The sequence below is a fragment of the Streptomyces candidus genome, from assembly GCF_014207445.1.
Lineage (GTDB): Bacteria > Actinomycetota > Actinomycetes > Streptomycetales > Streptomycetaceae > Streptomyces > Streptomyces candidus.
Window position 1 is genome coordinate 1 of the sequence record NZ_JACHEM010000009.1, and the last position, 57,671, is coordinate 57,671.

The following is a 57,671-nucleotide window of genomic DNA, read 5'->3' on the forward strand; positions in this document are numbered from 1 at the left end:
TCACCCCTGCGGGCTTTCCTCCGGACGTTTTCGTTCGGTGTTTCTTTTGTGTTGTTGCGTTTCCGACTCTATCAGACCGTTTCCAGTGCCGATTTCCTCGGTGCTTTCCAGGTTTCCCGCTTTCGCGCTTTCCCTTTCCAGCGGTTCCGACTCTATCAGATCCTTTCGGGCCTGATTCCCGGTCGAACTCGGGTTGCCTTCCCGGCTGTTGGGCCGTTCCGACGTCCAAAACCCTAGTGGATTTTCCCGCTGAACCGAAATCGGCTCCTGACGACAGATTTCGGCATGCCGAAATCGTTCCCAGTGGGAGATCGTGCAGAGTTTGGTTGCCGCTTGCGCGGCGAGAGGTGCTGTCACAGAACCGTTACGGCTGTGTGGCAACTCGACGAACCCTACGGATCGGGTTGCGCGATGTCAATCTCTTCACCCTGCCCTCGAACGCACGTCGGAAACGGTCCCGCGCAGATCTCGCAGGAGCGGCATCAGTCCAGGTCGGTGAGCCGGCCACCGGCGTCCGGTTGGGCGTCCTCGACCCTGCGCAGGAGGCGGGTCAGCATCTCTCCGAGCAGGACGCGTTCCTCGGGGGCGAGGTCCTGGAGGAGGTCCTCCTCGAAGGTGGACGCCATGCGCATCGCTTCGAGCCACTTCGTGCGGCCCTCGTCCGTCAGCTCGACGATGACCCGGACGCGGTTGTTCTCGTCCCTGTCACGCGTGACCAGGCCCTCGCCGGCCATGCGGTCGATGCGGTGGGTCATCGCCGCCGGGGTGAGGCCGAGACGCTTGGCGAGTTCGCCGGGTCCCAGCCGGTAGGGGGCGCCCGAGACCACGAGGGTCTTCAGGACCTCCCACTCCGTATTGCTGATGTCCAGGTCGGCGACCTGGCGGCCGTACGCGACGTTCATCCGGCGGTTGAGGCGGCCGAGGGCCGAGACGACCTTCTCCACCTGGGGGTCCAGGTCCTGGAATTCGCGTTGGTATGCGGCGATCTGCTCGTCGAGGCTCGGCTCGTCGGGGCCGGGCGTCTCTGGCGTGTCAGGCATCCGCGAAGTATGGCACGGGGTGCGTTGGCGTTGAAGTCCTTCCGTGTGTACTGTTGAGCTTCGAACTTTACTGTTGAAGTCTTCGGACTTCAGGTCTTCAGGGTTGAGGTGAGTATGACCAAGGCGATGGGCTCGGCGATGCGGCGGATCCAGATCGGCAACGCGCTGAGTGCGTTCGGGCTCGGGTTTACCGTCCCGTATCTGTATGTGTACGTGGCTCAGGTACGGGAGCTGGGGCCGACCTCGGCAGGCATCGTCCTTGGCGCCTTCGCCATGGCCGCGCTGATCGCGCTCCCCTTTGTGGGGATGCTGATCGACCGGCGCGGACCGCTGCCCGTGCTGGTGGGCGCGTCGCTGATGGCGGCCGTGGGCGCGGTGTCGCTCGGCGTGTCGACGTCACTGGTGACGGCCGTCGGGAGCGCGGCCCTGCTCGGTGTCGGTACGGCGGTGCTTCAGCCGGCGCTCGCCACGATGATCGTGTGGTGCTCCAGCGCGGAGACCCGCACCCGGGCGTTCGCGATGCAGTTCTTCCTGGCCAACCTCGGTCTGGGCATCGGCGGGCTCATCGGCGGGCAGATCGTCGACGAGCACGACCCGGCGTCGTTCACGCTGCTGTTCTCGATCGAAGCCGTGATGTTCCTGGTGCTGGCCGGGATTGTGATGACGGTGCGGCTGCCGCGGTCCGCTGCGTTGGGCGGGGCGGCCGGAGGCAAGGGCGGCGGCATGTTCGCCGGGCTCGGGGTGCTGGTGAAGCACAAGGCGATGCTTCAGCTGTGCGGTCTGGGCTTCGTGCTCTTCTTCGCCTGCTACGGACAGTTCGAGTCGGGTCTCGCGGCGTACGGCACCGAGGCGGCGGGGATCGACCCGTCGACGCTCGGTATCGCGCTGGCCGCGAACACGGCGATGATCGTGGCTGCGCAGTTCCTGGTGCTGAAGTTCGTGGAGCGGCGTCGCCGGTCGCGGATGATCGCGCTGGTGGGTCTGATCTGGACGGTGGCGTGGATGGCGGCCGGGTACGCGGGCCTCGGGCACGGCAGCCAGGCCATGGCGACGGCCGCGTTCATCTCCACGTACGCGCTCTTCGGGCTCGGTGAGGCGATGCTGTCGCCGACGGTCGCGCCGCTGGTGGCCGACCTCGCGCCGGAGTCCATGGTGGGGACGTACAACTCGGCCTTCGCGCTGGTCAAGCAGCTTGCGCTGGCGGTCGGTCCGGCCGTGGGCGGGCCCATGGGGGCCTCGCTCCACATGCCGTACATCGTGACCTTCATTCTGTTCTCGCTCGGCATCAGCGTGCTGGCGCTGCGGATGGGCAAGAGCCTCACGCCGGCGCAGGATCTGCCGATCCCGGTCAGGACGATCGTGGTCGCCAAGCACGTACCGGAGAACGACGTGTCGGTGAAGGCCGCCGTCTGAGTGGCTGACTAGTCAGGCAGTGCGAACTCGCACCACACCGCTTTGCCGCCGCCCGGCGTGCGGCGCGAACCCCAGGACGAGGCGATCGTCGCGACGATCGAGATGCCTCGTCCTGCTTCGTCTCCGGGGTCGGCCCGGCGCCGGCGCGGCAGGTGATCGTCGCCGTCGGTGACCTCGATGATCAGGCGGCGGTCGGTGCGGCGCAGCCGCAGGCGCATCGGGGGTGTGCCGTGCTGGAGGGAGTTCGCGACGAGTTCGCTGGTGGCGAGGACGCCCAGATCGCGGAGTTCGGTGGGAAAACGCCAGGAGGAGAGGACTCCGGTGGCGAAGGCGCGGGCCCGGGGGGCGGCCTCGATGCCGCCGAGGAGGTCGAGGGCCGCGTTGCGGAACAGTTCCGCGTCGTGGCCCTTGCGGGAGGGGTGCTGGACGACGAGGACCGCCACGTCGTCGTCGTGATCGGTGGTGATGCCGAGTGCGCGCATCAATCGGTCGCAGACGACCTGCGGGGTGCCGGTGGCGCCGGAGAGTGCGCGCTCCAGGGCGGCGACTCCTTCGTCGATGTCCTCACGGCGGCGTTCGACCAGGCCGTCCGTGTACAGGACGGCGGTGGAGCCGGGCGGGAGGCCGATGGTGCCCGAGGTGTGCATCCAGCCGCCGGTGCCCAGCGGCGGGCCCGTGTGGTCCTCGGCCCGGGAGACCATGCCGTCCTCGTGCCGGACCAGGATGGGCAGGTGGCCGGCGGAGGCGTAGACGAGGCGGCCCTCGTTGGGGTCGTGGACGGCGTAGACGCAGGTGGCGATCTGGCTGGCGTCGATCTCGGCGGCGAGTCCGTCGAGGAGCTGGAGGACTTCGTGCGGCGGCAGGTCGAGGCGGGCGTAGGCGCGTACTGCCGTACGGAGCTGGCCCATGACGGCGGCGGCGCGCACCCCTCTGCCCATCACGTCGCCGATGACGAGGGCGGTGCGGCCGGCGCCGAGGGTGATCACGTCGTACCAGTCGCCGCCGACCGCCGCGTCCTTGCCGCCCGGCTGGTAGGTGGCGGCCAGGCGCAGGTCGTCGGGTTGTTCCAGCTCCTGCGGCAGGAGGGAACGCTGCAGGGTGACGGCCGTTTCGCGCTGGCGGCGTTCGGCGGCGCGCAGCCGTTCGGCGGCGTCCGCGTGGTCGGTGACGTCGGCGGCGAAGACGAGGACGCCTCCGCCGTCGGGGGTGTCGAGGGGGGTGCACGTCACCGTGTACGAGCCGCCCTTGGGGGTGCGGCGGGACTTGACCGTACGGGAGGTGCCGCTGCGCAGGACCTGGTCCATGAGCGGGAGCAGGCCGAGCTCTTCGAGTTCGGGGAGTTCGGTGGCGGCGGGGGCGCCGGTGGTGCGCGGGCCGAAGGCGGCGACGTAGGCGTCGTTGACGTACGCGACGCGGTGGTCGGGGCCGTACAGCAGGGCGACGAGGGCCGGCAGCTGGCGGACGATCTCGCGGAGGGAGAGGTCTTCGAGGGCCGGGGGATTCGGTGCCTCGGACGCTCCCGGGGCGGATGCGGCGCCGGTGGCCGGGTCGTTCTCCGGGTCGGGATGCTGCCCGGACTCGCCGCGGGCGGCGGGCACGGACCCGCGGTCGGACCGTGCTGCCGCACGGCGCTGCGTGCCGGGGAGCCGGGCGCTCCAGCGGGTGAAGTTCACTGAACTGCTTGCCTCGTGGTCGGGGTGGTGGAGCGGGGCGGGACACGTCGCTGCGGGTGGGGGCCGGGCGGTGGACGGGAAGTGCGGACAGGAGACTGCGAGCGGATGGCGGACGGGTCACTCCGTGCATCACTCTGTGCAGGCGCGAGCGAACCCATCGTCACACGTCCAGTGTGACGGACCGCACTGACAGCCGGTAATGGGGAGGACGTCAGCGCCGCACCGGAGGTTCGCCGCCCGCCGCGAGTTCGAATTCCGCACGCGGGTGTTCCAGCGAGCCCAGCGAGACGATCTCGCGCTTGAAGAGCCCGGAGAGGGTCCACTCGGCGAGGACGCGGGCCTTGCGGTTGAAGGTGGGGACCCGGCTGAGGTGGTACGCGCGGTGCATGGCCCAGGCGGGGAAGCCCTTGAGCTTGCGGCCGTAGACGTGGGCGACTCCCTTGTGCAGTCCGAGGGAGGCGACCGAGCCGGCGTGCTGGTGGCGGTAGTCGGTGAGGGGCTGTCCGTTGAGGGAGGCGACGAGGTTCCCGGCGAGGACCTTGGCCTGGCGGACGGCGTGCTGGGCGTTGGGGGCGCACTCGGCGGGTGAGCCGTCGGGGCCCTTGGCGGTCGTCGTGACGTCCGGTACGGCGGCGGCGTCCCCGGCGGCCCACGCGTGCGGCGCGCCGGCGACGGCGAGCTGGGCCGTGCAGGCCAGGCGGCCGCGGGCGTTGAGCGGGAGGCTGCTGGCGGCGAGGATCGGGTGCGGTTTCACGCCCGCCGTCCACACCAGCGTACGAGTGGGGAAGCGGGCGCCGTCGTCGAGCACGGCGACGCGGTTCTCGCAGGAGGCGAGGCGGGTGTTCAGGCGGACGTCGATGTTGCGGCCGCGGAGCTCGCGGATGGCGTACTGGCCCATCTCCTCGCCGACTTCGGGGAGGATCCGGTCGCTGGCCTCCACCAGGATCCACTTCAGGTCGTCGGCCTTGAGGTTGTGGTAGTAGCGGGAGGCGTAGCGGGCCATGTCCTCCAGTTCGCCGAGGGCTTCCACTCCCGCGTATCCCCCGCCGACGAAGACGAAGGTCAGGGCGGCGTCGCGGACGGCCGGGTCGCGGGTGGAGGAGGCGATGTCCATCTGCTCGATGACGTGGTTGCGCAGGCCGATGGCTTCCTCGACGGTCTTGAAGCCGATGCCGTGGTCGGCGAGGCCGGGGACGGGGAGGGTGCGGGAGACGGAACCGGGGGCCAGGACCAGCTCGTCGTAGGGGAGCTGGAGGGGCCCGGTGCCCTCTTCGGCGGTGGCGAGGGTGGTGACGGTGGCTGTCCGCTTGGCGTGGTCGATGGCGTCGGCCTGGCCGACGATGAGGCGGCAGTGCGGCAGTACGCGTCGCAGCGGGACGACCACGTGGCGTGGGGAGATGGATCCGGCGGCGGCTTCGGGCAGGAAGGGCTGGTACGTCATGTAGGGGTCGGGGGTCACGACGGTGATCTCCGCCTCACCTGCCGCGAGCTGCCGTTTCAGCTTCCGCTGGAGGTGCAGCCCGGTGTACATGCCGACGTATCCGCCGCCTACTACGAGAATGCGCACTGGATTTGTCACCGTCCCATGAGGCAACGGACGGAAGCCTTTGTCCACAGGGCTGACAACTTGTGTGACCGGCCAAGAGGGTGCGAAGGCGGCGCGGAGGTCACTGTTCCGCGCCTGGACGGCCGGTGTACGCGCAGGTCAGGGGGTGCAATGGGGGTGTTGGGGGCGGGTGGTCCGGGGTGATCGCCGGGTGCTGCCCGGATCGGTGGGCGCGCCGCGCGGAACAACCCCCTTCTGAATCGCTCCCCGCTCAACTATGTTCGTATCTCGCCGGAGTGACGGAGCGTGCGGTCGCAGTAGTCATATGGCCCGGTGGTCATGTGGCCCGTGGGCTCGGGTCGGTCCGGGCGGGGAGTGTCTCCGGGGGGAGACATCATTACCGGGGGAACGCTGATGCACATTCAGGACTCACAGTGGCAGGCTGCCGTCTCGGCGGCGGCATCGACATCGACGACATCGTCGTCCTCCGCGGCCGACCGGGTCGCGGCCGTGGACGGCACCAGGCGAGCGGGGGCGGGCGGCCCGTCGGTCGGCGGTTCCGCCGCGGCGCGCTCGGCGCCGCTCCGCGTGGACGCACAGCGCAACCTGGAACACGTACTGCGCGCCGCGCGCGAGGTGTTCGGGGAGCTGGGGTACGGGGCCCCCATGGAGGACGTCGCCCGGCGGGCCCGGGTCGGGGTGGGCACGGTCTACCGGCGCTTCCCGAGCAAGGACGTCCTGGTGCGGCGGATAGCCGAGGAGGAGACCTCCCGGCTCACCGAGCAGGCGCGGGCGGCCCTGGGGCAGGAGGAAGAGCCCTGGTCGGCGCTGTCCCGGTTCCTGCGGACGTCGGTTGCCTCGGGTGCGGGGCGGCTGCTGCCGCCGCAGGTGCTGCGGGTCGGCGTGGACGACGACGGATCCGGCGCCATGGGAACGGACGGGGTGTACGGCGGGAGTCACGAGCCCGGTCTCGTACGGGATGCCGCGCGGGTTCCGCAGCAGCGGCAGGGCGGCGACGGCACGGTGACGGCCGCACCCGATCTGCGGCTGGTCGAGCAGGACGGATCGCTCGGTGCCGCCGCCGGCGTCGCGGGTGACACGGGTACGGCGACGCTGCTGGACGTCGTCGGTCAGCTGGTGGACCGGGCCCGCGCGTCCGGTGAACTCCGGGGCGACGTGACCGTGGCGGACGTGCTGCTGGTCATCGCCACGGCCGCGCCCTCGCTCCCCGACGCGGCCCAGCAGGCGGCGGCTTCGGCCCGGCTCCTGGACATCCTGCTGGAAGGGCTCCGGTCGCGGCCCTCGTAAGGCGCGAAGGGCGGGGCCGTGAGCCCGTCGGCACCTCCCCCAACGGGTGAGGAATAGCGCTCCAATTCGGGAGAACACCCCGGACGAGTGGTTGGCGGGCTTGATCGGCTGTCGGCGCGTCGCGCTGTGCGACTCTTGGCCGGTGTTCCGGTCAGAGGGTGCGTACGGGGGCTTCCGCCATGGGTGTTGACGAGCGGGACGAGTCGCCCGGAGACGGCGAGGCCGCGCGGGCGGACGGAGTTCCCGGGTCCGGTGCCGGGGCCTCCGGTGCGCCTGGGGCCGGTGCTTCGGCCGGAGTGGGCACGGGTGCGGCCCCCGGGGCCGGCTCGTCTGCCGGGACCGGTTCACCCACCGGCTCGTCCACCGGGGCGGACGGCTCGTCTGCCGGGGGCGCTGGCGCCGCAGGACCGGGGCCTCGCCACGTGCCGCAGCAGGGCGGCCCCCTGGGTGTCACGCCCGCCCCGACGACGGAACGCGGTGTGGACCCGACGAACGTCCCCCCGCAGCGCGGCGGCATCTCGGCCGCGGAACAGACGCTTTCCGACGCCGACTTGATCGAACGCATGCGGGCGGGCGACGACCGCGCGTACGAGGAACTCTTCCGGCGGCACTCCGGGGCGGTGCGGCGCTACGCCGGTACCTGCTGCCGCGACGCGCACACCGCCGACGACCTGACCGCCGAGGTCTTCGCACGGACCTTGCAGGCGGTACGGGGCGGGGCCGGGCCCGAGCACGCCGTCCGGGCGTATCTGCTGACCACCGTACGGCGGGTGGCGGCGGCCTGGACGAAGACGGCGCGGCGCGAGCAACTCGTGGACGACTTCGCGATGTTCGCCGACCAGGCGGCCAGGTCCTCCGAGGCGCGGGACGACGACACCCTCGATCTGGGTGCGGACGTACGGGCGATGCACGAGGCCGAGCGGACGCTCGCCATGCAGGCGTTCCGGTCGCTGCCCGAGCGGTGGCAGGCCGTGCTGTGGCACACCACGGTCGAGGAGGAGTCGCCGAGCGAGGTCGCCCCGCTGTTCGGGCTGACGGCGAACGCGACGGCCGTACTGGCGTCACGGGCCCGGGAGGGGCTGAAGCAGGCGTACTTGCAGGCGCACGTGAGCACGGCGCTGACGGCGGGCGGGGACTGCGCGCAGTACGCGGACCGGCTGGGCGCGTACGCACGGGGCGGACTGCGGATGCGGGCCGAGCGGGGACTGCGCAAACACCTGGAGGAGTGCGCCAAGTGCCGGATGGCCGCCGGGGAGCTGCGCGACGTGAACGCGGGGATTCCGTCGCTGCTGCCGGTCGCGGTGATCGGCTGGGTGGCGGCCGGGTACTCGGTGAAGGCTGCGGGGATCGTGGCGGGCGGTGCGGCCGTCGGGGCCGGCGCTGCGGGGGCAGGTGCTGGGGCCGGGGCGGGAGCGGGTGCTGCTGGTGGAGCTGCGGGCGGGGCCGCAGGTTCCTCCGGTGCGGGCGGCGGCGTTCTGGCCGAAGGGCTGGGGGCTCCCGCGAAGGCCGGCATCGGTGCTGCTGTCGCCATCGCGGTGACGGCGGGCCTGGTCTTCGCCTTCGCGGGGGACGACGCGCCGGTGGCGCCCAAGGCGGACGCGAAGCCGCCCGCGGTATGGCCGGTGGAGACCCCGCGGCCCGCCCCGTCGCGGCCGAAGCCGCTTCCGCCGGTTGCCGCGCTCGCTCCGAAACCCGCGCCTCCGGTTCCGTCGGAGCCGCCGAAGCCGGTGAAGCCGGTACCGAAGCCGACGCCGAAGCCTCCGGCGCCCTCGAAGCCGGCCCCACCGAAGCCGAAGCCGAAGCCCGCGGCTCCGGGGCCCGCGGCTCCGAAGCCGACGCCGAAGCCGAAGCCACCGGTGCCCGCGCCCGCTGCGTACCCCGTGGCCGCGCTGAAATACGGGCTGATGGGCGACCACACGGCGCCCGAGGTCCGGCTGTCCGACAGCAGTGCGTTGTGGCAGCGGGACAACCTGTCGATCGGCGGGGTGCGGTACGGGCACGGGGTGTCCGTACCCGAGACGTCGTCCGTCACGATCGATCTGAACCGGCGGTGTTCGACGTACGACGCGATGGTCGGGGTCGACGACATGACGATGGGGTACGGGGCGATCCGGTTCTCCGTGTTCGGGGACGGCGCGTTGCTGTGGCGTTCGCCCGTGATCCGGGGCGGGGACGCGGCGGTGCCGGTGCATGTGGGGATCACGGGGCGGAAGACGCTGCGGCTGGTGACGGAGTCGGTGGACGACTTCGACGCGACCGGGTTCGGGGACTGGGCGGCCTCGCGGATCGGGTGCGGGTAGACGGTCGCGCGAGCCGTCGGCCCCCGGCGACCGTCTACAGGCTGCGGCGGTGCGGCACTCCGCCCGCGACCGCCCGCTGGCGCGGGGCGGCGGAGCCCGTCCAGCAGGTGCCCCGGCGGGCGAGCAGGCGGCGGAGCCAGAGTTCGGTGGAGACGAGGTCGGCGAGTCCGTCCAGGGGGACCGGCTCGCCTTCTGCCGCCGAGCGGATCGCCTTGCGTACGACGCGCGCTTCGATCAGGCCCGCATCCGCGAGGAGCGGGGCGTCGAACAGGCTGAGGAGATCCTGCCGGGCGGCGCGGATGCCGGCCTGGGACGTCGTGGCGGCAGTGGTGTGGGTGGTGGCAGCGCCCCAGCCCGGCGGGAGGTCGTGGATACCGGCGCCGGAGAGCACGGCGCGGAGGATGGCGGCCCGTGCGCCCGGCTGGACGCGGAGGGTCTCCGGGAGGTCGCGGCAGGCGCGTACGACCTGGTTGTCGAGGAAGGGGGCGTGCAGGCGTTGGCTGCGGACCTCGGCGGCCTGTTCGAAGACCCGGTGGTCGTAGGCGTGGCGGGCCAGGGCCGCCCGCGCGCGGGCCTCGCCGGGACGTTGCACCGAGGCGGGGCGCAGTGCCGACTCCTGGAGGCGGATCGATACTTCGGCGAGCGCCTCGCCGGTCAGCCAGCGCGCGGCCGGCCCGGGACGGGACCAGGCGAGGGCTTCGAGCGAGGCGTCGAGCGCGCCGGTGGGACCGCTCGCGTCGACGACGCCCCGGCGGGTGAGACGGTTCGCCGCGTCCTCCATGCCGGTGCGGTACGAGGTGCGGGCCAGGCGGCGGGCGGCGCGGTAGACGGTGAGAGGCACGAGCAGGCTGTGCGGTGAGGTGCCCTCCGCCTTGGCCAACGCGGTGGCGGGGCGCAGGATGTGGCGGCGCCTGCGGTCGATGAGGAGGTCGGCGAGGCGGGCCGGGTGGGCGTCCAGGACCTGGCGGGCGCCGCTTCCGACGAGGTGGTCCGCGCTGCCGGACTGCAGGCGCAGGCGCGCGCGTTCGGCGGTGACGAGAGAGGGGCCCGGCTCGTCGGTGAGCGGCCCCGACTCCAAGTCGGCGTAGGGCAGTGCCTCTTCGGCTCCGGCGACCACGATGTGGTGCAGGCGGGGGTTGGCGGCGATGGCTCCCGCGCGTTCCAGTTCGGCGGCGAGTTCGCCCTCGCGGGTCTCGGCGGAGGCGGCGAGGTCGTTGAAGGTGACGGCGAGGAGCCGTTCGCCCGCCCCGGTGCCGTGGCCCAAGACCGTACCCGGGACGCCCGGCAGCCCCGCCGCGAGCAGGGCGAGGGTGGCCGAGGCGCTGCCGCCCGAGAGGTCGGAGCCGATGCCGGGGGCGGGGGCGCCGCGGCGGCGGGCCCGGCGTTCGGCGGGGCCCATGCCGGGGACCGGGCCGGGGTCGGGCAGCGGTGTCTCCGGGGCGTGGCGGGGGGCGGTGAGGCGGGCCCGTACGGCCTCCACGAGGGCGTCGCGCACACCGTCCACGGCGCGCTCCGCGTCGACCTGCGGAGCTGCGACGGCGAGGGAGGCGACCGGTTCGTACCCGGTGATCTCGCGGGATCCCTCGCGCAGGACGAGGGCGTGGCCGGGCGGAATGCGCTTCACACCGGTGTACGGGGTGCCGTCGCGGAGGGCCTCGGGGACGTCCGGGCAGGCGAGGAGGGCGGCGAGGTGGCCGATGTCCAGCTGCGCCTCGATGAGGTCGGCGAGGGGGAGCGCGGCGGTGGCGTACGCGGTGCCATTGGCCCAGGGCGTGTAGAAGACGGGGCGGGCCCCGGCCAGGTCACCGGCGATGGTGACGCGTCTGCCGGTCTGGACGACGGCGGTGTAGCTGCCGGGCCAGGCGGTCAGGTGCCTCAGTGCGCCGCCGCGCGCCGCGAAGAGTCCGACGCGGAGTTCTTCGTCGGTGGCACCGCAGCAGCCGAGGACGGCGAGGCGGGTGAAGGGGTCGACGCTGACGGTGCGTACCTCGTCGGGACGCCAGTCGCCGACGGCCCACAGGGGGTCCGGGTCGCCCCACAGGAGCTGGGCGCCGACGGGCTGGACGGTGTCGCCCTCGTGCTCGGTGCCGGGGGCGCCGACGGCTCCGACCGTGCCGAAGCTCGCGGCGACGCTGCTCCACCCCACCAACCAACGCATCGCCGCCTCCACAGGCTGTGGACAACTTTGCCCGGCCGCGCGCGGGGGCTCTCGTTCCGTGCGGCTCCGTCCCCTTGGCGCGTGCGCCGTGCCGCGCTTGTCGCGCGTGGGCACCATGCTGCCACGACTGCGGCGCGCGGGGGCCGGGGGCGGCTGGCAATGCGCCGGGGGAAAGGGGGAGTTGGGGGGCAAATGGGATCTTGCGGGGATGGGGCGGGGGTGGAGGGCTGGTGGGTGGGGGTATGGGGGGCGGGGCGCGGGTGCGGGGGGCAGGGCACGGGGTACGGGGGTGCGGGCACGGGCGCGGGGCACGGGCGCGGGGCAGGGCGGGGCGTACGGCGGGGGGATGCACGTCCGGTGGGGGCCGCCCCCTTGCCCGCCCGTTCCGCCCCCCGGGGGCGGCCCCGCCGCCCAAGGGAGCTACCGGGGGGAGGGGGGTGCCGGGAGGGGCCGGTCCCTGTCCGAAAGGGGTGGCCAGGAGGAGTGGCATTCGGCCAAGTTTTTGGGCGTGCGCGTAGTCCGGGAGGCGCTGTTCGCCTCCCGGACCGGTCCGCCACCCGCGGGGATGAAGGTGGCGGCGTCCCCCAGCCCACTGGATCCAGTGCAGCGGGCCGACCCACGCACGTCCCATGGAAGCGCCCCCTCCGTGCTCCGAGAAGAGCGCACGGCCGGGCGCACGGCCACACGCCAGGAGCACGAATCGGACGGAACGTTCCTTCCAGGGCCTCGCGGGTCGTTCCGTACGGGCCCCGCGGGCAACAATCTCGCCATAGGGGACTCTCCCCCTTAACGCTTGGGATGCGGGGAACTACGCTGGGTTTACGAATGCCGCGTGCCTATGCCGGGACCGCGGCGGCCGTCTGCGTGAGGGGTGGCGCAATGTCCAGGGAGCAACGCGGGCCGAACGAAAAGCTCGGCACGGTTCTCGCCCTCGCGGGAATCAGCAACGCCGGGCTGGCGCGCCGGGTCAACGACCTCGGTGCGCAACGCGGCATGACGCTGCGGTACGACAAGACGTCGGTGGCGCGGTGGGTGTCGAAGGGGATGGTTCCGCAGGGAGCGGCCCCGCACCTCATCGCCGCCGCGATAGGCGCCAAGCTGGGCCGGCCCGTACCACTGCACGAGATCGGTCTGGCGGACGCCGACCCGGCCCCCGAGGTCGGGCTCGCCTTCCCGCGCGACGTGTCGGTGGCGGTGCGGCACGCCACCGAGCTGTACCGGCTGGATCTCGCCGGTCGGCGGGCGGGCAGCGGCGGAATCTGGCAGTCGCTGGCGGGTTCGTTCGCGGTGAGCGCGTATGCGACACCCGCCTCCCGGTGGCTGATCACGCCCGCCGACTCCTCGGTGGCCCGCGATAGCACGGCCGCGGAGAGTTCGTCGGGCGTGAGCCCGTTACGGGTCGGCCACAGCGATGTGGCCAAGCTGCGCGAGGCCGCCGAGGACGCCCGGCGCTGGGACTCCAAGTACGGCGGCGGCGACTGGCGGTCCTCGATGGTCCCGGAGTGCCTGCGGGTGGACGCCGCGCCGCTGCTGCTCGGCTCGTACAGCGACGACGTGGGGCGCTCGCTCTTCGGGGCGACCGCCGAACTGACCCGGCTGGCCGGCTGGATGGCCTTCGACACCGGGCAGCAGGAGGCCGCCCAGCGGTACTACATCCAGGCGCTGCGCCTGGCCCGCGCCGCGGCCGACGTGCCCCTGGGCGGGTACGTACTGGCGTCGATGTCCCTCCAGGCGACCTACCGGGGCTTCGCCGACGAGGGCGTCGACCTCGCGCAGGCGGCGCTCGAACGCAATCGCGGACTCGCCACCGCTCGCACCATGAGTTTCTTCCGCCTCGTCGAGGCACGCGCGCACGCGAAGGCGAGCGACCCGGTCGCGGCCGGGGCCGCCCTGAAGGCGGCGGAGGGCTGGCTGGAGCGCTCGCGGGACGGCGACCCCGACCCGTCCTGGCTGGGGTTCTACTCGTACGACAGGCTCGCCGCGGACGCCGCGGAGTGCTACCGCGACCTCAAACTCCCGCGTCAGGTGCGCCGGTTCACCGAGCAGGCGCTGTCCCGGCCGACCGAGGAGTTCGTACGGTCGCACGGGCTGCGCCTGGTGGTGAGCGCCGTCGCCGAGCTGGAGTCGGGCAACCTCGACGCGGCGTGCGCGGCGGGCACGCGCGCGGTGGAGGTGGCGGGCCGGATCTCCTCGGCGCGCACCACCGAGTACGTGCGGGACCTGCTGCACCGGCTGGAGCCGTACGGCGACGAGCCGCGTGTGGTGGAACTGCGCGAGCGGGCCCGTCCACTGCTGGTGGCGCCCGCGTAACCGGCGGCTCCGCACCTCCGACGACACGTGGTGTTGGCCATAGCTTCTGTTCCCGGGGTTTGACGGCGTTGTCAGTGGGCCAGTGCACTATTCGGGGTGGGAGGTGGCAGCGATGAGTCATGACTGCGATGTGCTGGTGGTCGGCGGTGGAATCGTCGGGATGGCGTCCGCGCATGCCATCACACGGGCCGCGCCCGGCACGCGCGTCATGGTGCTGGAGAAGGAGCCGGGCCCGGCGAGACACCAGACGGGCCGCAACAGCGGGGTGATCCACAGCGGAATCTACTACCGGCCCGGCTCGCTGAAGGCGAGGTACGCGGTGCGCGGCGCCGCGGAAATGATCAAGTTCTGTGCGGAGTACGGGATTCCACACGAGGTGACGGGCAAGCTCATCGTTGCCACGGAGCGGGCCGAGCTGCCGCGCCTGCACGCCCTCGTGCAGCGCGGCCGGCAGAACGGCATCCCCGTGCGCGAGCTGGGCCCCCCGCAGATCGAGGAGTACGAGCCCGAGGTGCGCGGCCTGGCCGCCATCCACGTCGGCACGACGGGCGTGTGCGACTTCGGCCGGGTGACCGAGGAGCTGGCCCGCTCCTCCGGCGCCGAGGTGCGGTACGGCGCGGAGGTCCGCGTCATCGCCCGCCGCGCGTCCGGCGTCGCTGTCCGCACCGCGGACGGAACGGTGCTGCGCGCGAAGGCGCTGGTCAACTGTGCGGGGCTGCACTGCGATCGGGTGGCCCGGCTGGCGGGCGACGAACCTGGCATGCGGATCGTGCCGTTCCGGGGCGAGTACTTCGACCTGGTGCGTCCGGAGCTGGTGCGGGGCCTGGTCTACCCGGTGCCCGACCCCGCGTTCCCGTTCCTCGGCGTGCACCTGACCCGGGGCATCGGCGGCGGCGTCCACGTCGGGCCGAACGCGGTCCCGGCGCTGGCCCGCGAGGGCTACGACTGGGGTTCCGTACGACCGGCCGACCTCGCGTCCACGCTGGCCTGGCCCGGGTCCTGGCGGATAGCGCGCAGGCACTGGCGGTACGGGGCCGGGGAGCTGCACCGGTCACTGTCGAAGAAGGCGTTCACCCAGGCGGTACGGAGGCTGCTGCCCGCCGTGACCGAGGCGGACCTGCGCCCCTCCCCCGCCGGGGTGCGGGCGCAGGCGGTGCTGCGGGACGGCACGCTCGCCGACGACTTCCTGATCCGCGAGGCCCCGCGCACCGTGCACGTGCTGAACGCGCCGTCGCCCGCCGCCACCGCGTCGCTGCCGATCGGACGGGAGGTGGCACGGCGGGTGCTGGGGGTGCTGGCCGGGGAGCGGGTCCGGCGCTAGGCGCGGGCGTACCGGGCGCGGCGCCGGAGCCGGCCGCGGGGCGCACCGGGAGCGGCGCCGGGTGTGTGGACCCCGTGCGCGCGGCCGTACGGGCCAGGACCGCGCGAGGGAGGCGGCCGTGCGCCGGACAAGGGACGTCCGCCCGACGGGGGCGTGCGTGCGCGGGAAGGCGGCCGTCCGCCCGAGAGGACATGCGCCCGACTGGGCCCGTGCGCCCGACTGGGCCCCTGCGCCCGACGGCTCCGTCGGGGATGGTCGCGGTCCACCCGCCTCCGTAGAATCGGACCATTGTGTCCGAGAACAGCGAGAACCCCACGATGCCCCAGAGTCCCGAGCAGCCCGCCGCGCCGGCCCCCGCCGCCCCGCAGCGGACCGCCGAGCAGCCGGAGGCCCCCGGCCCCTCCCAGACCGCCGCCCGGCGCACCGCCGAACAGGCCGCCGCCCAGGAGCGAGCCGCGCGCATGCACGCCCGCGGCCTGCGCATGTTCCCGGACGGGACCGGCCCCTCGCCAGACCCGGCCGGTTCCCACTTCGAACGCCGCATCCGCAGTTTCCAGCCGCGCCGCAGCCGGGTCACCACCGGTCAGGCCGAGGCGCTGAAGAAGTGGTGGCCGACCCGGGGCCTGGACATCGACGGGCAGCGCGTCCTGGATCTGGGCGAGATGTTCGGGGGTCTCCCGGTCGTCCTGGAGATCGGCTTCGGGATGGGCGAGGCGACCGCGCAGATGGCCGCCGACGACCCGGCCACCGGCATTCTCGCCGTCGACGTGCACACCCCCGGCCAGGGCAACCTCCTCGGCCTCGCCGAACGCAACGGCCTCTCCAACGTCCGGGTGGCCAACGGCGACGCGATCATCCTGCTCCGCGAAATGCTCGCCCCGGATTCCCTGGCCGGCCTGCGCGTGTACTTCCCGGACCCGTGGCCCAAGGCCCGCCACCACAAGCGGCGGCTGGTCCAGCCGGAGTTCCTGTCGCTCGCCGCGTCCCGGCTCGCGCCCGGCGCCGTACTGCACTGCGCGACCGACTGGGAGAACTACGCCGAGCAGATGCTCGAAGTGCTCACCGCGCACCCGGACTTCGAGAACACCCAGAAGGACGGCGGCTACGCGCCCCGGCCCGCGTTCCGGCCGCTGACCCGCTTCGAGGGGCAGGGCCTGGACAAGGGGCACGCGGTCCACGACCTGCTGTTCCGCCGCGTACCGCACGCCGGTTGACGCAACGTTCCTCCCCGGCGACTGTCCGAACAGGATCGCGAGTGTCAGTGGCACTCGTTAGGGTCGTTGGATGTACGAGACGTACGGATCGCCGCCCGAGCACCCCGCCGCGCCCGCCCCCGAGCCGCACCCGGCTCCGGCGGCGAGCCGCGCGCCGGGGGCCGAGCAGCGCCCCGACGCCGTACGGAAGGCCCCGGACCTTCCCGCGCTGCCGGGCCCTCGTGCCGTACCCGACCCGCAGGCCCTGCCCTCGCCGCACTCACTGCCCGCACCTGGCTCCCCGCCTGCCCCGCACTCCCCGCCCGAGCTCCGCGATCCGCCGCCCGCCGTGCCGGATCTCCCGCCCTGGCCGTACCCGCCGCGCCGCACCCTCCGGCATCGGGTGCGCCACCACGCGTTCTGGCGCAGCAGGACGGTCCGTGCGTCCGCGCTGGTCGTGCTGCTCGCGCTGTCCGGTCTCGTGCTGCTCGCGCTGGTACGGGAGCAGACCGGTACCCGGGGCTTCCTGGTGGGCCTCGGGCTCGCCGTCTTCCCGGTGCCGCTGCTGCTATCGGCGTTCCGCTGGCTGGACCGGGTCGAGCCGGGTCCTTGGCGGAACCTGGTCTTCGCGTTCACCTGGGGTTCCTGTGCGGCGGCGCTCATCGCCATCACCGCCAACAGCTTCGCCGTGCACTGGATAGCCGTGGCCACCGCCGACCCCGACAGCGCGGACACACTCGGGGCGACCGTCGTCGCGCCGGTCGTCGAGGAGTGCGCGAAGGCGGCGGCGATCCTGCTGATCTTCCTGTTCCGCAGGAAGCACTTCACCGGGATCGTCGACGGCATCGTGATCGCGGGCTTCACCGCCACGGGCTTCGCGTTCACCGAGAACATCCTCTATCTGGGCAACGCCTTCGGGGAGGACCAGAGCTTCGGCGGTCCCGGACTCGGCGCGGTGACCGCCGGCACGTTCTTCGTGCGGGTGATCATGTCGCCGTTCGCGCACCCCCTGTTCACCGTGCTGACCGGCATCGGGTTCGGGCTGGTGGCGCTCGTCCCCGCCCGGCGCGGCCGCCGTCGCGCCTGGGTGCGGATCCGCCGGGTCGTGCTGCCGCTGCTCGGTCTGCTGCTGGCGATGGGCATGCACGCCCTGTGGAACGGCTCGGCGTCCTTCGGACCGCTCGCGTTCTACGGGGTGTACGGGCTGTTCATGGTGCCAACGTTCGCCTTTCTGACGTGGCTGGCCATCTGGACCCGGCAACGGGAACTGCGCATGATCGGCGCCGAACTGCCCGCGTACGCCGCGGCCGGCTGGCTCGATCCCGCGGAGCCGCTCGCGCTGTCCTCGATGCACGCCCGCTCCCTCGCCCAGGGGCACGCGGCCCGCACCCACGGCCCCGGCGCCGCCCGCGCGGTCGCCGAGTACGAGGAGGCCGCGACCGCGCTGGCCTTCCTGCGCTACCGGGCGCGGCGCGGGACGGCGACCCGGCAGGCGGCGGCCGAGTTCACCGCCGGCGAGCGGGAACTGTTGCACCGCCTGTGGGAACGCAAGAGGATCGCGGGCCCGGCCCTGGTGTACGCGGCTCAGGTCACCGGGCGCATACGGATGCTGCCTCCGCCGTACCATCCGGCCTACGCGGCGGCCTACAACCCGTACCGGAACTACTGACGCCCACGGCATCCGCGGCGTACCCGCGCAGACGCGAACCGGCAGCCCTGGCGTCGGGGGGTGAGCGCCAGGACTGCCGGAGTTCGGGAAGCCGCACGTGCGGGGGCGGGTCTCAGACCGTCAGGCCCTTGTCCCGCAGCCATGCTGCCGGGTCGACGCCGGCGCCGCCCGGCGTGTGCACCTCCAGGTGCAGGTGCGCACCCGACACGTTGCCGGTGGCACCCACGTTTCCGATGGTCTCCCCGGTGCCCACGGTGCTGCCGGCCGAGACGTTCATCTGGGAGAGGTGGCAGTACCAGATCTCCGTGCCGTCCTTGAGTTCCAGCACGATCCGGTAGCCGTAGGAGCCGGACCAGCCGGCCGACTTGATGGTGCCGCCGTGCACGGCCTTGACCGGGGTGCCCGCCGACGCGGCGAAGTCGAGGCCGGTGTGCTGCCCGGAGGACCACATGGAGCCGGACTGCCCGTAGGTGGCGGTGAGCGTGTACTGGGAGGTGGGCATCGCGTAGCTGCCGGCGAGCTTGGCGAGCCGCTCGGCCTCCGCCTTCGCGGCTGCCTTCGCCTCGGCCTCCGCCTTGGCCTTCGCCTCGGCCTCGGCCTTGTCCTTCTCGGCCTGCTCGGCCTTCGCCTCGGCCTCGTCGCGCTGCTTCTTCGCCTCGGCCGCCGCGTCCTTGACGGCTTGCGCGCGGGCCGCCTGCTGGGCGGCCTCGTCGGCGGTGGACCGCTGCTGCTCGGCCTGCTGGAGGATGCGGGCCCGCAGGCTCTCGCCCGCACCGATCTGCTCCGCGGGGGCTCCGGCGACGGCGTGCACGGCGGTCGTGGCGGGCACCGCCGCGACCACCACGTCCTGCTCGGCCGCCCCGGAGTCCGCCATCATGGTGCCGACGCCCGGCAGGGATTCCGCGTCCGGCAGGGAGTCCACGAGCGAGTCGAGGGAGTCGCTGACCGCGTCGGGCAGGGATATGGAGACGGCCGGCTTCTCCTGGGCGGTGGCGATGCCGCCCGCACCGACCGCGGCGATCACGCCGACGCCCAGCACGGTGGAACTGCGGGCGAGGGAGCCACGCTGCTTGGCGACGCGGTGCTTGCCGCGTACCGGAGCGATGGAGTCCGCGGTGGGGTTCCACTCCTCGGCCGCCGCTTGCGGGCCGCCCGCGTCGAACTCCACGAAGCCTTCGAAGCCTCCGTTGCGCTGCTGCGGGACCTGGTGGTCCGCGCTCGGGACGCCGTACGCCCCGTATGAGAAAGCGGGGGCTGTGGGGGCTTCGGGGGCAGGCCTGTTGGACGCCACGGAGGCGCGCTCCTTTCCTTCCTTCTCGCCTACCGGGTTAGCTGACGGGTTCGGAGCAGGAAGGTCTCCTACGGGCCGACTACAGCCCGATTCACCCCAATTGGTGGTTCCCCGGTTTCCTCACGGAATTCGGCGCACGCGCACGGCGCCGTCTCTGACGACGGCTGGGACGACCGCGCTGCGTTATCGAACGTTAATAGACACACAAGTGGATTTCCAAGCCGTTCCTCTTGATCGTTCGCGCAGGACCCTCTCCCGTGGCCAGGACATAGAGCCACATATGCAGGCCAACCGGGGCGACACACCGGCCTCTTGACACCCACTCGGCCACACCGGTCTCGGCGCCCGCAAACTCTCCACAACTGATAGATCATCAATTGTTATGCACTGGGCTCCGCTTCGAGCACCCAGCGTGACATCTTTCGTGACGCTCCCGCGCGGCGCCGACCGCCGGGGCCGCCGTCCGTGCCCCCACGGCCCGCCTCAGGAGCCCTTCACGATCTCCACTGTCCGCCGCCGTTCGGGCTGCCCCGCCCCCGGCCGGCCCACCGCGAGCAGCGCCATGTCGTCGGTCTGGGTACCGCCCGTATGCACCCGTACGTCGCTGGTGAGGGCGTCCAGCACGGCCTCTGCCCCGGAGAACAGCGAGCGCCGCAGCCGGGCCGCCGGGTCGTAGAAGGCCCCCGTCTCGTCCCGCGCCTCCGACAGACCGTCGGTGTAGAACACCAGCGTCGCGCCGCCGGGGAAGCCGAACTCCCTTGCCCTGTCCGGCCAGTCCCCCAGGTCGCCCATCCCCAGCGGCAGCGCGAACTCCTCCGGTTCCAGGACGTCCAGCTCGCCGCTCGGGTACAGCAGCAGCGGCTCGGGGTGCCCGCGATTCACCAGCCGTACGATGCCTTCGCCGCGCGGGATCTCGGCGAGCACCGCCGTCGTGAACCCCTCCAGCGCGTCCAGCCCGTCCCGCCGCCTGCCCTCCCGGGCGAGCGCCCGCTCCAGCCGCTGCGCGACGCCCTCCAGACAGCTCTCCGTCTCCGCCGCCTCCCGGAACGCCCCCACCACCACCGCGACCGCCTCCACGGCCTCAAGCCCCTTGCCCCGCACGTCCCCCACCACCAGCCGCACCCCGTAGGGCGTGTCCTGCACGGCGAAGAGGTCGCCCCCGATGAACGCGTCCGCCTCCGCCGCCTCGTACCGTGCGGCGATCTCCAGGCCGCCGATCCGTTCCGGCGGGATCGGCACGACGGCCCGCTGCGCCGCCTCGGCGATCACCCGCGCCGACGCGAGCTGCCGGCCACTGCGGCGCACGACGCGGTTGATCAGGATCGACAGCACGGCCACCGTCACCAGGGTCACCAGTTCGGTCATGCCGATCACCGACGTGAGGGTGGCGTCGTGGATGCGCAGCCCCAGCACCGCGAGCACGCCCGCGCACGCGATCAGCCCGGTGTTGGCAAGCGAGAAGAACGGTGCGGCGATCAATGGTGCCGCCGTGAACATCGGGGCCGCCGTGAAGTCGGTCGGCGTCAGCAAGTCGAAGGGGATCGCGCCCGCGATCATCAGAGCGGGCAGCGCTCGTACGAACCGCCTCGTCCTCTTCCCGCCGACGCCGGCGACCGCCGACGCCCCGCGCTCCGCCCCCGTACCGTCCCCGCCGCGCCTGTACCCCGCCACCGTCTGCTCTCCTGCCCAGGTCCGCACCGGGTGCGGACGGTACCGCTCCCCGCCCAGGCTGGCCGGAGCCGCGCCGCAGAGCGAATCGGCATCCGCCATGTGGGGGACGGCGCACGGTGTGCGCGTCCACTCCCGTACGGAACCGCTCGCGTACGGAAAAAGCCGGAGGCCCGGGACTCTTTCGAGTTCCGGGCCTCCGGCCTTCACTACTTCTTCAGTAGCGGGGACAGGATTTGAACCTGCGACCTCTGGGTTATGAGCCCAGCGAGCTACCGAGCTGCTCCACCCCGCGTCGGTAAACACAACCCTACGCCATCCCGACCGCGCCCTCGACCAGGCCCCAGCAGGGGGCATCACCGCCGGCTCCGCCCGCACCACCTCGGCCACCCTTGACGCCGGCACCCCCTACGGCCGCATCCACAACGCCCTCCCCCACACCGGCACCGGCCCGGAGCTCACCCTCCACACCACCACCTCCCACGGCGACATCACCGCCCGCACCAACTGACCCTCCACAACCACCCGCCCCCGCCCACCAGACCGCCTGACCCGTGGCGCAGGGGAAAAAGAAGGAGCGCCCCGACCGGAATGAACCGGTCGGGGCGCTCCTTCGCAGGTCAGAGGCGGCAAAGCCTCGCTGCGTCCTGTAGGCCATGTCGGACTCGAACCGACAACCAACGGATTAAAAGTCCGCTGCTCTGCCAATTGAGCTAATGGCCCGCGGCAGGACACCCAGAAGCATAGCCGCCCCCGCCCCGCCAACCGATCGGGTATCGCACACGGGAGGGTCAGCATGTCGCTCACGCCCCCGCGTGCACCCGGTCCGGCCCCTGTCGAAAGGTCTGTCGGAAGGCCCTGTCAGAACAGGGACTTGTATCCCTGCCACCCCGTCGTCAGCGCCCTGCGTGCCCCGAAGCCGCCCTTGCCGTCGCCCTCGTTGCGGAAGACGCCGCCCGCGGTGTCGCGGACGATCAGGTCGGGGCGGCCGTCGCCGGAGACGTCGCCCACACCCGCGATCTCCTTGTAGCCGATGCCCCACTTGGTGAAGAGAAGGACGCGCTCCTTGAACTGGCCGGCCGCGGTGCCGTCGTAGCGGAACAGTTCGCCGGCCGCGCTGCGGGCCAGGAGGTCGCCGTGCCCGTCGCCGTTGAGGTCGCCCGCGCCGACGAGGTGCGTGTACGCCTTCCAGTTCGACCGGATCTTCACGGGCGCGGCGAGCCTGCCGTCGGCCTTCGCGGCGAAGAGGAACACGTCACTGGTGGTGTGGTGCCGGGCTATCAGATCGGGGCGGCCGTCGCCGGTGAGGTCGCCGGGGGAGGTCAGCGCGTTGTACTGCCAGTAGCCGGTGCCGATCCGGGTCCTGGGGCCGGCCGGCTTGACCGCGCCCGCGCAGGAGCCGTCGTAGCGGTCGAGCGCACCGGTGGCGTCTCGCACCAGGACGTCGTTGCAGCGGTCGCCGGTGAGGTCTCCGTACGGGACGAAGGTGCTCGCCGTGGGCCAGCCGCCGGACTGGGTGCGGGAGTCGGAGCCGTTCGTGCCGAGCTGGTGGGTGTGCAGGGTGCCGCCGGTGGTGAAGGTCATGACGTCGCCGTAGCCGTCGCCGTCGTAGTCACGGTGGGGGGTCTTGGCGCCGTAGAGGTAGAGGGTGCCGGAGGCGGTCTTCCGTACGCCGGTGCCGTCACCGGCGTCGGTGCTCAGCGTCCAGGTGTGGCGTCCGCCGTTGACGATGTCGCCCTTGGCGTCCTTGCCGTCCCAGCTCGGCGCGATCTGCGCGCCTTCCCTGGCCGTGCCGGTGCGGGTGGCGACGGTGCGGCCCCGGTTGTCCGTGAAGGCGACGGTCCAGCGGGTCACGGGGCGGGAGAGGAGGAAGCGTGCGTTCCAAGGGGTGTTGCCGCTCGCTCTGGCCGTGCCGTCCACCTCCGACTCGACGACCGTGGTGGCCTGGCGGGCGATGCCGGTCGGCTTGAGGTGGATGCGCTGCTCGGGGTCCGTGTACGCGACGGGGCCGCCGTACGCGTCGACCGCCCAGTTCCCCACGGTGACTCCCGGCGCGGAGAAGTCGGCGGTGGCGCCGTCCTGCAGGAGGTCGGTCAGCCTCAGTCTGCCGTCCGCCGTCCTCGTGACGACGAAGCCGTCACCGAGCTTGCCGCCGAGGGGGGCGGCGATGTTCTTCTTCGCGGTGAGGTCGAACACACCGGCCTTGGTGGTGGCGCACTCCCAGTACAGCCAGCGGCCGACGGCCTGGAGCGCGCTCGGTACGCAGCCGGAGCCGGTGTTGACGGCGGGGGTCGTCCGCCCGGTCTTGAGGTCGTACGAGTCGATGCTGCCCGTCGCGGCGGCCGGCTTCCACAGGGTGCTGCCCCAGAGGGCGGCGGCGGTCTGCCGAGGGCGGGTGAGGACCTCGGAGGAGCCGTTGAAGTCCTCGAAGTCGGTGACGTACTGCTTGCCGTCCTCCGCGTTGACGACGGCGTAGCGGCCGGAGGCGGAGACGAGGGAGGTGAGGGGCGACGGCGTGTGGGTCCAGCGCACCCCGCCGTCGCCGTTGGGCGAGCTGACCCCCTGCCCCGACCGGTACGCGGTGCGGCCGTCGCCGAGGGCGGTCAGCTGGGGGGCGTCCTCGACGAGCCGGTGCCGCAGCGTGCGGAGGCCGGGCGTCGGGGCGCCCGTGACCGCCAGGTCGTGCTCGTAGAGGCCGGGGAGCGCGTTGGCGTCCGCCGTGGTGGCGTAGCCGAGCCGGCCGCCGCCGAGGACCGGCTGGTCGATGCGTGCGGGGACCGGCGGCAGCGCCTTCACGGGGGTCACCGTGGGCGCGCCGTCCGCTGTGGCGGTGATCCGGCGCACGGCCCAGTCCCCGGCCGAGGTGCCGCCGACGGCGAGCGCGCTGCCGTCCGGGGCCATCGCCATGGGGGGTGTTGGGCGCGTGCTTGATGAGGTCCACCGTCGCCCCGCCGGCCAGCGGCACGGCCCGTACCGGGTTGCCCAGGCTGTACCTGGCCTGCACCGCGCCGAGCTGCTCGTGGAAGACCAGCCAGTCGCCCACCGGGGCGAAGGAACGGAACGAGCCGGCGGCCGGGAGGGACACGACGGGGGCGTCCGGCCGCGCGCGCGGCACCACGTGGAAGCCCGTGGTGCCGTCGTGCCAGACGAGGTGGTCCTTGCCCAGCACGGTGTAGACGTCCGGCGTGCTCGCTCCGGCCGGCAGCGGGAGCAGCTTCGCGGTCGCGTAGTCGAGGAGGTACACCGTGTGGGACGGGGCGGTCTTCGTACGGAGGGTGAGCACGGCGCCCCGGCCGTCCTGCCCGGCAGCCGCCGTCACCCGTACGGCCGCGAACTCGATGCCCGGCGGCGCGTCCTGGACCGGCTTCTCCTCGATCCTGTCGTCGACGAGCCGCAGAACGACCAGCTGTCTGGGGGTGGTGTCGGTGGCCGCGCGCAGCACCACCGCGGAGTCCGCGGTGTAGGCCTGCGTCCAGGCGTCGCCCCTGTTCAGCGGGATCCTGCTGTCCTTGCCCGTGGCCATGTCCCGCAGCAGGACGTGCCGCGTCGGGAGCGTCTGGTCGGCGAGCCAGGCGGATATCCCGGAGTGACGGCTGATGACCGGTCTCACCTCCCGGTCCGCACCGCTCGCGAAGTCCGTCCACACGTATCCGAGCCGGCCCTCGATCCGATGGGCGAAGCCCGTGGCGCCCACCGACATCAGCTGATCCGCCCTGGGCAGGAAGCGGTTCTGGGCGTCGAGCACCACTTCGGGTTCGGCAGCCGCGTACGCCGCGCCCCCGAGCACCGGCACCAGGCCCACCGCGGTCCCCAGCGCGGCCACGACAGCGACGGCGGATCTGATTCCCGTACGACGATTCATCAGCGAAACCCCTCCCCGGGCAGCCCGGGGCGAGGGCGATCGGCCCTGGCCCCCGGCCGCTCCCCACACAAGTCGCCGGAGAGTAGCAGCCATTCCGCATGTGCCGGAAGTGAAAAGAGAAAAGGGCCCGCTCGTGAAGAGCGGGCCCTTTTCAGGGAGTTACTGCGGGTTCACGACGACTCAGCCGTTGCGCTTCCAGCGCGGCTTGTCGTCGCGGCGGCCGAAGGAGCCGGTGCCGGTGCCGGTGGAGCTGCCGCGGTGGTCGCCGCCGCGGAAGCCACCGCCGGTGGACGGACGGTCGCCGCCACGGAAGCCCGAGGGACGCTCGTCACGACGGTCGCGGTTGAACGGACGGTCGCTGCCGCCGGAGCGGAAGCCGCCGCCGGTGGGACGGTCGCCGCGGTCGTCGCGACGGAAGCCGCCGGAGGCCGGACGGTCACCGCGGTCGTCGCGGCGGAAACCGCCGGACGCCGGACGGTCACCGCGGTAGCCGCTGGCCGCCGGACGGTCGCTGCCGCTGCGCTCGCCGCCGCGGAAGCCACCGGACGGACGGTCGTCGCGACGGAAGCCGCCACGGTCGCCGCCGCGGTCGTCACGACGGTCGTTGCCGCGGAAGCCACCACCGGTGGGACGGTCGCCGCGGTCGTCGCGGCGGAAACCGCCGGACGCCGGGCGGTCGTTGCCGCGGAAACCGCCGGAGGCCGGACGGTCGTTGCGGTCGTTGCCGCGGTAGCCGCCGGACGGACGGTCGTTGCGGTCACCGCCGCGGTAACCACCACGGTCGCCGCCGCGGTCGTCACGGTTGCCGCGGTAGCCGCCACGGTCGTCACGGCGCTCGAAGTTGCCGCGGTCGTCGCGGCGCTGACGCTGCTCCTCCGCCGCCTTGGCGGCAGCGGCGGCAGCGGCCTGGGCCTCTTCGGCCGCCTCGGCCTCGGCCGCGGCAGCGGCCTCGGCGATCGCGGTCTCGGGGTCCTCGCCGCGCTCACGGGCGGCGCGGGCGACCAGACGGTCGGCCTCCTCGCGCAGCTCGGTCGCCCGGCGCTGGACGCGCTCCAGCTCCTTGGCCAGCTCCTTGGCCTCACGCTCGGCCTGCTTGGCCGAGTTGGTCGCGGAGTCGGCCTGGACCTCGGTCAGCGAGCGGGCGCCGGTGATCTCGGCGACCTCCGGGTCGAACGCGCCCGAGCCGCCGACGATGTGACGCGAGGCGTCGACGCCCGCGTCCTCCATCAGCCGGAAGATCTGGCGGCGCTGGTGCGGCAGCGACAGGGAGACGACGACTCCGGACTTGCCGGCGCGGGCGGTACGGCCCGAGCGGTGCAGGTAGTCCTTGTGGTCGCCGGCCGGGTCCACGTTCAGCACCAGGTCGATGCCGTCGACGTGGATGCCGCGGGCGGCGACGTCGGTGGCGACCAGGGCGTTGACGTAGCCCTTCTTGAAGTCTTCGAGGACACGGGTACGGGCGCCCTGCGTCATGCCGCCGTGCAGCGCGTCGGCCTTCACGCCCGAGTCCTGGAGCTGCTCGGCGATGCGGTCGGCGCCCAGCTGGGTGCGGACGAAGATGATCGTGCGGCCCTTGCGGGCGGCGATCGCGGCCGTGACCGGCGCCTTGTCCTTCGGCTTCACGACGAGGACGTGGTGGGTCATGGTCGAGACGTTGCCCTGCGCGCTGTCGACCTCGTGCGTGACGGGGTTCGTCAGGTAGCGCTTGACCAGGGTGGAGATCTCGTTCTCCATCGTGGCGGAGAAGAGCATGCGCTGGCCGCCGCCGGGGATCTGGTCGAGCAGCTCGGTGACCTCGGGCAGGAAGCCCAGGTCCGACATCTGGTCGGCCTCGTCGAGGACGGCGATCTGGACGTTCTCCAGGGACGCGGCGCCACGGTTCAGCAGGTCGCGCAGGCGGCCCGGGGTGGCGACGAGGACGTCGACACCGCGCTCCAGGGCGTAGATCTGGTTGCCCATGGACGTACCGCCGCAGACGACCTTCATCTTCAGGCCGAGCACGTCGCCGTACGGCTGGAGGGCGTCGGCCACCTGCATCGCGAGCTCACGGGTCGGCGTGAGGATGATCGCGCGGGGCTTCTTCTTCTCGGTGGTGCCGCCGGCCAGCGAGGCCAGCGTCGGCAGACCGAAGGAGAGGGTCTTGCCGGAGCCGGTGCGGCCACGGCCCAGGATGTCCTTGCCGGCCAGGGCGTCCGGGATGGTCGCGGCCTGGATCGGGAAGGGCGCGGTCACACCGTTCTGGGCGAGCTTGCGGACGATGCCCTCGGGCAGGCCCAGGTCGCTGAAGGTGGGACCGGTGTGCACGGGCTCGCCGTCGACGTCGTCGGCGGCGATCTCGTCGGCGGGTGCCTCGGCGGCCGGCTCGGCGGCGGGTGCCTCGTCGGCGGCCGGCTCGGTCCGGGCCGACGCGACGATCTCGGCGGCGGCCTGAAGGACCTCGGTGGTGTCGACGGTCTCGACGTCGACGGTGACCGTCTCGGCAGCCTCGACCGTGGTGGCGTCGAGCTGCTGCTCGGCGGCCTCGGTGGGCATGGCGGTGCGGTCAGAACTGGAAACAGACATGCGGATGCGAAACCTCTCGGAGTCTCGGCACGCGCCCAAACTCCGTGAATCGCAAGTGAAACCGCCTCGATGCGGTCAGTCACGGCAAGGGAGAGTACGCGCCACACGGCGCTCTTCTTTTTCGGCGCCGGGCAATGGGATCAAACGATCTATAACCATACGCACCCTCCCCCACACCTGGCAAATCGACCGCCCTACGCCGCCCCCACCTGCGGTTTTACCGTCCGTACCGGGGCGTCCCGCCGATATTCCACCGCCGCTTGCGTCCCCTCCGCCGCACGGTTCTCCGCCGCCGGGGTCGTCGTCGGCACGGGCTCCGTCGGCGGCTCGGACGGCGGAGTCGGCGTCGGCTCGGGCTCGCGGGTCGGCTCGGGCGACGGGACCGGCGGCTCCTGGGGCGGGCGGGACGTCGACGGCTTCGGCACCCCGGGCCGTGCGGGCCGCTGCGTGGCCTTTCCGCCACCGGCCCCCGGGGGCGGCGTGGCGGCCGGACCCGACGCGCCCTTCGAGGGGGTGGTGGCCTCCGGGCCCGGCGAGGCGCTGGGGCTGACCGTGGAGTCGCCCCCGGCCGCCTCGGCCGCCGTGCCCGCCGCGGGCCCGGACACCGGTTTTCCGTCCGTGCGCCGCTGCCCGCCGCCGTCCGCCGCGGACCCGCCGCCGCCCTCTCCCGCCCGTTCCTGCTGGGCGGCGGGCCTCACCGGCAGGGGATCGCCCCCGTTGTCACTCACGCTCATGCAGCCTGCGGAAGCCGCCACCGCGAGCGCCGCGGCGGCGAGTCGGACAGGGGTGGGCAGCTGGCGCACGGGCGCACCTCCGGGATGACGGCCCGGGAGGGTGACGGTTCCGAGCAGACGGCGCACGGGGCTGCGCACGGGTCTGCGACCGGGTCCACGACACTCCCGGAGCCGTGGGGCGGGTCGGGGTATGCCCACTCAACTCCCGCGGACCCGCCGGGGACACGCGCCGACGCCCGACCGCCACGGCCCCGCCACGCCCGGCACACCGCTCCGCCACGCGTCGGGCACCGCCCGGCCCCCCGGAACGCCGCCCCGGCTACCCGCCGACCGCGCCCCCGAGAGCCGAGCCGAGAGTGACGGCACCCAACGCCGCCAGTACCGACACCGTCACGTTCAGCGCCGCGAGGAGCCGCTGCCCGCTCTCAGCGAGACGCAGTGTCTCGTAACTGAAGGTCGAGTACGTGGTGAGGGCCCCGCACAGGCCCGTCCCGACGAGGAGGTGCGCGTACGAGGAGGCCGCGTCCGACGCGACCGCTCCGGTCACCACGCCCAGCAACAGGCTCCCGGCCGCGTTGACCGCGCACGTACCCCACGGGAACCCGGACGCGTGCCGGGCCTGCACCGCACGGTCCGTCAGATACCTCAACGGCGCCCCGACCGCCCCGCCGAGCACGACCAGCACCCAGTTCACGCCGCCCGCCCTCCGGCCACCCCGCCGCCCCGGCGGCCGAGCGCCCGCCGCGTCACGGCCGCCGCCGCCCACACCCCGCCCAGCGCCCCGCCGACCGTCCCCAGCGCGTACGCCGTCGCCTTCACCGGCTCACCGCCCGCGAGCAGGCCGCTCACGTCCATCGCGTACGTCGAGAACGAGGTGAAGCCGCCCAGTACCCCCACCCCCAGGAAGGGCCGCGCCAGCGGCGGCGCCCACCGGTCCCGGCCGTTCTCGGCGACCAGCACCATCAGCGCCCCGATCAGCCCGGACCCCAGCACGTTGACCCCGAACAGCGCCCACGGGAAACCCCCCGCGGGCGCGGGCCACGCCAGCAGCGCCCCGTACCGCGCCAGTGCGCCCAGCGCCCCGCCCGCCGAGACGGCGCCGAGCACCGCCCAGGACACCCCCGGACCGGACCGCGCGGGCACGGCCGGGGCCTCCCGCGGTGCGCTCACCCGTACCCCAGCGCGTGCAACCGCTCGTCGTCGATCCCGAAATGGTGGGCGATCTCATGGACCACCGTGATCTCCGTCTCCGCCACGACGTCCTCCCGGTCCTCGCACATCCGCAGGGTCGGCCCCCGGTAGATGGTGATCCGGTCCGGCAGCACGCCCGCGTACCACTCCCCGCGATCGGTCAGCGGCGTCCCCTCGTAAAGACCCAGCAGTTCCGGATCGTCCTTCGCCGGCTCGTCCTCGACGAACACCGCGACGTTGTCCATCAACCGCGTCAGCTCGGGCGGTATCCGGTCCAGCGCCTCGGCGACCAGCTCTTCGAACTCCTCACGCGTCATCTCCAGCACGCGACCATTCTGCTGCCACCCCGCGTCGTACGCCCAGCACCGCCACAGCTCCCCGGCCCCGGTACTCCGCGGCACCCCCTCGCGCGGCGAGCCGCTCCGCCCCGGCGGCTCCCGCATGAGCCCCGGCGCCGGCGGGCATACGCCCCCAATGGTCCGAGCCCTGTCTGCCCGCCTGCTGCGCCGCTACCGCTCCCACCACTCAGCCCCCACCAGCACCCTGGCGCACGCCCCGCACCCCTGGGCCCGCGGATTCGGCCTGGTCGTGGTGGTCCTGTTCGGCGCCTGGCTCGGTCTCCTCGTCGTCGGCGACGTCCGCGCACCGGTCGGCCCGGTGGACACCACGATGACCCTGCGCCCCTCCTTCGACGGCGGCACCAAGATCAACGTGTCCCCGCTGGGCGCCCTGGAGCTCGATTCCCACGTCGCCCCCATCCGGCTCGACGTGGATGTCGACCAACTGGACGCCGAGCGCGCGTCCGCCCTGGTCAACCACCCGGAGCGGATCTCCGGTCTGCAGGAGCAGATCACCGGCGACGTCGTGGACGGCACCCTCGACCTGGCGGTGCGCTCCTGCGTCGCCGTCGTCGCCGGCGCCACCGCGCTCGGGCTGGCCGTCTACCGCCGGCCCCGTCGCGCGCTCGCCGCCGGAGGCCTCGCGCTGGCACTCCTGACGGCGTCCGGGATCACCGCGTACGCGACCTGGAACCCCAAGTCCGTCCTGGAACCGAAGTTCTCCGGCCTGCTCTCCTCGGCCCCCAGCGTCGTCGGTGACGCCCGTAACATCGTGGCCGAATTCGACGTCTACCAGCAGGAGCTGGCCCGCCTGGTCACCAACGTGACGAAGCTGTACGACGCCACCTCCACCCTCCCGGCCTACCAGCCGTCGCCCACCACGATGCGCGTCCTGCACGTCTCGGACATCCACCTCAACCCGGCGTCGTGGCACATCATCGGCTCACTCGTCGAGCAGTACGACATCGACGCGATCATCGACTCCGGCGACACCATGGACCACGGCAGCGCGGCCGAGAACGTCTTCCTCGACCCGATCCCCGACCTCGGCGCCCCGTACATCTGGGTCCGCGGCAACCACGACTCGGCCGCGACCCAGGCGTACATGTCGCGGCTGAAGAACGTGCACGTCCTCGACCACGGCGACGCCGTCACCGTCGCGGACGGCCTGCGCGTGGCGGGCATCGGCGACCCGCAGTTCACCCCGGACCGCTCCGTCGCACCGCAGGGCGACGCCGGCGAGCGTGTCGCGGGTGTCCAGCTGGCCGCCGCGCTGCGCGACCAGAAGGCGGCCGGCACCCCCGTGGACATCGCGGTCGCGCACAACCCGGTCGCGGCCGCCGAGACGGACGGAGAGGTTCCGCTCGCCCTCGCGGGCCACACCCACGAGCGCCGGACGGAGGTCATGAAGCGCGGCACCCGCCTGATGGTGGAGGGCTCCACGGGCGGCGGCGGCCTGCGCGCCGTGGAGAAGGACGACCCGCAGAAGATCCGCGCCTCCCTGCTCTACCTGGACCGGGACACCCGCCGCCTCCAGGCCTGGGACGAGATCACGCTGGGCGGCCTGGGCCTGTCGACGGCCGAGGTCAGCCGCCGTCTCCCCGACGAGAACAGCCCGGACGCCCGGCCCGCGGAGCCCTCCGCACCACCCTCGCGGTAAACCGTTTTGGCGAACACACCCGGCATCCCATATGCTTCTGACGTCCCCGACGCGCTGCGAAGCGCAAAGGCGGGCCAATTAGCCCTCATCGTCTAGTGGCCCAGGACGCCGCCCTTTCAAGGCGGTAGCACGGGTTCGAATCCCGTTGGGGGTACGCAACACCTGTGCGAAACTTGCGTCAGCTCGTCTCGCACTTGCATGGTCCTGTGGAGCAGTTTGGAGTGCTCGCCACCCTGTCAAGGTGGAGGCCGCGGGTTCAAATCCCGTCAGGACCGCTTGCGGCTTCGGCCGCAGTGGCTGGGTAGCTCAGTTGGTACGAGCGATCGCCTGAAAAGCGATAGGTCGCCGGTTCGATCCCGGCCCCAGCCACCATTGAGAGTGCAGGTGAAAGCCCCGGACGGGATCCGTCCGGGGCTTTCTCGTGTCCGCCATATGTCCTGTCCGGATCAGCGCACCCAGACCTTGAGCGGCTCGGTCTTCAGCGAGAAGCCGAGGGGGGCGGGCAGCGCGACGGTACGGCCGAACGGGCGGCGAAGCAGGTTCGCGTAAGTGCCGCCGTCGGGTTCGCTGTGGACGAGGACCTCGCGGGTGTCCCGGTCGATCAGCAGGTAGACGGGGATGCCCGCGCGCGCGTACACGAGCGGCTTGTCCACGCGGTCCCGCCGGTCGGTGTCACTGTCGTACGGGGTCACCTCGGCGACCATCAGCACCTGCCCGGGATCTGCCCACTCGCCCTGGCCCGCGAAGGCGCCCTTGGGGGCGAGGGCGCCGTCCGGTTTCGCATAACCATTGCGGTAGTGATCGACCCGCAGGCCGCGCTCGGGGTAGAGCCAGAGATCGGGCCGGTACTGGATGCAGTGCTCCATGAGCCAGCGGACGATCTCGTCGTGGTCGCCGTCCGGCACTGCCTTCACTCCCAGCCTGCCGTGGATGAACTCCAACCGGACGCCTTCGCGCGCGGCGGCGGCTGCGATGCGCTCGAACTCCTCGGCCAGCATCTGCGGCCGATCTTCAGTGACGGTCACCACACACCTCCCGCCGCCAGTCTGGGCGCGGCCGACTGCGGGAGGCGGGCGTCCCTCACGGGTCATTCGGGCAGGCCGCCCGCCTCCGGGGCCTCCGCACCGCCCCGGCCACGCACCCCTCGCACTACGAACACCACCCCCACCGCGGCCACCACCGTCGCCAGCAGCACCCAGTCCGGGACCGCTTCGCCGAGCCCGCTCGCCCACTGCTCCACGGCGAAGGAGTCGTCGACGTCGAGCAGGCCGGGCAGCGCGGTCGCGCCGTCGAAGCGGAGGAACAGGACGCCCAGCGCGACGAAGAACAGCCCCGACAGCAGCGACGTGGTGTGGAGTTCGAAGCGCCCGAGGGCGAGCGTGCGGCCGCGGAGCCAACGGCGGCGGCCCAGCTCGAAACGCTCCCAGAGCAGGGCGAGGAGGAAGAGCGGGACGGCCATGCCGAGCGCGTAGACGGCGAGCAGCAGGCCCCCGTAGACCGGGCTGCCACTGACGGCGGCCACGGTGAGGACGCTGCCGAGGATCGGCCCCGCGCAGAAACCGGCGAGCCCGTAGACCGCGCCGAGGGCGTAGACGGACAGGGCGGTGGTGGGACGGATGCGGCCGGAGAGTTCGGCCATCTTCTTCGAGGCGAAGCCCATGCCGAGGATCTGCGCGACACCGAGCGCGATGATCACCCAGCCCGCGACGGTGACGAGCAGGTCCCGGTTGCCGTAGAAGAACCGCCCGGCGTACGAACCGGCCGCCCCCAGCGGGACGAGTGTGGTCGCCAGGCCCGCGTAGAAGATGCCGGTACGGGCCAGCAGGCGGGACGTGGAGTCGATCGAGTACGCGAAGAAGGCGGGCAGCAGCAGCGCGCTGCACGGGCTGACGAGCGCGAGCAGGCCGCCGAGGAAGGCAGCGAAGTAACCGATGTCCGCGGTCACTTCTGCTTCGCTCCGGACTTCCCGGCCCGGTCCGCCGCCGCGTCGATGGCCCGGTGGAAGACCTCGTCGGGCTGGGCGCCAGAGATCGGTCGGCCGTTGACCAGGAAGGAGGGGGTGGAGGTCGCGCCGAGCCGGTACGCCTCCTCCTGGTCCTTCTTCACGGCGGCACGGGCCTGCGCGCCGTCGGCGTCGGCGGTGAACCTGTCGAGGTCCTTCACCCCGGCCTCCTTCGCGAGCGCCGTCAGCCGGTCCTTCCCGTACCCCTTCTCCTTGGCGCCCTCGGCGTACGCTGCCTGGTGGAAGCCCCAGAACTCGCCCTGCCGGCCGGCCGCCCAGGCGGCGCGTGCGACGGCTTCGGACTCCTCGCCGAAGATCGGGAAGTTGCGCCACTCGATGCGCAGGACGCCCTTCTCGACGTACTTCTTCACCAGTTCCGGCTCGGTGTCGCGGGCGAACTTGCCGCAGTAACCGCACTTGAAGTCGGCGTACTCCACGAGCACGACGGGCGCGTCCGGCCTCCCCTGCGCGAGGGGGTCGCCCTCGGTACGGCGGGCGAGCTTCTCCAGCTCCGGGTAGGCGCCGTCGCTGTGCGGCCCGGCCGCATCGGGGGCGGCCGAGGAGCCGGTGGCGACGGCGGCGGGCGTGTCGTCGCGGTCCGCGGGCTTCGTCGCGGAGTACGAGGCGAGCCCGAGCAGGACGGCGGCGGTGGCGACACCGGCGCCGATGAGGACGCCACGGCCGCGCTTGGCGGACGGGCCGGACTGGCCGGACCGCGAGGTCTTCGGGGACTGCGGGGTCTTTCGGGGCTGCGAGGGGTGGGACATGAGGGTGCTCTTCTCCTGGCGGTACGAGTGGCAGTTCGGGAACGCGGGCGCAGCCCGCTCCCTAGACGCGCAGGAGTACGGAGAGGTCCACAGGGGTCGGCGGGCCGGCCGAGGGCGGGCCACGCCTGACGTGATCCGGTACGAGGCCCTGCTCGGGCCCCCAGCCGCCGACGGCCCCGCGCGCCTCGAAGAGGGCGGGCAGCAGCTCGTACATGGTGGAGGGCCTGACGGGGGCGGCCGGGGCGGCGGTGCCGCCCGCGGGGGCTCGGTCGTGGCAGCCGGGCACGGGGGCGGAGACGGTGGGCTCCGCCGTTACCGGCACCGTGCGGGTCGCTGCCGCAGCGGGCACGGCGTGTTGTGCTGCCGCCGGCCCGCAGAGCACGCCGAGCACGACGGCGGCGACGGCCAGCAGTCGGCGCCGGTGCGTGTGCGCGGCGAGGGACACGGCGGCCTTTCCGGAGCGGGGGCGGTGGAGGTCAGTGGTTGCGGTGGGCGGCATTCCGCCCGCCCACGAGGGTACGTGCCGCTGGCCACCGCGGGGTTGCGGTCGCTCCCCGTCCCGTGCGCCCCCTCGTAGCCTCCTTGGGCGGCGGGGCCGTGCGCCGTACCCCCTCGTAGCCTCCTTGGGCGGCGGGGCCGTGCGCCGTACCCCCTCGTAGCCTCCTTGGGCGGCGGGGCCGTGCGCCGTGCCCCCTCGTAGCCTCCTTGGGCGGCGGGGCCGCCCCCGAGGGCGGAACGGGCGGGCAAGGGGGCGGCCCCACCGGACGGCGCGCCCCCCGCCCCACGCCCCGCCACCCCCGTACGCGCACGCCCCCTCGTACACCCCCCTCGCACACCCCCCGCCCCGCGCCGGAAATCGGTTCGCCACACCTCACCCCGAAGTGAGATCCTGAACCAGGTATGTCTACTTCCTTCGCCGACCTCCAGGCCACCCTCGCCCAGAGCTCGCTCCGTGACGCCCACCGCCTCGGCCGCCGCCTCGAAGGCGCCCGTCGCATCCGCAAGCCGGAGGCCCGGCAGTCGGTCCTGGACGAGATCGCCGCCGAGGCGGAGAAGTCCGCCCGCAGAGTGGCGGCCCGCGCCGCCCGTGTGCCCACGATCACGTACCCCGAGTCCCTCCCCGTCAGCCAGAAGAAGGACGACATCGCCGAGGCGATACGCGACCACCAGGTCGTGATCGTCGCGGGCGAGACCGGCTCCGGCAAGACGACGCAGATCCCGAAGATCTGCATGGAGCTGGGCCGTGGTGTGAAGGGCATGATCGGCCACACCCAGCCCCGCCGCATCGCCGCCCGCACGGTGGCGGAGCGCATCGCGGACGAGCTGAGGACGCCGCTGGGCGAGGCCGTCGGCTGGAAGGTCCGCTTCACCGACCAGGTGAACCAGGACGCGACCTTCGTGAAACTGATGACGGACGGCATCCTGCTCGCCGAGATCCAGACGGACCGCGAGCTGCGCGCGTACGACACGATCATCATCGACGAGGCGCACGAACGGTCCCTCAACATCGACTTCCTGCTCGGGTACCTCGCCCAGCTCCTCCCCCGGCGCCCCGACCTCAAGGTCGTCATCACCTCCGCGACCATCGACCCCGAGCGCTTCTCCCGGCACTTCGGCGACGCGCCGATCGTGGAGGTCAGCGGCCGTACGTACCCCGTCGAGGTCCGGTACCGGCCGCTGCTGGAGGAGGAGGGCGACGACTCGGACCGCGACCAGATCACCGCCATCGCGGACGCCGTCGACGAGCTCCAGGCCGAAGGCCCCGGCGACGTCCTCGTGTTCCTCTCCGGCGAGCGGGAGATCCGCGACACCGCGGACGCCCTCAACAAACGCAACCTGCGCCACACCGAGGTCCTCCCCCTCTACGCGCGCCTCTCGCACGCCGAGCAGAACCGTGTCTTCCAGCGCCACACGGGCCGCCGCATCGTCCTCGCCACCAACGTCGCCGAGACCTCACTGACCGTCCCGGGCATCAAGTACGTCATCGACCCGGGCACCGCCCGCATCTCCCGCTACAGCCACCGCACCAAGGTCCAGCGGCTGCCCATCGAGCGGATCAGCCAGGCGAGCGCCAACCAGCGCAAGGGGCGTTGCGGCCGTACGTCGGACGGCATCTGCATCCGGCTGTACTCCGAGGACGACTTCCTCTCCCGTCCCGAGTTCACGGACGCGGAGATCCTCCGTACGAACCTCGCCTCCGTCATCCTCCAGATGACCGCCGCGGGCCTCGGCGAGATCGAGAAGTTCCCGTTCATCGACCCGCCGGACCACCGCAACATCCGTGACGGCGTGCAGCTCCTCCAGGAGCTCGGGGCGCTCGACCCGAACGAGAAGGACCCGACGAAGCGGCTGACGGAGCAGGGGCGCAAGCTGTCCCAGCTGCCCGTCGACCCGCGTCTGGCACGCATGGTCCTGGAGGCCGACAAGAACGGTTGCGTTCGGGAAGTCATGGTGATCGCCGCCGCGCTCTCCATCCAGGACCCGCGCGAGCGCCCCGTCGAGAAGCAGCAGCAGGCGGACCAGAACCACGCCCGGTTCAAGGACGAGACGTCCGACTTCCTCGCGTTCCTGAACATGTGGCGGTACATCCGGGAGCAGCAGAAGGAGCGCGGTTCGTCCTCGTTCCGGCGGATGTGCAAGCAGGAGTACCTGAACTTCCTGCGGATCAGGGAGTGGCAGGACATCTACGCCCAGCTGCGGTCCGTCGCCAAGCAGCTGGGAATCCACCCGAACGAGGAGGACGCGCCGGAGACGTCCGTCCACACCTCCCTCCTCGCCGGTCTCCTCTCCCACATCGGGCTCAAGGACACCGACAAGAACGAGTACCTGGGCGCCCGTAACGCCAAGTTCGCGATCTTCCCCGGGTCGGCGCTGTTCAAGAAGCAGCCCCGTTTCATCATGTCGGCCGAGCTGGTGGAGACCTCCCGGCTGTGGGCCCGGGTCAACGCCAAGGTCGAACCGGAGTGGATCGAGCCGCTCGCCCAGCACCTCCTCAAGCGCACGTACAGCGAACCGCACTGGGAGAAGGACCAGGCGGCCGTCATGGCGTACGAGCGGGTCACGCTGTACGGGGTGCCGATCGTCGCGCAGCGGAAGGTGAACTACGGGCGGATCGACGCCGAGGTCTCCCGCGACCTGTTCATCCGCAACGCGCTCGTCGAGGGCGACTGGCGCACCCACCACAAGTTCTTCGCCGACAACCGCAAACTGCTGACCGAGGTCGAGGAGCTGGAGCACCGCGCCCGCCGCCGCGACATCCTCGTGGACGACGAAACCCTCTTCGACTTCTACGACCAGCGCATCCCCGAACACGTCGTCTCCGGCGCGCACTTCGACTCGTGGTGGAAGCACAAGAAGCGCGAGGAGCCCGAGTTCCTCGACTTCGAGCGCGAGATGCTCATCAACGAGAAGGCGGCGGGGGTCACCAAGGACGACTATCCGGACTCCTGGCGGCAGGGTCCGCTGAAGTTCCGGGTGACCTATCAGTTCGAGCCGGGTGCGGACGCGGACGGCGTGACCGTCCACATTCCGCTCCAGGTCCTCAACCAGGTCACCGACGAGGGCTTCGACTGGCAGATCCCCGGACTGCGCGAGGAGGTCGTCACCGAGCTGATCCGGTCGCTGCCGAAGCCGGTCCGCCGGCACTACGTGCCCGCGCCGAACTACGCGCAGAGGTTCCTGGACCGGGCGGTTCCGCTGCAGGAACCGATCCACTTCACGCTCGCCCGCGAACTGCAGAAGATGGTCGGGGTGCCCGTTTCCCCCGCGGACTTCGACCTCGACCGCATTCCGGACCACCTGAGGATCACGTTCCGGATCGTCGACGAGCGGCGCAAGAAGCTCGCCGAGGACAAGGACCTGGAGGCACTGCGGCTGCAACTGCGCCCCAAGGCCCGCCAGGCGCTCTCCCAGGCGGCTGCCGCGACGGCGGAACGCTCCGGCGGCGAGACCATCGAGCGCACCGGCCTCACCGACTGGACCATCGGCACGCTGACCAAGGTCTTCGAGACGAAGCGGGCGGGGCAGCCGGTGAAGGCCTATCCGGCGCTCGTCGACAAGGGCGCCTCGGTCTCCGTGCAGCTCTTCGACACCGAGGCCGAGCAGCGGCAGGCGATGTGGGCCGGCACCCGCCGCCTCATTCTGCTCAACATCCCCGTGAACCCCGCCAAGTTCGCCTCCGACAAGCTCACCAACCAGCAGAAGCTCGCCCTCTCCAGCAACCCGCACGGCTCCATCCAGGCCCTCTTCGACGACTGCGCGATGGCCGCCACGGACAAGCTGATCGCCGACCACAGCGGCCCCGCCTGGGACGAGGAGTCGTTCCGGAAGCTCTACGACAAGGTGCGCGCCGACCTGGTGGACGCGACCGTACGGACCGTGCACCAGGTCCAGCAGGTACTCGCCGCCTGGCAGGCCTGCGAGCGCCGCCTGAAGTCCACGAAGAGCCCCGTGCTGCTGCCGAACCTGGCGGACGTGCGCAAGCAGCTGGACGCCCTGATGCCGGCCGGGTTCGTGACGCGGACCGGCCTCAAACGGCTGCCGCACCTGATGCGTTACCTCGTGGCCGCCGACCGCCGCCTCCAGCAGATGCCGGCCGGCGCCCAGCGCGACACCGCGCGCATGGAGAAGGTCCACGAGATGCAGGACGAGTACGCCTGGCTGCTGGAACAACTGCCGCAGGGCAGGCCCGTACCGCAGGAGGTGCGCGAGATCCGCTGGATGATCGAGGAGCTGCGGGTCAGCTACTTCGCGCACGCGCTGGGCACGGCGTACCCGGTCTCCGACAAGCGCATCGTGAAGGCGATCGACGCGGCTGTCCCGTAACGGGGAGCGGCTTCGAAGCTGGTTCGACTGCACCCTCTGACCTGCTGTACAGTCTGTCTCGCAGCAACACGCACACACCGCGCAAGCGGGGTGAACGGCTGCGAAGCAAGGTCCTGTGGAGCAGTTTGGAGTGCTCGCCACCCTGTCAAGGTGGAGGCCGCGGGTTCAAATCCCGTCAGGACCGCAGTAAGTTCGAGGCCCGCATCCGCACCGGATGCGGGCCTCGGCGTTTGTGCCCCGGCCCACCCGGGCCCACCTCGGTCCTTCGGATCGGGGTCTCCTCGCGTCTTGACGCGGGCATCTGCCACCGGTACCCCGGACATCAGGGGATCGGGAGGTGACGAGTGACGGCTCCCACCGCACGGCACGAGACGCGCGCACTGCTGCGCGCCCACCTGTCCGCAGCCGCCGGCTACCGGCACCGCACGGAGCACTGTCCGGTCTGCCGCAAACTGCTGCGGCTCGCGATGGAACCGGAGCCGGACGACAGGGCTTCCCGGGCCCCGGACTCCCCCTGCCGGTCCTCCGCGGGCCGGCACGCGTCCCGGGAGGAACCGCAGGACGAAAGCCCTGCGGACTCGTGACCATCGCCGTAGGGCCGGCTTCCCATTCGGTGACAGGATCGGGTTTGGCAAGTGCCAGCGGCTGTGACGGGTGTCACCCAAAGCGTTCTTTGAGTCAGGGTATTTACACCCGCCTTACAATCGGCCAATTTAATATATGCAATTGCACTTGCCTCGACCTTCTCCGGCCTTCGCCCCGACCCGGGGCCGCCACCGGCGCCCGGCGGGCACGAGGGGCGCTCCCCCGGGGGCCGGCGTGCGGCAGGGCCGCACAGGGCGACACAGAGCCCCTCGGGCACAAAAAAATCGCGCTGGACCCGGCGGAGTCCAGCGCGATCAATGACCCGGCTCCCGTTGGGGCAGGTGCCGGTCATGTGGAGCTTGGGGTGGGCGGGCGGAACGAGTTGGGGGACCCGTGTCCGAAATACCCTGCAATGCGGGGGGTGTTGCCATGCACTGCGTGTGGTGCGGTGCTGCGGGTGAAGAAGATGAAGCGGTAGTGCGAGGTAATGCGATGCCTCAGGCCTCGCTGCGCTGCTGCGGGATACCCGCAAGCAGTGCGCGGACCTCGGCCTCGCGGTAGCGCCTGTGCCCACCCAGCGTGCGGATGGACGTGAGCTTGCCTGCCTTGGCCCAGCGGGTCACCGTCTTCGGGTCCACACGGAACATCGTGGCGACCTCAGCCGGGGTCAGCAGCGGCTCGGCGTCAGGGGTGCGAGCGGTCATGAGCGGCCTCCTCGGGAGAACCGAACCATCACGGTTCTTTCCTCTAAATTCTGCACCTTGACCCGCGTTGCCCGAAATGGCGGACGCGGGCCGAGTCGGTTATAGGACGAACGGCTTGTCCTCGGCACTACAACTACACCATCCGTCCAGCCGCGTGGGCCAAACCGATGGAATTGCCCTCTGAGGTGTTCATCCGCGACGGAAGCCGATGGACCATGCCATAGCGGACAGTCACGCCACTGTGACGATCAGTCACAGAGCGATCAGGAGTCGTCAGACCCCCCATAGAGTGCAATGCCGAGCATTCCGCCCTTAGTTGGACGGAAGGAGCCCTCTGCGGACTCCTTGTCCTATTTTGACACGAGGGACGGGGATGGGCGCAAGGGGTGCTTTAGTGCTGTCCGTCACGCTTGACACAAAAGCCCGGATCAGGACGTAGGTCCCGACCCCCTCGCTCTCACCTATTTCACGACGTGTCCCACGACTTGTCTCACGCACCACATCACGGTCCGGTTCACCGTTAGCTCAGGTTTCGCTCAAATCGCATTCTGTCCGCGGACCGAAGAGGCCCCCAAAGAGAACAAAACGAGACAAATACGTCCACTTCCGGAAACGAACGGGTGCCTCAGTTCGCGAACTGCCGGTCACGGACCGCCCGCCACCGCTCCGCGAGCCTGCCGTACGCCCGCGCCGCCCCGTCCGGGTCGCCGGCCCGCAGCGCCCCCAGCCCGGCGGCCACGTCCGCCGCCGAGCGGTCCGAGGCGAGCTGCGTCTCGTCCAGTACGTGAGCCAGCCCGCCGTAGTCCAGTTCGACGAGGGAACGGGGGTGGAACTCCTCCAGCCAGCGCCCCACCTCCACCAGCCCCGACACCAGCGGCCCCTCGTCCATGTGCTCCCGCAGCGTGCGCAGCCCGCGCGCCACCCGCCGCCGCGCCTGCACCATCGGCGTCCGGTAGCGCAGCACGGGCGCACAGTCCGCGGAGCCCTTCACGTACTCCCGTTCCTGGTCCTCGAAGAGGACGAACCAGCGCACCGGCACGTGCCACACCGAGGTCTTGATCCACGGCCGGGCGTCCGGGTTCCGCTCCCGCCACCGCTCGTGGTCGGCCCGCGCCTGCTCCCGTACGAGCGGGGGCACCGCGGCGTCCAGCAACGGTCCCGGGTACTGGTCGGCCGCCTCCTGGAGGGCCAGCCAGCCGCGCAGCCGGGTGCGCCAGGGGCAGACCACCACCACCTCGTCGACCTCGGCCACGTACGCGTCGCCGCTCTCGTGCACCGGCACCGCGAGGGGCGGGGTGGGCAGCAGACCGGCCAGGGCGGCACGGAGCTCGTCCTGAGGGGAGGGGAGGGCGGTGCGGCGGGCGTAGCGGGCCCAGTGGGTCCGTTCCGGTTCCGGGAAGGCGGCCAGCGGTTCGTACACCCGCAGGGACGACACGTACGGGACGATCACCGATGACGCCAGGGGCACGCCTGCTCCTCACTGCGACCGGACCCACGACCGGGCCGCCCGCCCGGCCAGGGACGACCGGAAACAAATCGTCCCACGGTGTCCCCCGGAAGGAGGTGATCTGCGGCACTCCGCCCTTGCGAGCGGCCCCCGGGGCCTAATCTCATGCCCAACGGGCCCTCCCCACCCGTAAGAGGGCTCACCGCCTCGTACTTGGGAGTCACCACAGTGACCGCATCTTCCGACGGCGTCCTGCACACCCTGTTCCGCTCGGAACAGGGCGGCCACGAGCAAGTCGTGCTCTGCCAGGACCGCGCCTCCGGCCTCAAGGCCGTCATCGCCCTGCACAACACGGACCTCGGTCCGGGCCTGGGCGGCACCCGCTTCTACCCGTACGAGAGCGAGGAGGCCGCCCTGGAGGACGCCCTGAACCTCTCGCGCGGCATGAGCTACAAGAACGCCCTGGCCGGTCTCGACCACGGTGGCGGCAAGGCCGTCATCATCGGCGACCCCGAGCAGATCAAGACCGAGGAGCTGCTGCTGGCGTACGGCCGCTTCGTCGCCTCGCTCGGTGGCCGCTACGTGACCGCGTGCGACGTCGGCACGTACGTCGCGGACATGGACGTCGTGGCGCGCGAGTGCCGCTGGACGACCGGGCGCTCCCCCGAGCACGGCGGCGCGGGCGACTCCTCCGTACTGACCGCCTTCGGCGTCTTCCAGGGCATGCGCGCCTGCGCCCAGCACCAGTGGGGCGATCCCACGCTGCGCGGCCGCAAGGTGGGCGTGGCCGGCGTGGGCAAGGTGGGCCACTACCTGGTGGAGCACCTGCTGGAGGACGGCGCGGAGGTCGTCGTCACGGATGTGCGCGAGGAGTCCGTACGCCGCGTGACCGACAAGCACCCCCAGGTCACCGTGGTCGCCGACACCGAGGCGCTGATCCGGGTCGAGGGCCTGGACATCTACGCCCCGTGCGCGCTCGGCGGCGCGCTGAACGACGAGAGCGTGCGGGCGCTGACGGCGGGTGTGGTGTGCGGTGCGGCCAACAACCAGCTCGCGCACGCGGGCGTCGAGAAGGACCTCGCCGACCGCGGGATCCTGTACGCGCCGGACTACGTGGTGAACGCGGGCGGGGTCATCCAGGTCGCCGACGAACTGCACGGCTTCGACTTCGACCGGTGCAGGAAGAAGGCCGCGAAGATCTTCGACACCACGCTGGAAATCTTCGCACGTGCGAAGAGTGACGGTGTTCCGCCGGTCGCCGCGGCCGACCGGATCGCCGAACAGCGGATGGCCGAGGCCCGCGCCCGGCGCTGACGGAGGGCTCCGGAGAGGGGCCGGACCGCCGGGTGGGGAGACATCGCTCACCCCCCTCGGCGGGTCGGGCGTCAGGAAGGGGCTAAAATCGCGGTTGACCAGCGGGGACGGAACGTCTCGCCGGTCGTGCTTCGAGGCGTCTCGTGCGGGCGGCGTACCGTATGGCCAAAGAAGCAGGTACCGTTGAAGTCCTGCGGACCGGTCTCTCCACGGAGGGCCCGTTCCCAACCATGAACGCGTGTCAAGACTCTGGGGCCGTCGAGCCCCGTCACCGAGGGGGTCGAGCCATGGGGCGCGGCCGGGCAAAGGCCAAGCAGACGAAGGTCGCCCGCCAGCTGAAGTACAGCAGCGGCGGTACCGACCTGTCGCGTCTGGCCAGCGAGCTGGGCGCTTCGACTTCGCAACAGCCGCCTAACGGCGAGCCGTTCGAGGACGATGACGAGGAAGACGACCCGTACGCACAGTACGCGTCGCAGTACAACGACGAGGACGAGGACGATGAGTCCGGACCTTCGTCGCAGCGCCGCGGCGCTTGACGCTTCACCTTTGGCGTTCGTACACCTCGAACATATTCATAAGGTTTGAGCAGTACCGTTTGATCACCGGACCCGGTCCGGGGCTCGCGCCCCGGGCCGGGTTCTGTGCGTCCTACTTGGCGTAGTCGCCGGTGAGGGCCGCGCCCTCGCGGTGCTCGCCGCGGGCGGTGATCCCGCCGGCCACCCAGGAGTCGACGCCGCGGTCGGCGAGGGCGGCCAGGGCCACGTCCACCGACTGCTCGGGCACGACAGCGATCATGCCGACGCCCATGTTGAGGGTCTTCTCCAGTTCGAGGCGCTCGACGTTCCCGGCCCTGCCGACGACGTCGAAGACGGCGCCGGGGGTCCAGGTCGAGCGGTCGACGGTGGCGTGCAGGTGGTCCGGGATCACCCGGGCCAGGTTGTTGGCCAGGCCTCCACCGGTGACGTGGCTGAAGGCGTGGACCTCGGCGGTGCGGGTGAGGGCCAGGCAGTCCAGCGAGTAGATCTTCGTGGGCTCCAGCAGCTCCTCGCCGAGTGTGCGGCCGAACTCCTCGATCTCCTGCTCCAGGGACCAGCCCGCGCGGTCGAAGACGACGTTGCGCACCAGCGAGTAGCCGTTGGAGTGAAGACCGGAGGACGCCATCGCGATCATGGCGTCGCCCTCGCGGATCCGGTCCGCGCCGAGGAGCTGGTCGTACTCCACGACACCGGTGCCGGCGCCCGCCACGTCGAAGTCGTCGGGGCCCAGCAGACCCGGGTGCTCGGCCGTCTCGCCGCCGACCAGGGCGCAGCCGGCGAGGACGCAGCCCTCGGCGATGCCCTTCACGAGGGCGGCGACCCGCTCGGGGTGCACCTTGCCCACGCAGATGTAGTCGGTCATGAACAGCGGTTCGGCGCCGCAGACGACCAGGTCGTCCACGACCATGCCGACCAGGTCGTGGCCGATGGTGTCGTACACGCCCATCCGGCGGGCGATGTCGACCTTCGTGCCGACGCCGTCGGTCGCCGAGGCGAGCAGCGGACGCTCGTACCGCTTGAGGGCGGAGGCGTCGAAGAGGCCGGCGAAGCCGCCGAGGCCGCCCAGCACCTCGGGCCGCTTCGTCTTCTTCACCCACTCCTTCATGAGTTCCACGGCGCGGTCGCCGGCTTCGATGTCGACGCCCGCGGACGCGTAGCTGGCACCGGTGGTCTCAGACTTCTCAGACATGGGGAGGTGAGAACTTTCGTGTCGAACAGCGAGGGTCTACGGGCCCGCTACGGGCGACGGAGCGCTTCGGCCGCGGCGGTGTTCGCCACTCCGGCCGCGAGCTCGGTCTCCAGGAGCTGCTTGCCGAGGAGCTCCGGGTCGGGGAGATCCATGGGGTACTCGCCGTCGAAGCACGCGCGGCAGAGGTTCGGCTTGTCGATCGTCGTCGACTCGATCATGCCGTCGATGGAGATGTACGCCAGCGAGTCGGCGCCGAGCGAGGTGCCGATCTCCTCGATGGTCATGCCGTTGGCGATCAGCTCCGCGCGGGTGGCGAAGTCGATGCCGAAGAAGCACGGCCACTTCACCGGCGGGGAGGAGATCCGGATGTGGATCTCCGCCGCGCCCGCCTCGCGGAGCATCTTGACCAGTGCGCGCTGGGTGTTGCCGCGGACGATCGAGTCGTCGACGACCACCAGGCGCTTGCCCTTGATGACTTCCTTGAGCGGGTTGAGCTTCAGACGGATGCCGAGCTGGCGGATCGTCTGGGACGGCTGGATGAAGGTCCGGCCGACGTACGCGTTCTTGACGAGCCCGGAGCCGTACGGAATCCCGCTGGCCTCGGCGTAACCGATCGCGGCGGGGGTGCCGGATTCGGGCGTCGCTATGACGAGATCGGCCTCGGCAGGAGCTTCCGCGGCCAGTTTGCGGCCCATCTCGACCCGGCTGAGATAGACGTTGCGGCCCGCGATGTCGGTGTCGGGGCGCGCGAGGTAGACGTACTCGAAGACACAGCCCTTGGGCTTCGCTTCTGCGAATCGAGAGGTGCGCAGGCCGTTCTCGTCGATCGCGAGCATCTCGCCCGGCTCGACCTCGCGGACGTAGGCTGCGCCGCAGATGTCGAGGGCGGCGGACTCGGAGGCCACCACCCAGCCGCGCTCCAGACGGCCGAGCACCAGCGGGCGGATGCCCTGCGGGTCGCGGGCCGCGTACAGCGTTCCCTCGTCCATGAAGACGAGGGAGAAGGCGCCCATGACCTGGGGGAGCACCTTTGCGGCGGCCTCCTCGATGGTCAGCGGCTTGCCGTCGTCGTCGGTCTGGCCCGCGAGGAGCGCGGTCACCAGGTCGGTGTCGTTGGTGGCGGCCACCTGGGTGGCGCGGCCGTTCTCCTTGGGGAGTTCGGCGACCAGCTCGGCGAGCTGTGCCGTATTGACCAGGTTTCCGTTGTGGCCGAGCGCGATCGAGCCGTGCGCGGTGGCACGGAACGTCGGCTGCGCGTTCTCCCACACCGAGGCTCCGGTGGTGGAGTAGCGGGCGTGACCGACCGCGATATGGCCCTGGAGGGAGCCGAGAGAGGTTTCGTCGAAGACTTGCGAGACCAGTCCCATGTCCTTGAAGACCAGGATCTGGGACCCGTTGCTGACTGCGATTCCCGCGGATTCCTGTCCGCGGTGCTGCAGTGCATACAGTCCGAAATAGGTGAGCTTGGCGACCTCTTCGCCGGGAGCCCAGACACCGAAGACGCCGCAAGCGTCCTGGGGGCCTTTCTCACCGGGGAGCAGGTCGTGGTTGAGTCGTCCATCACCACGAGGCACGGCACCGAGTGTAGGCGAGATCGACCACTGGTCCGAATTGGGGATACGGGCGGGCGACACCCCGGGGCGAAACGGTCCTGCTGGGGCGGGTCGCGGGCCGGATCGTGGCGGCGGGTGCCGATCCGGGTTCCGGCGTCCGGGGCCCGGGGCGGGTCGGGCGCGGCCAGGGGGCTACGGACGCGCGGCCCGGCGCCCGCTGAGGCGGGTTGCGGGGCGGGTTCCGCCGTCCGGACGTGGCTGGCCGGGCGTGCGGGTTCCCGCGGCGGGTGCCCGTGCCTGCCCCCTGCGGACCTCAGCAGCGGGTGCCGTGCGGTCTCCGCGGGCCCCCTGGAACCGGTATCGCTCGCAGGCGTAGACGTAGCCGTGCGGGCGTGCGGACCTCCGCGGCGGGAGCCTGCGGGCTGCGCGGGGCCCCGGCGACGGGCATCGCTCGCAGGCGTACAGGAGACCCCTGCGCGGCCGTCGTGCGTGCCGCGCAGGGCCGTCGGCCGCTACTTGGCCGCCTTCGCCTCCAGGCCCTTGCCGTCGGCTGCCGTGAGGGTCAGGGAGCGGCCGTCCACGCGGTACTTCACCTTGCCCGACAGCACCTGCAGCAGGTCCTTCTCCACCGTCCCCTCGGCGCCCTGGCACAGCATCCGGGTCGTGGCGACGCGGCCGAACTCAAGGGTGCCGTCGCCCTGCCGCGCCGTGCCGTTCAGGGAGTTGCAGCCGGTGTGTCCGCGGACCGTACCGTCCTTGCCGAAGGTCAGGTACGCCTTTCCGCCGGTGCCCTCCGGGAGCGACCTGGCCGTCTCCCCCTCCTGGAAGCCGCTGACGTTCCACTTCGTTCCGGTGAGGGGGGCGGGCGGCTCCACCGGCTTCGAGGTGAGGGCGATCGTGCCTCCCCTCGGCGTGGTGAGGGTCAGCCGGCTGTCGTCGAGTTCCGCCTTCAGCGGGTCTTCGAGCGCCTGGCGCATCGCGAGCTCGAAGTCCTGCTCCTCGCAGGCGATCTGAGTGGACAGCAGCTTGTCGAAGTCGACGGTGTCGCCCTTGACGGTGGCCCTCCCGGTGAAGGAGTTGCAGCCGTAATGGCCGGTGACCGCGCCCTTGTCGTCGATCTTGACGTAGACGCCGTCCGGAGCCGGGGCCTTCTTGCCGCCCACGGTCGCGCTCTCGACCGACCATCGCACGCCGGTCAGAGGCACGTCGGTCTGCACGGTGTCGTCGCCACCCTCCTTCCCGCTCCCTCCGGAGCCGGCACCCGTTTCCGTGCCGCAGGCCCCCAGGGCCAGGAGCGCCACGGCGGTGACGGGAACGGTCAGCATCTTCCGCGTCCTGAGCTTCGGCTTCGTCTGCATGCCGGTGTGACGGAACAGGTGGGGCGACCGGTTCCACTTGTCCCCGCGCAGGCCCGCCCATCAGCCCATGATCGGCAGGACCCCCACCAGATCAGCACGCTCGCCACTGGCTCTGACCTGCCCGTTCTCGATTTCGTCGGCCCATTGTGTACGTCCTGTGGCAAGCCTGATCCAGGTGAGCGGGTCGGTCTCCACGACGTTCGGCGGGGTTCCTCTCGTGTGCCGCGGCCCTTCGACGCACTGCACCACCGCGAACGGCGGGATCCGCACCTCCGTGGACGCGCCGGGCGCCTTCGCGGCGAGGGCGTCGGCGAGCAGCCGGGTGCAGGCGGCCAGCGCCTGGCGGTCGAACGGCACCGCCACCCCGGTCGCCCGCGCCAGGTCGTCGCTGTGCACGACGAGTTCGACGAGGCGAGTGACGAGGAAGTCCGCGAAGCGCATGGTGCCGACCCGGGTACGCACCACCCGCTCGTCGTCGGCGCCCGGCAGTACCTCCGCGATCCGGGCGGCGCGTTCGTACAGCTCCGTCACGGGCGTGCCCGCCGAGGCGCCTCTGGTGTCCTCGGCGATCCGCCCCGCCAGGCCAGCGGTGGCGAACGGCCAGTCCAGCAGGCCGACTTCGGCCCTTCCCGGGCGTCCGGCCCCGGTCGCCGGGCCGCGGAGGTCTCCCTCCGGCGCGGGATCCGCGAGTGCCCGTACGACCGACTCCACCCCCAGGTACACGTGCGCCGCCAGCTCCCGCACCGACCAGTCCCCCAGCCCGCCGGGGGCCGCGAGCTGCTCCTCGGACAGTCCCGCCACCACCGTGCGCAGGTGGCCGAACTGGGTGAGGACGGCGGCCCGGGTCCTGGCCGGGTCGTAGGTGCGGGGGCGCTTCTTCTTCGCGGCGTTCGCTGGCATACGGACGAGGTTAGAGGGCGCCACCGACAACGCCGCCGGACGTGCCCCCGCCCGCCGGGACGTCGAAGGGTTCGCCCGCCGCGGGTACTCCCACTCCGCGCCAGCGGAAGGGCAGGCCCCGGGCGACGTCCAGGTCGGAGTCGTCCATCAGCTGGAAGTGGAGGTGCGGTTCGGTGGAGTTGCCGCTGTTGCCGCAGAGCGCGAGCGGTCGGCCCTCCTCCACCCGGTCCCCCGTGCGCACGGTGAGCGAGCCGCGCCTCAGGTGCGCGTACAGCGCGTACGTGCCGCCTCCCAGGTCGAGCACGACGTGGTTGCCGACGATGCGGCGCGGCCCGCCGAGCGTCCGCGCCACGCCCTCCACGAGCAGGAGGTACAGCACCCCCGGCAGCGACGTGCGGCTCAGGTGGTCGCGCTGACGGTCCTCCGCGTGCAGGACGGTGGCATCGGCGACTGCCAGCAACGGCCGCCCGAAGGCGGGGAACGCCTCGCTGCGGCGGGCGGGCGGCCAGAACCACACCGGCGCGGGCCGCGCGCCGCCGTCCGGCTCGGCCAGGATGTCGATCGCGTAGGTCTGGCCGTACGTGTGCGTGCCGTGGCTCGGCTGCTTGTCCGCCGGGCTGTTGAGCGCGGACCAGCGGCCGGTCACGGGCGGGGCGACCTCGACGGGCGCCGGGTCCCCCAGTGCGCGACGCCGGCGCCTCGCGTCGTTCGAGCGCCAGGCGTTGAGCGCGAGGGCCAGGGCGCACGGGATCCAGCCGGCCAGGTACCCGTACGGCAGCTCCACGAAGAACTGCGCGAAGGCCTGCACGAAGAAGTACGCCCACAGGACACGGCTGAGGTGCAGTGCGGCTCGACGTGCGGTGATGGCGACCTCCCCCGGTCCGTGCCCCGCGGCGGCTGTCCGCGGTCGGTCCCCGTCGGACAGGGCCCTCGGGTTACGTAAGCAGACCGTCCCCGCGCGTGGTTCCCCGGGGCCGGTCCGCGCGCCTACAGCAACGTCAGCGCGGCCCCGATCAGTGCCGCCACCAGCACAATCACCGGGCCGAGCGGCGTCCCCTGGTCTGCGGGGGTGCTGTCCACGGCGGGGCGCGACTCGGGGTCGGCGAGCATCGCGCGGATCCCTTCGGCGGCCCGCCCTGCCACGTGACCCTTGGCGGTACGCCGGTCCAGGCCCGCCCAGCCGGTGGGGCGGACGGCGGTCTGCGTGCCGTCGAGTGCGCCGAGGACCAGGCGGTCCTCGGCGCACTCGACCTTCTCGATCTCCGCCCACGGCACCTGCTCGACCCGCCAGCCGCCCGCCACCCACACGCCCGAACGGTCTGTCGTGACACGCCAGTTGAGCGCGGTCGCCGCCCAGGTCAGGGCGAAGGGAAGCGTGACCAGCAGCAGCCAGGACCGCAGGGTGCGCTCGTCGTCGAAGAAGTTCCAGACCGTCGCCGCCTCGAAGAGGAGGACCAGCGCCCCGGCCGTCCGGCTCACCGGCCCGGCGGACCAACTGGCCACGAGAGTACGGGGGCTGCCGGGAGCGGAGGGGTGCGACACGGTGTCCTTCTCGGTAGGCGCCAACTTCTGGGTGGCCATTGGCTTTTCGGTGCGTGGGGGGTGTGGGTCGGGGACGGCGGGGGCGAGGGCCGCCGGGGTGGTGGAGCGTTCCACGGCGACGCGCCCGTCGGGTCCGTCGACTGCGGCGACGTACGTCAACTGCGCCCCTGGGCTGGGCAGTCCGTACAGCACCGCCTCCCGGACGGAGCCGTGCGGCGCCGGTTGTCCGGCCCGCTCCCCCGCGTACCCTCCCCACGTCCGGAAGCGCAGCAGCGGCTCGGACGCGGCGTGGTCGTCGGCCGCGTACACGCAGACCCTGCCGTCCTCGCCCTCCCGGACGAGCACGCGCAGCACAGGTTGCGGGCGCCGTGCGAACCGGCGGGCCGTCCACCAGTTGGCGAGGACGTGGACCAGAAGACCGGTGCCGAGCGTCCCGGACATCAGCAGCAGCCAGTTCACCCCGAACGGCCACTCGGTCACGCAGACGTACCCCGCCACGGCCAGCAGAACAGCGGCGGCGGCCGGAGCGAGGAGCCGGTGCGGCCGGCGTACCGGCACCGGCGGCGGGGCGTGCCGGTACGCGCCGGCGACCGCCTCCGCGTGCGCCCGTCGGCGTGCGCGCGCCCGCAGCCGGTACAGCAGGAGCAGCCCGGCCAGGAGAGCAGCGGCGCCCACCACGATCCTGGCCGCCGGCCCCGCGTCGGCCACCCCCGCGTCGCTGAGCAGCACGACGGCGGTCAGCGGTCCTAGCACGGCCAGTGCGAGCGCGGGCCGCCGCAGGATCCAGTACGCCTCCAGGAGCAAGAAGCCCAGGAACAGAGTGGTCAGCGTCCACACCCAGACGTCCCCGAAGAGCCACGCGCTGCCGGTCGACGCGTACGAGGTCGAGATCAGGACGTCAGAGGCTGCCCTCGCGGTCAGGGGCACGTACCCCTCGCCGAACTCGACCGCTGTCAGGGCCGGTGCCGTCCTCCCCTCGGACCGGGTGCCCAGACGGAGTTCCGGCGGCGGATCCGGCAGCAGCCACACCAGCACTCCCGCCAGCACCAGCGTCAGCAGCAGCCACACCGGATGCGCCCACCGGCGGGAGGGCACGGCGGCCAGCCAGCGGCGCGCGTCGGCGGACCGCCAGGGGGCGGTGCCCTCGGGTATGTACGCGCCCGGAAGCCGCACGGGCGGCGGGGGTTGATCGTTCACCCGCGCATTATGACCACGGAACGCGAGTGCGGCCCCGCCCCCGGTCGCCCCGGGGCGGGGCCGCACTCCCGCACGCGCCGGACGACAACCGTCCGCCGCCGTGCGGTCACTGGGCCAGCAGGCCCGGAATGGTCGCCTCGTGGGCTTCCTTCAGCTCCGCCAGCGGGATGCCGAACTGGCCCTGGACCTCGATCGCCGCGTCCGCGCCGGAGCCGTCCACGACACCGATGCGGGCGACCGGCAGACCGCGCGCCCCGCACATGTCGTTGAAGCGGAGCTCCTCGCTGCGCGGGATCGACACGACCGCGCGGCCGGCCGACTCCGAGAACAGGAACACGAACGGGTCGATGCCGTCCGGCACCACCAGCCGCGCGCCCTTCCCGCCACGGAGGCAGGACTCGGTGACCGCCTGGATCAGACCGCCGTCGCTCAGGTCGTGGGCGGCGTCGATCATGCCGTCCCGGGAGGCCGAGATCAGGATCTCGCCGAGCAGCTTCTCGCGCGCCAGGTCGACCTTCGGCGGCAGACCGCCGAGGTGGCCGTGCACGACCTCGGACCAGGCGGAGCCGCCCAGTTCCTCGTGCGTGTCACCGAGGAGGTACAGCAGCTGCCCCTCTTCGGCGAAGGCCATCGGCGTACGGCGGGAGACGTCGTCGATGACACCGAGGACCGCGACGACGGGCGTGGGGTGGATCGCGGTCTCACCGGTCTGGTTGTACAGAGAAACGTTGCCACCGGTCACCGGAGTTCCCAGTTCCAGGCAGCCGTCCGCGAGCCCCCGGGTGGCCTCCGCGAACTGCCACATCACGTCCGGGTCCTCGGGGGAGCCGAAGTTGAGGCAGTTGGAGATCGCGAGGGGCTTGGCTCCCGTGGTGGCGACGTTGCGGTACGACTCGGCGAGCGCCAGCTGCGCACCCGCGTACGGGTCCAGCTTGGCGTACCGGCCGTTGCCGTCGGTCGCCATCGTCACGCCGAGACCGGTCTCGGCGTCGATGCGGACCATGCCCGCGTCCTCCGGCATCGCCAGGACGGTGTTGCCCTGCACGAAGCGGTCGTACTGGTCGGTGATCCACGCCTTGGACGCCTGGTTGGGCGACGCGACGAGCTTGAGGACCTGCTCGCGCAGCTCGTCGCCGTCGGCCGGGCGGGCCAGCTTGTTCGCGTCGTCCGCCTGGAGCGCGTCCTGCCAGGAGGGCCTGGCGTAGGGGCGCTCGTACACCGGGCCCTCGTGGGCGACGGTGCGCGGCGGCACGTCGACGATCTGCTCGCCGTGCCAGAAGATCTCCAGCTGGGAGCCCTCGGTCACCTCACCGATGACGGTGGCGATGACGTCCCACTTCTCGCAGATCTCCATGAAGCGGTCCACGTGCTGCGGCTCGACGATCGCGCACATGCGCTCCTGCGACTCGCTCATGAGGATTTCCTCGGGCGAGAGGGAGGAGTCGCGCAGCGGCACGGTGTCCAGCTCGACGCGCATGCCGCCGGAACCCGCCGACGCCAGCTCGCTGGTGGCGCAGGAGAGACCGGCGCCGCCCAGGTCCTGGATGCCGTCGACCAGCTTCTCGGCGAAGATCTCCAGGGTGCACTCGATCAGGAGCTTCTCCTGGAACGGGTCGCCGACCTGGACGGCGGGGCGCTTGGTGGGCTTCGCGTCGTCGAAGGTCTCCGAGGCGAGGACCGAGACGCCGCCGATGCCGTCGCCGCCGGTGCGGGCGCCGTACAGGATGACCTTGTTGCCCGCGCCGGAAGCCTTGGCGAGGTGGATGTCCTCGTGCTTCATGACGCCGATGCAGCCCGCGTTGACCAGCGGGTTGCCCTGGTAGCAGGCGTCGAAGACGACCTCGCCGCCGATGTTCGGCAGGCCGAGGCAGTTTCCGTAGCCGCCGATTCCGGCCACCACACCGGGCAGGACGCGCCGGGTGTCGGGGTGGTCGGCCGCGCCGAAGCGCAGCGGGTCGACGACCGCGACCGGGCGGGCGCCCATGGCGAGGATGTCGCGGACGATGCCGCCTACGCCGGTGGCCGCGCCCTGGTACGGCTCGATGTACGAGGGGTGGTTGTGCGACTCGACCTTGAAGGTGACCGCGTAGCCCTGGCCGACGTCGACGACGCCGGCGTTCTCGCCGATGCCGACGAGCATGGCGTCGTTCTCCGGGACCTTCTCGCCGAACTGCCTGAGGTGGACCTTGCTGCTCTTGTAGGAGCAGTGCTCGGACCACATCACGGAGTACATGGCGAGCTCGGCGCCGGTGGGACGGCGGCCGAGGATCTCGCGGATCCGGGCGTACTCGTCCTCCTTGAGGCCGAGTTCCTTCCAGGGCTGCTCGACCTCGGGGGTCCCGGCAGCGTGCTTGACGGTGTCCAGGCTGTGCTTGATGGTGCCCTCGCTGCGCTCGGTCGTCATGCGTTGACCAACTTCTTCAGGATCGAGGTGAAGAACCCGAGCCCGTCGGTACGGCCCGTGCCGACCAGCGGCTCCACGGCGTGCTCGGGGTGCGGCATCAGGCCCACGACGTTGCCCGCCGCGTTGCTGATGCCGGCGATGTCCCGGAGCGAGCCGTTGGGGTTGCCGTCCAGGTATCGGAACGCCACCCGGCCCTCCGCCTCCAGCTCGTCGAGCGTGCGCTCGTCGGCGACGTACCGCCCGTCCATGTTCTTGAGCGGTACGGAGATCTCCTGGCCGGCCTCGTAGTCGGCGGTCCAGGCGGTCTCCGCGTTCTCCACCCGCAGCTTCTGGTCGCGGCAGATGAAGTGCAGGTGGTTGTTCCGGAGCATCGCACCGGGCAGCAGGTGTGCCTCGGTGAGGATCTGGAAGCCGTTGCAGATGCCGAGGACCGGCATGCCGGCCTTCGCCTGGTCGATGATCGTGTCCATCACGGGCGAGAAGCGCGAGATGGCGCCGGCCCGCAGGTAGTCGCCGTAGGAGAACCCTCCGGCGAGGACCACCGCGTCGACCTGGTGGAGGTCCTTGTCGCGGTGCCACAGGGACACCGGCTCGGCGCCCGCGATCCGGACGGCGCGCAGCGCGTCCTGGTCGTCGAGCGTGCCGGGAAAGGTGACGACTCCGATGCGAGAAGTCACTTCTCTTCCTCCACCTTCACGGTGAAGTCCTCGATGACGGTGTTGGCGAGGAACGTTTCGGCCATCTCGTGGATGCGGGTGAGGGCGGCGTCGTCGACCGGCCCCTCCACCTCCAGTTCGAAACGCTTCCCCTGACGGACGTCCGCGATTGACTCGAAGCCGAGACGGGGCAGTGCACGCTGCACCGCCTGTCCCTGCGGGTCGAGAATCTCGGGCTTGAGCATGACGTCGACTACGACGCGTGCCACTGGCACTCCCGGTGTGGTGTGGTGCTTAAGGCGGTTTCACCAGCGTACCCGCCCAAAAATTCTACGCGGGTAGATATGTCCCGACTATCCCTCCGAGCGATCACGCTCCGGTATCGGAGCCGACAACGCGGGGAAAAATCCACGAAAAAACAGGCCCTTGCATTGCTCTGGACACGCTGAGGGAATTGACTGGGCTTCACAATGCAATGACTCCCCCTGTACAAAGGAATGCAAGAGAAAGCAACATTGCTCACCACCTCACCAGAAAACGCTGGTGGGCCGACATCACCGCACGTCAGCGCGGTGGACCCGGCACCTCGACCGGCACTCGTCCGCAGGAAGGACCGATATCCGTGGCTCAACGCGTAGTGGTCACGCTCTCCGACGACATCGACGGAGGAGAAGCGGCGGAAACGGTGACCTTCGGCCTCGACGGGAAGTCGTACGAGATCGACCTCAATCCCGCCAATGCAAAGAAACTGCGCGCGGCACTGAAGCCGTACGTCGACGCGGGCCGAAAGCACTCGAAGTCGGGCAATGTGTACCGGCACACGGCGGTGGCCCCCGACCCGGCGGCGGTACGTGCCTGGGCGCGGTCGCACCGCATGGACGTGCCGGCCAGGGGCCGCATCCCGAAGAAGGTCTACGAGGCGTTCGCGGAAGCGTCCTGACCTCCGGTCGCGGCCTCCTGACGGTCCGGCAGGAGCGCGGGGCGGTCCCGGCCGGGGCCCTCCCGCGGGGCCGCGCGGGTCGGCCGGGAACCGATTTGCATCACACCCCGGTACCTGGGCTAAAGTCTGGAGCACGCCGAAGGGCAAGGCCGCAGGGCCCCGCCTCACGCAGCGTGCGGGTGTAGTTCAGTAGTAGAACATCCCTCTTCCAGGGGGAAGGCGCAGTGTGCAATTCCTGTCACCCGCTCTGCATCGCTCAACCGGTTGCCGGTCACCCCGGCGCATCGGGTAAGGTGATGCCGCACCACCGAGCAGTACCAGCACCACCTCGCGGACGTAGCTCAGTTGGTAGAGCGCAACCTTGCCAAGGTTGAGGTCGCCAGTTCGAACCTGGTCGTCCGCTCAGAGATCGAAGGCCCCGGTCATCACGACCGGGGCCTTCGGCGTTCCCGCACTCCGCCATGACATTTGTCATCGGGAGCGATGACAGCCCGCACTGCCGCCGGCGACGCCGCGGCACGAGCCTTGAGTCATGACCACGAACGCAGAGCTTGTCATCGACGTCGAAGGACTGCGGCGGACGTACGCCGGAGGCTTCGAGGCCGTCCGCTCCGTCTCCCTCTCCGTCGCCCGGGGCGAACTCTTCGCACTCCTGGGGACGAACGGCGCGGGCAAGACCTCGACGCTGGAACTCCTGGAGGGCCTGGCCGCCCCGACCGCCGGCCGCGTCCGGGTGCTGGGGCACGACCCGTACACCCAGCGGTCCCAGGTCCGGCCCCGGGTGGGCGTGATGCTCCAGGAGGGCGGCTTCCCCTCGCAGTTGACGGTGCTGGAGACGGCACGGATGTGGGCGGGCTGCACGAGCGGCGCCCGCCCGGTCGAAGAGGCGCTGGAGCTGGTGGGACTCGGCGGGCGCCGTGCCGTACGGGTGCTCCAGCTGTCCGGCGGTGAACGGCGGCGGCTCGACCTCGCGATGGCGGTCCTCGGCCGGCCCGAGGTCCTGTTCCTGGACGAGCCGACGACCGGGCTCGACGCCGAAGGGCGGCACGCCACCTGGGAGTTGGTGCGCGAGATGCGCGACGAGGGCACGACCGTACTGCTGACCACGCACTATCTCGAAGAGGCCGAGGAGCTGGCCGACCGGCTGGCGATCATGCACGAGGGGCGGATCGCCGCCGAGGGCCGGGTGGACGACGTGGTGGCCGCGCACCCCTCGCAGATCAGCTTCGAGCTGCCGCCCGGGTACCACCTGGGCGACCTCCCACCGCTGGGCACGCTGGGCGTCACCGAGCACCACCTGAGCGGCCGGACCGTGAAGCTGTCGACCCAGCAGCTCCAGCGTGCGGCGACCGGCCTGCTGGTCTGGGCGGACGGCGCGGGGGTGGAGCTGCGCGGCCTCGACGTCCGGTCGGCCTCGCTGGAGGAGGCCTTCCTGTACATCGCGCGGGAGGCGAAGGAATCGACGGGTACGACGGCGAACACGACGAGGGACGAGGTGGCGGCGCGATGAGCGGCACGCTGACGCAGGGCGCACGGACGACCGCGACCGGAGCGCGCACCACGACCGCCGGCCGGATGAAGGCGATGGCGCGCGCCGAACTCATCCTGCTGGGACGGCACAAGGCCGGACTGGTGACGATCCTGGTGATGCCGCTCATCCTGACCTTCGCGTCCCTGTCGGTCGCCAAGGGCATGGACTTGGAGCAGTACGGACTGTCCCTCGGCACGATGCTGATCCCCACGGCACTGACGTACGTGATGATCGGCAGCATCTACACCACGCTGGTCGGCACCTATGTCACCCGCCGCGAGGAATTGGTGCTCAAGCGGCTGCGGACCGGCGAGCAGGGCGACATGGAAATCCTGGCGGGCACCTCCATCGCCGCGCTCGTGGCGGGGCTGGTGCAGAGCGTGCTGCTGCTGGTGGCGGGGGTCGTACTGCTCGACGCGGAGATGCCTTCCCATGTGCTGTTCGTGGCGGTGGGCATCGCGCTCGGCATCGCACTCGCGGTGCTCCTCGCGGTGGCGACCACCGCCTTCACGAAGAGCGTGGAGGGGGCGCAGCTCACCATCGCACCGGTGATGTTCCTGTCGATGTTCGGCTCCGGGCTGTTCTTCCCGCTGGAGGCGCTCCCCGACACCGCCGCCACGATCTGCGAACTGCTGCCGTTCTCTCCGGTGGTGGAGCTGATGCGGGGCGGTTGGTCCGGCGGGCTGACCTGGACCGGAGCGATGGGCGACGTGGCCGTCGTGGCGGCCTGGACCGTACTGTCGGTGTACACGGCCAAGAAGCGGTTCCACTGGGAGCCGCGGCGATAGACCCGGCCTCCGGCCCCCGTCCCGATCCGGGGCGGGGGCCGGTTTCGAGGGAGTGTGGGCGGGATGAAGGGTTTCTGGCGCAGGCGCGGCAGGGCCGCGAAGATGGACCTGTACCTGCGGGTCACGCTGTACGTGATGCCCTGGATCACCAGCGTCGGCGCGCTGGCCCCGTTCCCGGACAACCTGGTCAGGAACTC

At 71.7% G+C, this 57,671-nt stretch carries 45 protein-coding genes, 8 tRNA genes and 1 riboswitch (1 of these 54 running past the window's edge); of the genes, 24 read left to right on the top strand and 29 right to left on the bottom strand.

Translation table 11 applies throughout. The features are described from left to right. Positions 1-237: hypothetical protein (locus HNQ79_RS33245; protein ID WP_221507863.1), on the top strand; the 237-nt coding region annotated here is incomplete at its 5' end. Positions 238-482: 245 nt separating this feature from the next. Here the strand turns inward: HNQ79_RS33245 and HNQ79_RS17740 are convergent. Beyond that, a complete protein-coding gene (locus HNQ79_RS17740; protein WP_185032178.1) occupies positions 483-1,040 on the bottom strand; it encodes a MarR family winged helix-turn-helix transcriptional regulator in 558 nt (185 codons plus the stop codon). A 114-nt stretch (positions 1,041-1,154) separates the two neighbouring features. On the opposite strand from HNQ79_RS17740, the gene HNQ79_RS17745 reads away from it, so the two are divergent. Continuing rightward, positions 1,155-2,453, top strand: coding sequence for an MFS transporter (locus HNQ79_RS17745; RefSeq protein WP_185032180.1), 1,299 nt, complete (start codon positions 1,155-1,157; stop codon positions 2,451-2,453). An 8-nt stretch (positions 2,454-2,461) separates the two neighbouring features. Here HNQ79_RS17745 and HNQ79_RS17750 read toward each other — a convergent pair whose 3' ends face one another. Together HNQ79_RS17750 and HNQ79_RS17755 are read right to left on the bottom strand one after the other, a co-directional pair. Beyond that, complete coding sequence (locus HNQ79_RS17750) at positions 2,462-4,126, bottom strand: ATP-binding SpoIIE family protein phosphatase (protein WP_185032182.1); 1,665 nt, start codon at positions 4,124-4,126, stop codon at positions 2,462-2,464. Positions 4,127-4,337: 211 nt separating this feature from the next. Next, entirely contained in the window at positions 4,338-5,705 is a 1,368-nt protein-coding gene (locus tag HNQ79_RS17755) for an NAD(P)/FAD-dependent oxidoreductase (protein WP_185032184.1), read from the bottom strand. A gap of 381 nt (positions 5,706-6,086) precedes the next feature. On the opposite strand from HNQ79_RS17755, the gene HNQ79_RS17760 reads away from it, so the two are divergent. Beyond that, positions 6,087-6,980, top strand: a complete 894-nt coding sequence (locus HNQ79_RS17760) for a TetR/AcrR family transcriptional regulator (RefSeq protein ID WP_185032186.1) — start codon at positions 6,087-6,089, stop codon at positions 6,978-6,980. Between the two features lie 179 nt (positions 6,981-7,159). Then, entirely contained in the window at positions 7,160-9,280 is a 2,121-nt protein-coding gene (locus HNQ79_RS17765; RefSeq protein ID WP_185032188.1) for a sigma-70 family RNA polymerase sigma factor, read from the top strand. A 34-nt stretch (positions 9,281-9,314) separates the two neighbouring features. Here HNQ79_RS17765 and HNQ79_RS17770 read toward each other — a convergent pair whose 3' ends face one another. Next, positions 9,315-11,438, bottom strand: a complete 2,124-nt coding sequence (locus tag HNQ79_RS17770; RefSeq protein ID WP_185032190.1) for an asparagine synthase-related protein — start codon at positions 11,436-11,438, stop codon at positions 9,315-9,317. 879 nt (positions 11,439-12,317) lie between these two features. On the opposite strand from HNQ79_RS17770, the gene HNQ79_RS17775 reads away from it, so the two are divergent. From HNQ79_RS17775 to HNQ79_RS17790, 4 genes are all read left to right on the top strand, one after another. Further along, complete coding sequence (locus tag HNQ79_RS17775) at positions 12,318-13,748, top strand: NsdA family TPR-like regulatory protein (protein ID WP_185032192.1); 1,431 nt, start codon at positions 12,318-12,320, stop codon at positions 13,746-13,748. A 112-nt stretch (positions 13,749-13,860) separates the two neighbouring features. Beyond that, positions 13,861-15,069, top strand: coding sequence for an L-2-hydroxyglutarate dehydrogenase (lhgD, locus tag HNQ79_RS17780; RefSeq protein ID WP_185032194.1), 1,209 nt, complete (start codon positions 13,861-13,863; stop codon positions 15,067-15,069). Between the two features lie 290 nt (positions 15,070-15,359). Further along, on the top strand, positions 15,360-16,283 hold the full coding sequence (gene trmB / locus HNQ79_RS17785) for a tRNA (guanosine(46)-N7)-methyltransferase TrmB (RefSeq protein WP_229923243.1): 924 nt from the start codon (positions 15,360-15,362) through the stop codon (positions 16,281-16,283). A gap of 70 nt (positions 16,284-16,353) precedes the next feature. Continuing rightward, a complete protein-coding gene (locus HNQ79_RS17790; RefSeq protein ID WP_185032196.1) occupies positions 16,354-17,931 on the top strand; it encodes a PrsW family intramembrane metalloprotease in 1,578 nt (525 codons plus the stop codon). A 112-nt stretch (positions 17,932-18,043) separates the two neighbouring features. On the opposite strand, the gene HNQ79_RS17795 is transcribed toward HNQ79_RS17790, so the two are convergent. The 5 genes from HNQ79_RS17795 to HNQ79_RS17815 all read right to left on the bottom strand — a co-directional run bounded on the left by HNQ79_RS17795 (position 18,044) and on the right by HNQ79_RS17815 (position 23,797). Next, a complete protein-coding gene (locus tag HNQ79_RS17795; protein ID WP_185032197.1) occupies positions 18,044-19,222 on the bottom strand; it encodes a M23 family metallopeptidase in 1,179 nt (392 codons plus the stop codon). 11 nt (positions 19,223-19,233) lie between these two features. Beyond that, positions 19,234-19,367: riboswitch (cyclic di-AMP (ydaO/yuaA leader) on the bottom strand. Positions 19,368-19,705: 338 nt separating this feature from the next. Beyond that, positions 19,706-20,992, bottom strand: coding sequence for a PP2C family protein-serine/threonine phosphatase (locus HNQ79_RS17800; RefSeq protein WP_185032199.1), 1,287 nt, complete (start codon positions 20,990-20,992; stop codon positions 19,706-19,708). A gap of 119 nt (positions 20,993-21,111) precedes the next feature. Then, positions 21,112-21,185 (bottom strand) — tRNA-Met (locus HNQ79_RS17805). 355 nt (positions 21,186-21,540) lie between these two features. Further along, positions 21,541-21,613: transfer RNA gene (locus tag HNQ79_RS17810), tRNA-Lys, on the bottom strand. A 138-nt stretch (positions 21,614-21,751) separates the two neighbouring features. Further along, a complete protein-coding gene (locus HNQ79_RS17815) occupies positions 21,752-23,797 on the bottom strand; it encodes an FG-GAP repeat domain-containing protein (protein ID WP_185032201.1) in 2,046 nt (681 codons plus the stop codon). Positions 23,798-24,135: 338 nt separating this feature from the next. On the opposite strand from HNQ79_RS17815, the gene HNQ79_RS17820 reads away from it, so the two are divergent. After that, complete coding sequence (locus tag HNQ79_RS17820) at positions 24,136-24,354, top strand: hypothetical protein (RefSeq protein WP_185032204.1); 219 nt, start codon at positions 24,136-24,138, stop codon at positions 24,352-24,354. Positions 24,355-24,932: 578 nt separating this feature from the next. Here HNQ79_RS17820 and HNQ79_RS17825 read toward each other — a convergent pair. From HNQ79_RS17825 to HNQ79_RS17845, 5 genes are all read right to left on the bottom strand, one after another. Further along, positions 24,933-27,314 carry a DEAD/DEAH box helicase gene (locus HNQ79_RS17825; protein WP_185032206.1) on the bottom strand — a complete coding sequence of 794 codons (2,382 nt, stop codon included), beginning with the start codon at positions 27,312-27,314 and terminating at the stop codon, positions 24,933-24,935. Positions 27,315-27,508: 194 nt separating this feature from the next. Continuing rightward, positions 27,509-28,117 (bottom strand): hypothetical protein, encoded by a 609-nt coding sequence (locus HNQ79_RS17830; protein ID WP_185032208.1) that lies wholly within the window; start codon positions 28,115-28,117, stop codon positions 27,509-27,511. Between the two features lie 250 nt (positions 28,118-28,367). Further along, positions 28,368-28,742, bottom strand: a complete 375-nt coding sequence (crcB, locus tag HNQ79_RS17835; RefSeq protein WP_185032210.1) for a fluoride efflux transporter CrcB — start codon at positions 28,740-28,742, stop codon at positions 28,368-28,370. Further along, positions 28,739-29,218, bottom strand: a complete 480-nt coding sequence (locus HNQ79_RS17840) for a FluC/FEX family fluoride channel (protein ID WP_185032212.1) — start codon at positions 29,216-29,218, stop codon at positions 28,739-28,741. The genes crcB and HNQ79_RS17840 overlap by 4 nt, the downstream gene beginning before the upstream one ends. Further along, positions 29,215-29,565, bottom strand: coding sequence for a metallopeptidase family protein (locus HNQ79_RS17845; protein WP_185032214.1), 351 nt, complete (start codon positions 29,563-29,565; stop codon positions 29,215-29,217). The genes HNQ79_RS17840 and HNQ79_RS17845 overlap by 4 nt, the downstream gene beginning before the upstream one ends. Before the next feature lie 148 nt (positions 29,566-29,713). Here HNQ79_RS17845 and HNQ79_RS17850 point away from each other — a divergent pair, with 148 nt between their 5' ends. The 4 genes from HNQ79_RS17850 (at position 29,714) to HNQ79_RS17865 (ending at position 31,609) form a co-directional block, all read left to right on the top strand. Then, positions 29,714-31,237 (top strand): metallophosphoesterase family protein, encoded by a 1,524-nt coding sequence (locus HNQ79_RS17850; protein WP_185032216.1) that lies wholly within the window; start codon positions 29,714-29,716, stop codon positions 31,235-31,237. Between the two features lie 81 nt (positions 31,238-31,318). Then, positions 31,319-31,391, top strand: a tRNA-Glu gene (locus HNQ79_RS17855). A 46-nt stretch (positions 31,392-31,437) separates the two neighbouring features. Further along, positions 31,438-31,512: transfer RNA gene (locus HNQ79_RS17860), tRNA-Asp, on the top strand. Between the two features lie 20 nt (positions 31,513-31,532). Further along, positions 31,533-31,609: transfer RNA gene (locus HNQ79_RS17865), tRNA-Phe, on the top strand. 74 nt (positions 31,610-31,683) lie between these two features. Here HNQ79_RS17865 and HNQ79_RS17870 read toward each other — a convergent pair. The 4 genes from HNQ79_RS17870 to HNQ79_RS17885 all read right to left on the bottom strand — a co-directional run bounded on the left by HNQ79_RS17870 (position 31,684) and on the right by HNQ79_RS17885 (position 34,505). Beyond that, positions 31,684-32,262, bottom strand: a complete 579-nt coding sequence (locus HNQ79_RS17870) for a Uma2 family endonuclease (RefSeq protein ID WP_229923244.1) — start codon at positions 32,260-32,262, stop codon at positions 31,684-31,686. 62 nt (positions 32,263-32,324) lie between these two features. Beyond that, complete coding sequence (locus HNQ79_RS17875) at positions 32,325-33,182, bottom strand: cytochrome c biogenesis CcdA family protein (protein WP_185032218.1); 858 nt, start codon at positions 33,180-33,182, stop codon at positions 32,325-32,327. After that, positions 33,179-34,006, bottom strand: coding sequence for a DsbA family protein (locus tag HNQ79_RS17880; RefSeq protein WP_185032220.1), 828 nt, complete (start codon positions 34,004-34,006; stop codon positions 33,179-33,181). Before HNQ79_RS17880 ends, HNQ79_RS17875 begins: the two co-directional genes overlap by 4 nt. A 61-nt stretch (positions 34,007-34,067) precedes the next feature. Then, positions 34,068-34,505, bottom strand: coding sequence for a hypothetical protein (locus HNQ79_RS17885; protein ID WP_185032222.1), 438 nt, complete (start codon positions 34,503-34,505; stop codon positions 34,068-34,070). Positions 34,506-34,906: 401 nt separating this feature from the next. On the opposite strand from HNQ79_RS17885, the gene hrpA reads away from it, so the two are divergent. The 3 genes from hrpA (at position 34,907) to HNQ79_RS17900 (ending at position 39,414) form a co-directional block, all read left to right on the top strand. Then, positions 34,907-38,830 (top strand): ATP-dependent RNA helicase HrpA, encoded by a 3,924-nt coding sequence (gene hrpA / locus HNQ79_RS17890; protein ID WP_185032224.1) that lies wholly within the window; start codon positions 34,907-34,909, stop codon positions 38,828-38,830. Positions 38,831-38,939: 109 nt separating this feature from the next. Beyond that, a tRNA-Asp gene (locus tag HNQ79_RS17895) sits at positions 38,940-39,014 on the top strand. A gap of 160 nt (positions 39,015-39,174) precedes the next feature. Next, a complete protein-coding gene (locus HNQ79_RS17900; RefSeq protein ID WP_185032226.1) occupies positions 39,175-39,414 on the top strand; it encodes a DUF6274 family protein in 240 nt (79 codons plus the stop codon). Positions 39,415-39,912: 498 nt separating this feature from the next. On the opposite strand, the gene bldC is transcribed toward HNQ79_RS17900, so the two are convergent. Both bldC and HNQ79_RS17910 read right to left on the bottom strand, forming a co-directional pair. Further along, positions 39,913-40,119, bottom strand: coding sequence for a developmental transcriptional regulator BldC (bldC, locus tag HNQ79_RS17905; protein WP_003949541.1), 207 nt, complete (start codon positions 40,117-40,119; stop codon positions 39,913-39,915). A gap of 625 nt (positions 40,120-40,744) precedes the next feature. Next, on the bottom strand, positions 40,745-41,587 hold the full coding sequence (locus HNQ79_RS17910) for a DUF8083 family protein (protein WP_185032228.1): 843 nt from the start codon (positions 41,585-41,587) through the stop codon (positions 40,745-40,747). A gap of 207 nt (positions 41,588-41,794) precedes the next feature. Between HNQ79_RS17910 and HNQ79_RS17915 the strand changes: the two genes are divergently transcribed. After that, positions 41,795-42,880: a Leu/Phe/Val dehydrogenase gene (locus HNQ79_RS17915; protein WP_229923245.1), complete on the top strand. Its 1,086-nt coding sequence runs from the start codon at positions 41,795-41,797 to the stop codon at positions 42,878-42,880. A gap of 287 nt (positions 42,881-43,167) precedes the next feature. Beyond that, entirely contained in the window at positions 43,168-43,416 is a 249-nt protein-coding gene (locus tag HNQ79_RS17920) for a DUF3073 domain-containing protein (protein WP_185032232.1), read from the top strand. A gap of 112 nt (positions 43,417-43,528) precedes the next feature. Here HNQ79_RS17920 and purM read toward each other — a convergent pair whose 3' ends face one another. The 9 genes from purM to purS form a co-directional block, all read right to left on the bottom strand. Further along, positions 43,529-44,605 carry a phosphoribosylformylglycinamidine cyclo-ligase gene (gene purM, locus HNQ79_RS17925; protein ID WP_185032234.1) on the bottom strand — a complete coding sequence of 359 codons (1,077 nt, stop codon included), beginning with the start codon at positions 44,603-44,605 and terminating at the stop codon, positions 43,529-43,531. Positions 44,606-44,652: 47 nt separating this feature from the next. After that, complete coding sequence (gene purF, locus HNQ79_RS17930) at positions 44,653-46,179, bottom strand: amidophosphoribosyltransferase (protein WP_185032236.1); 1,527 nt, start codon at positions 46,177-46,179, stop codon at positions 44,653-44,655. Between the two features lie 491 nt (positions 46,180-46,670). Further along, a complete protein-coding gene (locus tag HNQ79_RS17935; protein ID WP_229923246.1) occupies positions 46,671-47,516 on the bottom strand; it encodes an META domain-containing protein in 846 nt (281 codons plus the stop codon). A gap of 60 nt (positions 47,517-47,576) precedes the next feature. Continuing rightward, positions 47,577-48,416, bottom strand: coding sequence for a maleylpyruvate isomerase family mycothiol-dependent enzyme (locus HNQ79_RS17940; RefSeq protein ID WP_185032240.1), 840 nt, complete (start codon positions 48,414-48,416; stop codon positions 47,577-47,579). Positions 48,417-48,426: 10 nt separating this feature from the next. Beyond that, positions 48,427-49,281 (bottom strand): M23 family metallopeptidase, encoded by an 855-nt coding sequence (locus HNQ79_RS17945; protein WP_185032662.1) that lies wholly within the window; start codon positions 49,279-49,281, stop codon positions 48,427-48,429. Positions 49,282-49,403: 122 nt separating this feature from the next. Further along, positions 49,404-51,155: a hypothetical protein gene (locus tag HNQ79_RS17950; RefSeq protein ID WP_185032242.1), complete on the bottom strand. Its 1,752-nt coding sequence runs from the start codon at positions 51,153-51,155 to the stop codon at positions 49,404-49,406. A 106-nt stretch (positions 51,156-51,261) separates the two neighbouring features. Beyond that, positions 51,262-53,559, bottom strand: a complete 2,298-nt coding sequence (gene purL / locus HNQ79_RS17955) for a phosphoribosylformylglycinamidine synthase subunit PurL (protein WP_185032243.1) — start codon at positions 53,557-53,559, stop codon at positions 51,262-51,264. Further along, on the bottom strand, positions 53,556-54,236 hold the full coding sequence (purQ, locus tag HNQ79_RS17960) for a phosphoribosylformylglycinamidine synthase subunit PurQ (protein WP_185032244.1): 681 nt from the start codon (positions 54,234-54,236) through the stop codon (positions 53,556-53,558). The genes purL and purQ overlap by 4 nt, the downstream gene beginning before the upstream one ends. Further along, complete coding sequence (purS, locus tag HNQ79_RS17965) at positions 54,233-54,484, bottom strand: phosphoribosylformylglycinamidine synthase subunit PurS (RefSeq protein WP_185032246.1); 252 nt, start codon at positions 54,482-54,484, stop codon at positions 54,233-54,235. Before purS ends, purQ begins: the two co-directional genes overlap by 4 nt. Before the next feature lie 353 nt (positions 54,485-54,837). On the opposite strand from purS, the gene HNQ79_RS17970 reads away from it, so the two are divergent. The 6 genes from HNQ79_RS17970 to HNQ79_RS17995 form a co-directional block, all read left to right on the top strand. Then, positions 54,838-55,155 (top strand): histone-like nucleoid-structuring protein Lsr2, encoded by a 318-nt coding sequence (locus tag HNQ79_RS17970; RefSeq protein WP_185032247.1) that lies wholly within the window; start codon positions 54,838-54,840, stop codon positions 55,153-55,155. A gap of 175 nt (positions 55,156-55,330) precedes the next feature. Further along, a tRNA-Gly gene (locus HNQ79_RS17975) sits at positions 55,331-55,402 on the top strand. 83 nt (positions 55,403-55,485) lie between these two features. Beyond that, positions 55,486-55,558, top strand: a tRNA-Gly gene (locus tag HNQ79_RS17980). 129 nt (positions 55,559-55,687) lie between these two features. Continuing rightward, positions 55,688-56,665, top strand: coding sequence for an ABC transporter ATP-binding protein (locus HNQ79_RS17985; RefSeq protein ID WP_185032248.1), 978 nt, complete (start codon positions 55,688-55,690; stop codon positions 56,663-56,665). After that, positions 56,662-57,474 carry an ABC transporter permease gene (locus HNQ79_RS17990; protein ID WP_229923248.1) on the top strand — a complete coding sequence of 271 codons (813 nt, stop codon included), beginning with the start codon at positions 56,662-56,664 and terminating at the stop codon, positions 57,472-57,474. The genes HNQ79_RS17985 and HNQ79_RS17990 overlap by 4 nt, the downstream gene beginning before the upstream one ends. A 63-nt stretch (positions 57,475-57,537) precedes the next feature. Then, positions 57,538-57,671, top strand: partial view of a sensor histidine kinase gene (locus tag HNQ79_RS17995; RefSeq protein ID WP_185032249.1) — the 5' portion only. Its footprint extends 1,213 nt past the window's final position; the window shows 134 of its 1,347 coding nt (coding positions 1-134); it begins with the start codon at positions 57,538-57,540; its stop codon lies off the right edge, out of view.

Bases quoted from the DNA above. Each gene is read 5' to 3' on its own strand.
- HNQ79_RS17740 (WP_185032178.1), bottom strand. From the start codon at position 1,040: ATGCCTGACACGCCAGAGACGCCCGGCCCCGACGAGCCGAGCCTCGAC.
- HNQ79_RS17745 (WP_185032180.1), top strand. From the start codon at position 1,155: ATGACCAAGGCGATGGGCTCGGCGATGCGGCGGATCCAGATCGGCAAC.
- HNQ79_RS17760 (WP_185032186.1), top strand. From the start codon at position 6,087: ATGCACATTCAGGACTCACAGTGGCAGGCTGCCGTCTCGGCGGCGGCA.
- HNQ79_RS17765 (WP_185032188.1), top strand. From the start codon at position 7,160: ATGGGTGTTGACGAGCGGGACGAGTCGCCCGGAGACGGCGAGGCCGCG.
- HNQ79_RS17770 (WP_185032190.1), bottom strand. From the start codon at position 11,438: ATGCGTTGGTTGGTGGGGTGGAGCAGCGTCGCCGCGAGCTTCGGCACG.
- HNQ79_RS17775 (WP_185032192.1), top strand. From the start codon at position 12,318: ATGTCCAGGGAGCAACGCGGGCCGAACGAAAAGCTCGGCACGGTTCTC.
- lhgD (WP_185032194.1), top strand. From the start codon at position 13,861: ATGAGTCATGACTGCGATGTGCTGGTGGTCGGCGGTGGAATCGTCGGG.
- HNQ79_RS17790 (WP_185032196.1), top strand. From the start codon at position 16,354: ATGTACGAGACGTACGGATCGCCGCCCGAGCACCCCGCCGCGCCCGCC.
- HNQ79_RS17800 (WP_185032199.1), bottom strand. From the start codon at position 20,992: ATGGCGGATGCCGATTCGCTCTGCGGCGCGGCTCCGGCCAGCCTGGGC.
- HNQ79_RS17815 (WP_185032201.1), bottom strand. From the start codon at position 23,797: ATGGCGATGGCCCCGGACGGCAGCGCGCTCGCCGTCGGCGGCACCTCG.
- HNQ79_RS17825 (WP_185032206.1), bottom strand. From the start codon at position 27,314: ATGTCTGTTTCCAGTTCTGACCGCACCGCCATGCCCACCGAGGCCGCC.
- HNQ79_RS17850 (WP_185032216.1), top strand. From the start codon at position 29,714: ATGGTCCGAGCCCTGTCTGCCCGCCTGCTGCGCCGCTACCGCTCCCAC.
- HNQ79_RS17880 (WP_185032220.1), bottom strand. From the start codon at position 34,006: ATGTCCCACCCCTCGCAGCCCCGAAAGACCCCGCAGTCCCCGAAGACC.
- HNQ79_RS17885 (WP_185032222.1), bottom strand. From the start codon at position 34,505: ATGCCGCCCACCGCAACCACTGACCTCCACCGCCCCCGCTCCGGAAAG.
- hrpA (WP_185032224.1), top strand. From the start codon at position 34,907: ATGTCTACTTCCTTCGCCGACCTCCAGGCCACCCTCGCCCAGAGCTCG.
- bldC (WP_003949541.1), bottom strand. From the start codon at position 40,119: ATGACCGCTCGCACCCCTGACGCCGAGCCGCTGCTGACCCCGGCTGAG.
- HNQ79_RS17920 (WP_185032232.1), top strand. From the start codon at position 43,168: ATGGGGCGCGGCCGGGCAAAGGCCAAGCAGACGAAGGTCGCCCGCCAG.
- purM (WP_185032234.1), bottom strand. From the start codon at position 44,605: ATGTCTGAGAAGTCTGAGACCACCGGTGCCAGCTACGCGTCCGCGGGC.
- HNQ79_RS17935 (WP_229923246.1), bottom strand. From the start codon at position 47,516: ATGCAGACGAAGCCGAAGCTCAGGACGCGGAAGATGCTGACCGTTCCC.
- HNQ79_RS17940 (WP_185032240.1), bottom strand. From the start codon at position 48,416: ATGCCAGCGAACGCCGCGAAGAAGAAGCGCCCCCGCACCTACGACCCG.
- purL (WP_185032243.1), bottom strand. From the start codon at position 53,559: ATGACGACCGAGCGCAGCGAGGGCACCATCAAGCACAGCCTGGACACC.
- HNQ79_RS17985 (WP_185032248.1), top strand. From the start codon at position 55,688: ATGACCACGAACGCAGAGCTTGTCATCGACGTCGAAGGACTGCGGCGG.
- HNQ79_RS17990 (WP_229923248.1), top strand. From the start codon at position 56,662: ATGAGCGGCACGCTGACGCAGGGCGCACGGACGACCGCGACCGGAGCG.